49 protein-coding genes and 7 pseudogenes are annotated in these 49845 nt (G+C 69.3%); 22 read left to right on the forward strand and 34 right to left on the reverse strand.

From position 1 onward, the window contains the following. Window positions 1-731: IS3 family transposase (locus tag ACFYY1_RS39470; protein WP_388594561.1), on the forward strand; the 731-nt coding region annotated here is incomplete at its 5' end. Between the two features lie 153 nt (window positions 732-884). Here ACFYY1_RS39470 and ACFYY1_RS39475 read toward each other — a convergent pair. Together ACFYY1_RS39475 and ACFYY1_RS39480 are read right to left on the reverse strand one after the other, a co-directional pair. Then, window positions 885-1385, reverse strand: a complete 501-nt coding sequence (locus ACFYY1_RS39475; RefSeq protein ID WP_388594563.1) for a DinB family protein — start codon at window positions 1383-1385, stop codon at window positions 885-887. Window positions 1386-1428: 43 nt separating this feature from the next. Then, on the reverse strand, window positions 1429-2055 hold the full coding sequence (locus ACFYY1_RS39480; RefSeq protein WP_388594565.1) for a class I SAM-dependent methyltransferase: 627 nt from the start codon (window positions 2053-2055) through the stop codon (window positions 1429-1431). An 87-nt stretch (window positions 2056-2142) separates the two neighbouring features. Here ACFYY1_RS39480 and ACFYY1_RS39485 point away from each other — a divergent pair, with 87 nt between their 5' ends. Next, window positions 2143-2751, forward strand: coding sequence for a helix-turn-helix domain-containing protein (locus ACFYY1_RS39485; protein ID WP_388594567.1), 609 nt, complete (start codon window positions 2143-2145; stop codon window positions 2749-2751). Between the two features lie 621 nt (window positions 2752-3372). Here the strand turns inward: ACFYY1_RS39485 and ACFYY1_RS39490 are convergent. Beyond that, window positions 3373-4011, reverse strand: coding sequence for a hypothetical protein (locus ACFYY1_RS39490; RefSeq protein ID WP_388594569.1), 639 nt, complete (start codon window positions 4009-4011; stop codon window positions 3373-3375). 156 nt (window positions 4012-4167) lie between these two features. Further along, the gene (locus tag ACFYY1_RS39495) at window positions 4168-4929 is read right to left on the reverse strand and encodes a transposase domain-containing protein (protein ID WP_388594571.1); all 762 of its coding nucleotides are present in this window, start codon (window positions 4927-4929) and stop codon (window positions 4168-4170) included. A gap of 189 nt (window positions 4930-5118) precedes the next feature. Here ACFYY1_RS39495 and ACFYY1_RS39500 point away from each other — a divergent pair, with 189 nt between their 5' ends. Then, window positions 5119-5283: a hypothetical protein gene (locus ACFYY1_RS39500; RefSeq protein WP_388594573.1), complete on the forward strand. Its 165-nt coding sequence runs from the start codon at window positions 5119-5121 to the stop codon at window positions 5281-5283. Between the two features lie 237 nt (window positions 5284-5520). Beyond that, window positions 5521-8241, forward strand: a complete 2721-nt coding sequence (locus tag ACFYY1_RS39505) for an ATP-binding protein (protein ID WP_388594576.1) — start codon at window positions 5521-5523, stop codon at window positions 8239-8241. Between the two features lie 112 nt (window positions 8242-8353). Here ACFYY1_RS39505 and ACFYY1_RS39510 read toward each other — a convergent pair whose 3' ends face one another. The 4 genes from ACFYY1_RS39510 to ACFYY1_RS39525 form a co-directional block, all read right to left on the reverse strand. Next, window positions 8354-9295: a GNAT family N-acetyltransferase gene (locus ACFYY1_RS39510; RefSeq protein WP_388594578.1), complete on the reverse strand. Its 942-nt coding sequence runs from the start codon at window positions 9293-9295 to the stop codon at window positions 8354-8356. Window positions 9296-9361: 66 nt separating this feature from the next. Then, complete coding sequence (locus ACFYY1_RS39515; RefSeq protein ID WP_388594579.1) at window positions 9362-9511, reverse strand: hypothetical protein; 150 nt, start codon at window positions 9509-9511, stop codon at window positions 9362-9364. 229 nt (window positions 9512-9740) lie between these two features. Beyond that, window positions 9741-10637, reverse strand: a complete 897-nt coding sequence (locus tag ACFYY1_RS39520) for a virginiamycin B lyase (protein WP_388594581.1) — start codon at window positions 10635-10637, stop codon at window positions 9741-9743. Then, entirely contained in the window at window positions 10634-11290 is a 657-nt protein-coding gene (locus ACFYY1_RS39525) for a CatB-related O-acetyltransferase (RefSeq protein ID WP_388594583.1), read from the reverse strand. Before ACFYY1_RS39525 ends, ACFYY1_RS39520 begins: the two co-directional genes overlap by 4 nt. 306 nt (window positions 11291-11596) lie before the next feature. On the opposite strand from ACFYY1_RS39525, the gene ACFYY1_RS39530 reads away from it, so the two are divergent. Further along, entirely contained in the window at window positions 11597-11740 is a 144-nt protein-coding gene (locus ACFYY1_RS39530; RefSeq protein WP_388594585.1) for a hypothetical protein, read from the forward strand. Between the two features lie 104 nt (window positions 11741-11844). Continuing rightward, window positions 11845-12123: a winged helix-turn-helix domain-containing protein gene (locus ACFYY1_RS39535; protein WP_388594588.1), complete on the forward strand. Its 279-nt coding sequence runs from the start codon at window positions 11845-11847 to the stop codon at window positions 12121-12123. Here the strand turns inward: ACFYY1_RS39535 and ACFYY1_RS39540 are convergent. Next, window positions 12022-13113 carry an integrase core domain-containing protein gene (locus tag ACFYY1_RS39540; RefSeq protein WP_388594591.1) on the reverse strand — a complete coding sequence of 364 codons (1092 nt, stop codon included), beginning with the start codon at window positions 13111-13113 and terminating at the stop codon, window positions 12022-12024. The two genes, ACFYY1_RS39535 and ACFYY1_RS39540, sit on opposite strands and share 102 nt — an antisense overlap. Window positions 13114-13238: 125 nt before the next feature. After that, window positions 13239-13901, reverse strand: a pseudogene (locus ACFYY1_RS39545) (IS110 family transposase); the annotation flags it as partial. Window positions 13902-14232: 331 nt separating this feature from the next. Between ACFYY1_RS39545 and ACFYY1_RS39550 the strand changes: the two are divergent. Further along, complete coding sequence (locus ACFYY1_RS39550) at window positions 14233-16014, forward strand: hypothetical protein (RefSeq protein ID WP_388594594.1); 1782 nt, start codon at window positions 14233-14235, stop codon at window positions 16012-16014. 7 nt (window positions 16015-16021) lie between these two features. On the opposite strand, the gene ACFYY1_RS39555 is transcribed toward ACFYY1_RS39550, so the two are convergent. After that, entirely contained in the window at window positions 16022-16384 is a 363-nt protein-coding gene (locus tag ACFYY1_RS39555; RefSeq protein ID WP_093812950.1) for a hypothetical protein, read from the reverse strand. A 424-nt stretch (window positions 16385-16808) separates the two neighbouring features. On the opposite strand from ACFYY1_RS39555, the gene ACFYY1_RS39560 reads away from it, so the two are divergent. Further along, window positions 16809-17561 (forward strand): transposase family protein, encoded by a 753-nt coding sequence (locus ACFYY1_RS39560; protein ID WP_388594597.1) that lies wholly within the window; start codon window positions 16809-16811, stop codon window positions 17559-17561. Window positions 17562-17597: 36 nt separating this feature from the next. Here ACFYY1_RS39560 and ACFYY1_RS39565 read toward each other — a convergent pair whose 3' ends face one another. After that, window positions 17598-18215: a hypothetical protein gene (locus ACFYY1_RS39565; protein ID WP_388594600.1), complete on the reverse strand. Its 618-nt coding sequence runs from the start codon at window positions 18213-18215 to the stop codon at window positions 17598-17600. A 307-nt stretch (window positions 18216-18522) separates the two neighbouring features. On the opposite strand from ACFYY1_RS39565, the gene ACFYY1_RS39570 reads away from it, so the two are divergent. The 4 genes and pseudogenes from ACFYY1_RS39570 to ACFYY1_RS39585 all read left to right on the forward strand — a co-directional run bounded on the left by ACFYY1_RS39570 (window position 18523) and on the right by ACFYY1_RS39585 (window position 20934). Next, window positions 18523-19062: a winged helix-turn-helix domain-containing protein gene (locus ACFYY1_RS39570; RefSeq protein WP_388594602.1), complete on the forward strand. Its 540-nt coding sequence runs from the start codon at window positions 18523-18525 to the stop codon at window positions 19060-19062. Next, entirely contained in the window at window positions 18978-19601 is a 624-nt protein-coding gene (locus tag ACFYY1_RS39575; protein WP_388594605.1) for a transposase, read from the forward strand. The genes ACFYY1_RS39570 and ACFYY1_RS39575 overlap by 85 nt, the downstream gene beginning before the upstream one ends. A gap of 7 nt (window positions 19602-19608) precedes the next feature. Next, window positions 19609-20022, forward strand: a pseudogene (locus tag ACFYY1_RS39580) (helix-turn-helix domain-containing protein); the annotation flags it as partial. A gap of 573 nt (window positions 20023-20595) precedes the next feature. Then, the gene (locus ACFYY1_RS39585; RefSeq protein WP_388594608.1) at window positions 20596-20934 is read left to right on the forward strand and encodes a thioredoxin family protein; all 339 of its coding nucleotides are present in this window, start codon (window positions 20596-20598) and stop codon (window positions 20932-20934) included. A gap of 76 nt (window positions 20935-21010) precedes the next feature. Here the strand turns inward: ACFYY1_RS39585 and ACFYY1_RS39590 are convergent, their stop codons facing one another. After that, window positions 21011-21340, reverse strand: coding sequence for a DUF6233 domain-containing protein (locus ACFYY1_RS39590; protein ID WP_388594611.1), 330 nt, complete (start codon window positions 21338-21340; stop codon window positions 21011-21013). A gap of 2 nt (window positions 21341-21342) precedes the next feature. Beyond that, a complete protein-coding gene (locus ACFYY1_RS39595) occupies window positions 21343-21687 on the reverse strand; it encodes a hypothetical protein (RefSeq protein WP_388594613.1) in 345 nt (114 codons plus the stop codon). 897 nt (window positions 21688-22584) lie between these two features. Between ACFYY1_RS39595 and ACFYY1_RS39600 the strand changes: the two genes are divergently transcribed. After that, window positions 22585-22839, forward strand: a complete 255-nt coding sequence (locus ACFYY1_RS39600) for a winged helix-turn-helix domain-containing protein (protein ID WP_388594615.1) — start codon at window positions 22585-22587, stop codon at window positions 22837-22839. Between the two features lie 57 nt (window positions 22840-22896). On the opposite strand, the gene ACFYY1_RS39605 is transcribed toward ACFYY1_RS39600, so the two are convergent. The 3 genes from ACFYY1_RS39605 to ACFYY1_RS39615 are packed head-to-tail and all read right to left on the reverse strand — an operon-like array spanning window position 22897 to window position 26120. Continuing rightward, window positions 22897-23517, reverse strand: a complete 621-nt coding sequence (locus ACFYY1_RS39605) for a DsbA family oxidoreductase (protein ID WP_388594618.1) — start codon at window positions 23515-23517, stop codon at window positions 22897-22899. Between the two features lie 15 nt (window positions 23518-23532). Then, a complete protein-coding gene (locus ACFYY1_RS39610; protein WP_388594620.1) occupies window positions 23533-25098 on the reverse strand; it encodes an MFS transporter in 1566 nt (521 codons plus the stop codon). Further along, a complete protein-coding gene (locus tag ACFYY1_RS39615) occupies window positions 25095-26120 on the reverse strand; it encodes a zinc-binding dehydrogenase (RefSeq protein ID WP_388594621.1) in 1026 nt (341 codons plus the stop codon). The genes ACFYY1_RS39610 and ACFYY1_RS39615 overlap by 4 nt, the downstream gene beginning before the upstream one ends. An 82-nt stretch (window positions 26121-26202) precedes the next feature. Here ACFYY1_RS39615 and ACFYY1_RS39620 point away from each other — a divergent pair, with 82 nt between their 5' ends. Further along, window positions 26203-26844 carry a TetR/AcrR family transcriptional regulator gene (locus ACFYY1_RS39620; protein ID WP_388594623.1) on the forward strand — a complete coding sequence of 214 codons (642 nt, stop codon included), beginning with the start codon at window positions 26203-26205 and terminating at the stop codon, window positions 26842-26844. Window positions 26845-26907: 63 nt separating this feature from the next. Here ACFYY1_RS39620 and ACFYY1_RS39625 read toward each other — a convergent pair whose 3' ends face one another. Both ACFYY1_RS39625 and ACFYY1_RS39630 read right to left on the reverse strand, forming a co-directional pair. Then, on the reverse strand, window positions 26908-27060 hold the full coding sequence (locus tag ACFYY1_RS39625; protein WP_388594625.1) for a hypothetical protein: 153 nt from the start codon (window positions 27058-27060) through the stop codon (window positions 26908-26910). Window positions 27061-28162: 1102 nt separating this feature from the next. Beyond that, window positions 28163-28552, reverse strand: coding sequence for a VOC family protein (locus ACFYY1_RS39630; protein ID WP_388594627.1), 390 nt, complete (start codon window positions 28550-28552; stop codon window positions 28163-28165). Window positions 28553-28640: 88 nt separating this feature from the next. Here ACFYY1_RS39630 and ACFYY1_RS39635 point away from each other — a divergent pair, with 88 nt between their 5' ends. Then, window positions 28641-29453 carry a TetR/AcrR family transcriptional regulator gene (locus ACFYY1_RS39635; RefSeq protein ID WP_388594629.1) on the forward strand — a complete coding sequence of 271 codons (813 nt, stop codon included), beginning with the start codon at window positions 28641-28643 and terminating at the stop codon, window positions 29451-29453. A 768-nt stretch (window positions 29454-30221) separates the two neighbouring features. On the opposite strand, the gene mihF is transcribed toward ACFYY1_RS39635, so the two are convergent. Together mihF and ACFYY1_RS39645 are read right to left on the reverse strand one after the other, a co-directional pair. Then, entirely contained in the window at window positions 30222-30536 is a 315-nt protein-coding gene (gene mihF, locus ACFYY1_RS39640) for an integration host factor, actinobacterial type (RefSeq protein WP_360938729.1), read from the reverse strand. Window positions 30537-30704: 168 nt separating this feature from the next. Next, window positions 30705-31001, reverse strand: coding sequence for a hypothetical protein (locus ACFYY1_RS39645; RefSeq protein ID WP_388594633.1), 297 nt, complete (start codon window positions 30999-31001; stop codon window positions 30705-30707). 21 nt (window positions 31002-31022) lie between these two features. On the opposite strand from ACFYY1_RS39645, the pseudogene ACFYY1_RS39650 reads away from it, so the two are divergent. Next, window positions 31023-31220: pseudogene (locus tag ACFYY1_RS39650) on the forward strand (hypothetical protein); the annotation flags it as partial. A gap of 437 nt (window positions 31221-31657) precedes the next feature. On the opposite strand, the gene ACFYY1_RS39655 reads toward ACFYY1_RS39650, so the two are convergent. The 7 genes and pseudogenes from ACFYY1_RS39655 to ACFYY1_RS39685 form a co-directional block, all read right to left on the reverse strand. Next, window positions 31658-32407 (reverse strand): SDR family oxidoreductase, encoded by a 750-nt coding sequence (locus ACFYY1_RS39655; protein WP_026250522.1) that lies wholly within the window; start codon window positions 32405-32407, stop codon window positions 31658-31660. Between the two features lie 159 nt (window positions 32408-32566). Next, a pseudogene (locus tag ACFYY1_RS39660) lies at window positions 32567-33473 on the reverse strand (AraC family transcriptional regulator N-terminal domain-containing protein). Window positions 33474-34319: 846 nt separating this feature from the next. Next, a pseudogene (locus ACFYY1_RS39665) lies at window positions 34320-34478 on the reverse strand (ISL3 family transposase); the annotation flags it as partial. A gap of 149 nt (window positions 34479-34627) precedes the next feature. Further along, on the reverse strand, window positions 34628-35893 hold the full coding sequence (locus ACFYY1_RS39670; RefSeq protein WP_388594635.1) for an NAD(P)/FAD-dependent oxidoreductase: 1266 nt from the start codon (window positions 35891-35893) through the stop codon (window positions 34628-34630). Next, window positions 35890-37326, reverse strand: coding sequence for an NAD(P)/FAD-dependent oxidoreductase (locus ACFYY1_RS39675; protein ID WP_388594636.1), 1437 nt, complete (start codon window positions 37324-37326; stop codon window positions 35890-35892). The genes ACFYY1_RS39670 and ACFYY1_RS39675 overlap by 4 nt, the downstream gene beginning before the upstream one ends. Further along, the gene (locus ACFYY1_RS39680; protein ID WP_388594638.1) at window positions 37323-38756 is read right to left on the reverse strand and encodes an FGGY family carbohydrate kinase; all 1434 of its coding nucleotides are present in this window, start codon (window positions 38754-38756) and stop codon (window positions 37323-37325) included. The genes ACFYY1_RS39675 and ACFYY1_RS39680 overlap by 4 nt, the downstream gene beginning before the upstream one ends. Beyond that, on the reverse strand, window positions 38753-40285 hold the full coding sequence (locus ACFYY1_RS39685) for an APC family permease (protein WP_388594640.1): 1533 nt from the start codon (window positions 40283-40285) through the stop codon (window positions 38753-38755). The genes ACFYY1_RS39680 and ACFYY1_RS39685 overlap by 4 nt, the downstream gene beginning before the upstream one ends. Window positions 40286-40705: 420 nt before the next feature. Between ACFYY1_RS39685 and ACFYY1_RS39690 the strand changes: the two genes are divergently transcribed. Beyond that, a complete protein-coding gene (locus tag ACFYY1_RS39690) occupies window positions 40706-41467 on the forward strand; it encodes a DeoR/GlpR family DNA-binding transcription regulator (RefSeq protein WP_351264473.1) in 762 nt (253 codons plus the stop codon). 211 nt (window positions 41468-41678) lie between these two features. Continuing rightward, a complete protein-coding gene (locus ACFYY1_RS39695) occupies window positions 41679-42584 on the forward strand; it encodes an HAD family hydrolase (RefSeq protein ID WP_388594642.1) in 906 nt (301 codons plus the stop codon). Between the two features lie 138 nt (window positions 42585-42722). On the opposite strand, the pseudogene ACFYY1_RS39700 reads toward ACFYY1_RS39695, so the two are convergent. After that, a pseudogene (locus tag ACFYY1_RS39700) lies at window positions 42723-42899 on the reverse strand (transposase); the annotation flags it as partial. Between the two features lie 128 nt (window positions 42900-43027). On the opposite strand from ACFYY1_RS39700, the gene ACFYY1_RS39705 reads away from it, so the two are divergent. The 4 genes and pseudogenes from ACFYY1_RS39705 (at window position 43028) to ACFYY1_RS39720 (ending at window position 44674) form a co-directional block, all read left to right on the forward strand. Then, on the forward strand, window positions 43028-43228 hold the full coding sequence (locus ACFYY1_RS39705) for a hypothetical protein (RefSeq protein WP_388594645.1): 201 nt from the start codon (window positions 43028-43030) through the stop codon (window positions 43226-43228). Continuing rightward, the gene (locus ACFYY1_RS39710) at window positions 43225-43854 is read left to right on the forward strand and encodes a hypothetical protein (RefSeq protein ID WP_388594648.1); all 630 of its coding nucleotides are present in this window, start codon (window positions 43225-43227) and stop codon (window positions 43852-43854) included. The genes ACFYY1_RS39705 and ACFYY1_RS39710 overlap by 4 nt, the downstream gene beginning before the upstream one ends. 54 nt (window positions 43855-43908) lie before the next feature. Next, window positions 43909-44230: pseudogene (locus tag ACFYY1_RS39715) on the forward strand (hypothetical protein); the annotation flags it as partial. Between the two features lie 264 nt (window positions 44231-44494). Beyond that, window positions 44495-44674 (forward strand): hypothetical protein, encoded by a 180-nt coding sequence (locus ACFYY1_RS39720; RefSeq protein WP_388594651.1) that lies wholly within the window; start codon window positions 44495-44497, stop codon window positions 44672-44674. 163 nt (window positions 44675-44837) lie between these two features. Here the strand turns inward: ACFYY1_RS39720 and ACFYY1_RS39725 are convergent, their stop codons facing one another. The 5 genes from ACFYY1_RS39725 to ACFYY1_RS39745 all read right to left on the reverse strand — a co-directional run. Further along, the gene (locus ACFYY1_RS39725) at window positions 44838-45866 is read right to left on the reverse strand and encodes a hydroxyacid dehydrogenase (protein WP_388594654.1); all 1029 of its coding nucleotides are present in this window, start codon (window positions 45864-45866) and stop codon (window positions 44838-44840) included. Next, window positions 45850-46869: a dihydrodipicolinate synthase family protein gene (locus ACFYY1_RS39730; RefSeq protein ID WP_388594661.1), complete on the reverse strand. Its 1020-nt coding sequence runs from the start codon at window positions 46867-46869 to the stop codon at window positions 45850-45852. Before ACFYY1_RS39730 ends, ACFYY1_RS39725 begins: the two co-directional genes overlap by 17 nt. A 116-nt stretch (window positions 46870-46985) precedes the next feature. After that, window positions 46986-48014: an NAD-dependent epimerase/dehydratase family protein gene (locus ACFYY1_RS39735; protein WP_388594664.1), complete on the reverse strand. Its 1029-nt coding sequence runs from the start codon at window positions 48012-48014 to the stop codon at window positions 46986-46988. 11 nt (window positions 48015-48025) lie between these two features. Beyond that, complete coding sequence (locus ACFYY1_RS39740; RefSeq protein ID WP_388594656.1) at window positions 48026-48973, reverse strand: carbohydrate ABC transporter permease; 948 nt, start codon at window positions 48971-48973, stop codon at window positions 48026-48028. Between the two features lie 2 nt (window positions 48974-48975). Further along, on the reverse strand, window positions 48976-49845 hold an 870-nt coding region (locus tag ACFYY1_RS39745; RefSeq protein ID WP_388594659.1), incomplete at its 5' end, for a carbohydrate ABC transporter permease.

Genomic DNA, 49845 nt, shown 5'->3' on the forward strand with positions numbered 1-49845 from the left:
ACGAGATCACCGTCATCCACGTCGCCTCCCGCCACACCTACGGGGTCCCGCGCGTCCATGCCGAACTGCGGCGCCTGGGGCGATGCGTGAACCGCAAGCGGGTCGCCCGCCTGATGCGCGAGCACGGCAGCCAGGGAGCCCACCGCCGCAGGCGGCGGTCGCTGACCCGGCCGGACAAGAAGGCGAAGCCGGCCCCCGATCTGATCGGCCGCGACTTCCACGCCGAGACCCCCGGCACGAAGCTGGTCGGTGACATCACCGCGCTGCCCACCGGCGAGGGCTGGCTCTACCTCGCCTGCTGGCTGGACCTGGCCACCCGCGAGGTCGTCGGCTACTCGATGGCCGACCACCACCGCGCCGACCTCGTCGTCAACGCGCTGAAGATGGCCTCCGGACGCGGCCGTCTCCAGCCCGGCTGCATAGCGCATTCGGACCGCGGCAGCGAATACACCAGCAGCCACTTCCGCTACCACATAAGCGAGTTGGGCCTCCGGCAAAGCTGCGGACGCACCGGATCTTGCTTCGACAACGCCGCTGCGGAGAGTTTCTGGGCCCTGCTCAAAGAAGAGATCGGCACCCGTGTCTGGCCCGACCGGGCCACCGCCCGCGCCGAGATCTTCGACTTCATCGAGACGTTCTACAACCGCCGCCGACTGCGCAAGCACAAGGTCTTTGGCTACCTCACCCCAGCCGAGACCCGACAGCGGCACCAACACGACCTCGCGGCATAAAGATCGAGTGTCCAAGATCACGGGGAAGCTTCATGGGGGCCTTGACCCCTGATGTTGGTCATGCGCGGGGCCACCGTGTGCGCGGATCGGAGGAGGCGGCGCGGCAACAGCCGTGGTGCTGTGATCAGCTGTTCCCGTCCTGGAGAAGGTGGATCAGCGGCCGGTCGTGCCGTCGACGAGTTCGCGGAGGATGTCCGCGTGGCCTGCGTGTCGGCCGGTCTCCTCGATCATGTGGGTGAGTGCCCAGCGGATGTTGGGAGCGGGGCGGTCCGGTCGCGGTCGGGGGACCGGTGCGCCCAGATCGGTGCACCCGTCGAGAACATCGTTCGCGCGCGTGACCGCGTCTCGGTAGCGGGCGACGACATCGGCCATGCTGTCCGCCGGTGCGGCGTGGAACGTCGCCTGCCAGTCGGTGACATCGTCCCCGAGGAACATCGAGCGCTCGACGAAAGTCAGGTGGTTGAGCAGGCCGAGCAGGTTCGTGCCCGACGGCACTGCGGATGTTCGCGCCTGCGGCTCGGGGGCGCCATCGACCTTCGCGGCGATCGAGGCCCGGAGGTAGTCGAGGAATCCGCGCAAGACCTCGATCTCGTTGCCTCCGGTCCGGGGCGGCGGAATGTCGCGGCGGCGGTTGCGGCGTGTGGTGCTGGACACCGTGCTCTCCCTTCTCTTGTCGGGGCGGGCGCCGGCCGCCGTGTCAGGCGGTGCGGCGGATGAGGAGGACGTGGTCGGTGACCTCGGCGGTGCGCCCGTGTGGCCCGGTTGCGATCCGGCGGGGTGCGTCGGCCCGTTCGACCGTCCATGTCTCCGGAGCCAGGTCGATACCCGCGGCAACTTCCCGCGGGCTCGGGTAGCGGACGTCGCGATCCTGGTTCCACGACCACGGCGCGGCCGAGCCGTGGTCGACGACCAGCAGCCGCCCGCCCGGGCGCAGCGCGTGCGCGGCCGAGCGCAGGACGGTTGCCCGGTCCAGGTCAAAGGGGGTGTGCAGGTAGTGGGCGCAGACCAGGTCGTATCCGTTGGGCGGGAAAGACTCGTGCAAGTCGGCCCGCACAGTGGTGACGCGGTCACCCAGGCCCTGTGAGCGGGCGAGGGCGGCGAGCCGCTCGACCGCCACGGCCGAGATGTCGGCGGCGGTGACCTGCCACCCCAGACGGGCGAGCCACAGCGCGTCGCCGCCGTCGCCGCATCCGAGGTCCAACGCGTCACCGGGCGGCAGGCCCGTCACCGTCTCGGTGAGGCGGGCATTCGGCTGCGGGGTACCGGCTGCCGGTCGGGCCGCGTAGACGCTGTCCCAGAACGCGGCCGCATCGGTGGTGCTCATCAAGACTCCTTGTGTCGGTATGCACTCAGTCTTGCCAGGCGCTCCACGACCCGGCACGAAATCTTGCGGTTACGGCAAGATGGCCTGATGGATCGCGAGATGGACGACGACGTGCTCGACGCGGTGGGGCCGCGGCTTCGTGCGCTGCGTCGTGACCGTGGCATCACCCTCGCCGCCCTCGCGGCAACGACTGGCGTGTCGGAGAGCACTCTGTCCCGGCTGGAGAGCGGGCAGCGCCGGGCGAGCCTCGAACTGCTGCTGCCGCTGGCCCGTACCTATGACGTTCCGTTGGACGACCTCGTCGGTGCCCCGCGAACTGGCGACCCCCGAATACACCTCAAGCCGATCAGGCGGTTCGGGATGACGTTCGTGCCCCTGTCCCGGCGACCGGGCGGGGTGCACGCGTTCAAGATGATCATCCCGGCGCGGCCGGAGCCACTCGAACCGACCCCGCAGACCCACGAAGGCTTCGAATGGCTCTACGTGCTCAGCGGACGCCTGCGGCTCGTGACCGGCGAGCGCGACCTGACACTACCGCCCGGTGAGGCAGCCGAGTTCGACACGTCCCTGCCTCACTGGCTGGGCAGCGCCGACGGCGGCGCGGTTGAACTTCTCATCCTGTTCGGCCTGCAAGGGATGCGTGCCCATGTACGCACTGACCCTCATCGATCGCCGCAGGGCGGGAGCCGCCGGTGAACTCAGCGAGAGATTCTGTATGCGCGTCGGTGACACCGGCCCCCAGCGCCCCGCGCGAGGAGCACTGCGAGCGGGTCGCCCAGCTGGATGCCGACGGCGGCCGGGGCCTTCTCCGAGGCCTCCATGTGGTGCCGGGTTGCCGCGTGCGTAGGCATCGCGGCGAACGTTGAGCCAGCCCACCAGTTCGTCATCGTCCAAAACCATCAGAAGGCGGTTGGTTCGGGGGGCGAGGCTTTCGAGGATGGTCTCAAGGGCCGGGGCGGCATCCCTTTCGTCGATGGGAGGGAACGGGAAGCCGGCAGCGCCGCCGGCGTTGGAAACATCGATCCAGCAGTTGACGAGAGCCTGGCGCCGGCCCTGGTCGACGTCCTGCGCAGTGGTCGCCTGGGCAAAGCGGAGCAAGTGGGAGTGCATGCAGGGAGGGTCCCAGCAACCACTGACACGAAACCGAGAGATCGCAGACACGGCCCCGGAAATACCACCCGAAGACCACACCAGAAAACACTCTGTACCACGATCTGTACCACCCACAGGCCGCCGGTGGGCACTGGATCACTCCCGCGCCCAGTGCTGAGTCGACCTCGACGGCTCGCAGGACGCCAGGACCGGCCTCCTCGGACGTCAGCCCTTCGGTACGGGAGGCAGCTCGGCGTGCCTGACCGTGTAGCCACCCTTGGTCACCGGGGCGTACGGCGCGGGGGCCATGCAGGTGCCGACGGCGGCCTCTGCGGGAGCGGCGTCGCCGTCCGGCAGCAGGTTCACACCGTTCCAGGAGAAGCCCACACGGTCGTCGGAACGGCCCTTGTCCTTGCCGCCGTCGTAGACACTGAACCCGACCCGCTCGCCGAGGTTGTCCGGGCCGCCCGGGCTCACCTTTGTGATGATCGCCGTCAGAGTCGCCGTGTGGGGGCCGGTGACCAGGCAGTCCACGCGGCCTTCGGAGGTGTACGTCCTGTCCCGCTCGGCGGAGTAGTGGGACACCTTGACCGTGCCCCGGGCATCGGTCGGAAGCCCCGTGGGGATCCCGGGCAACGGCCGGCTGTAGGGGTCCGCGTGCGCGTCGAAGGTGAACGAGCGGACGTCGTGGTCCGGGTAGTACGGCAGGACGAACTCCGCACTCCCCGTGACGCTCGCGTACGCGGTCCTGTCCGCGCGCTGCTCGGCGGAGGCGACGGGGGCGGCGCTCAGGGGCAAGCCGACGAGCAGTACCCCGAGTACGGCGGGAAGGGCCAACGTCCTGGGGCGGAGCAGGGAAGTCATCGAAGTCTCCTTGTGATGGGGCCCGTTGACCGGGCAAGCCCATCCTCGCGCCCGTCCCCGCCCGTGCCATCCGCCGCGATCCGTAACTCACCGCGGGTCCGCCTCAGACCCGAGACCGACAGGCGTCAGCCCTGGGTCGCAAACCCCCTGTCGTAGTCAGGAAACCCGGCGCCCTGCTGTACGCCGGCTTCCTACCGACATGTCTCCTGCGACGACGCGTCCGAGCCGAGGCTCGTCACCCCGCAGTTGCAGCACCGCCTGGTCCTTGGGGCTGACGTTGAGCAGGTTGTCGTCCCGGATCCGTTTGGCGGGCAGTCGACGCTGCCCGGTGCGTTCAGTGGCGGTCGGCAACGTGGTTGGACCGGAGCCGCGCCGGCCGGCCTGCCGGTGTTCCGGCTCCTGCGGGGCGTTGAGGGGGCGTCGCGTACAGACTCGCGTCGTACCTCCAGGCCCGGAACAGCGCAGCCGGGCCGCCGCCCCGCTGTGATGGACGGCATCAAGGAACTCGCGCCAGGTGAGCATCTCGTCGTCGGGGGTGTGCAGCAGGGTCCCGTCGACGGCCACCGTGCGCAGGCCCCGGTAGAAGGACCCGGCCTGCCCGGGGCGGGCGACGGGCCCGGCCAGCGTCTCGAACAGACGCCGCAGAGGTGCAGCCCCCACCCTGCGCCTGGCTCGCGTCAGTGAGGAGACCGCGGGACACACCAGGGCCAGCGGGGTCAGGGCGGCGGTCAGCTTGGACCACACCGTGCGGTACGAGTGGTGTTCGAACAGCGCGAGAGCGAGCACGAAGTACACCACCACCCGCGAAGGCAGCAGCCTCAGGCGCTTCTCGCGCCGACCGGTCTCCTCCAGCACCGCGTCCACCAGCGCGAAGTCCACGATCTGGGTCAACTCCCCCAGGTGACCCGGCGCGAACACACCCCGGGCTGTCTCGATCGTGGACGTGATGACACACTTCTCCTGCAACGGGACCCCTGACCTTGATCGACTTTCTTCGCCGATCGTTGATCTATCAGGTGGTCCCGTTGCGCTGTTCAGCAGGGCTTGACATACAGCTCAGGTGCCAAACGCAACGGTGTTGCGGTCAATCAACGTGACAGTGCCCCCGTGCTGATGTACGCGGACGGCTTGGGCATCCGGCCCGTGCTGTGGGAGATGGCCAGCGCAGCCTGCGGAGGCACGGCCGCCGAGTTCGTGCTTCTGGTACGGCGATGGACCCAGTACCGGTCCCAGGTCAAGCGCCCCGGCGGCCATCCGGGAGACTGGGCGTGATGACTTGCCGCTGTTGCCGGACAGCGCCAGTCTGGCCGAAGCTCGTCACAATTCCCTCCGTGGACCGACGGCAACTCCACGGCCGGATGCCTTTCGCAGGAGTATGCACTTCCCGGGCGAGGCGGTTGAGCCCCAGCACGCACGTTCCCGGCCAGCGATAATGTGCTCGGTGCGTCCGATGAAAATCAACGAGACGCCTTCACAGGCCGGCCGCCACACGGTCCCGCCGGGCACCAAATGGGTTGGCCGAAGCGCGACAGGACGGGGCGAGTGTTGCAGGGGCGAAGCGCGGAGCGGGGCCGAATAGATCAGATGCTCGCGGAAGCCCGTCTGGGAACGAGCAGCGCCCTGCTGATCCATGGTGAGGCGGGGATCGGCAAGACGGCTCTGCTCGACTACGCTGCCGAGCGGGCGGACGGCCTGCGGGTGCTGCGCGTCGAAGGCATCGAGTCGGAGATGGAGCTCGCGTTCGGCGGGCTGCACCACGCGTTCCTGCCCGTGCTGAATGTCCTCGACCGGCTGCCCGGACCACAGGCCTCGGCCATGAAGTCGATCTTCGGACTCACTGACGATGTGGTGAGTAATCGCCTCACTATTAGCCTTGCCGTGCTGACGATGCTGTCGGAAATCGCCGAGGAGGGCCCCCTTCTCTGTCTGATCGACGACGCCCAGTGGCTCGACCAGCCGTCGGTGGACGTGTTCACCTTCGCCGCTCGCAGGCTGCGGGCCGAGGGCATCGTGATGATCTTCGCGGTTCGCGGCGGAGACCATGGTCCAGAGGTAAAGGGGCTTCCGCGACTGCTGCTCGAAGGCCTGGACCGGGCCGCGGCCGCGGAGCTGGTCCCCGGTCTCCCCCCGTACGTCGTCGACAGGATCATCGAAGAGGCCCGTGGCAATCCGCTGGCCCTCATCGAGTTGACGGCCGCGCTCACCCCGGCCCAACGGTTCGGACAACTGAGCCCCCTGCCTCTGCCCGAGGCGACGACCCGGCCGACGAGCCGGATCCAGGATGCCTTCCTGTCGCAGATTCGCCGCCTCCCCGAAGTCACTCAGGCGATTTTGAACGTGGCCGCTGCGGACGACACCGGACACCTCACCGTAGTGCTGAGAGCAGCCAGCCGGCTGGGCTCCGCCATCAAGGATCTCGCACCCGCGGAACGCGCCGGGCTCGTCCTGCTGTCCAGGGAGGCAATCCGCTTCCGCCACCCGCTGGTCAGGTACGCCGCCTACCAGGGCGCCCCCCTCGCCCGGCGCATCGCGGCCCACAAGGCGCTGGCGGAGACGCTGGACCCCTCCCGTCACGCGCACCGGCGCGCCTGGCATCTGGCTGCCGCGTCGACGGATCCGGACGAGTACGTCGCCGACGAACTGGAGCGGGTCGCCGAGTGGGCCGACAGCCGGCAGGGGATGGCGTCGGCCTCCGCCGCGTACGAGCGAGCGGCCCAGCTCACCGCCGACCCTGAGAGGCGTGCGCGCCGCCTCATCTGTGCGGCTCAGAAGGCCAGTGAAGCCGGCCAGGACCAACGGTGCGATGCCCTGGCGGACCAAGTGCCGCGGCCTCTCAATGACCCGGGTATGGCAGCCGACTTCGCTCGTCTGCGGGCCGTTGTCGAGCTTGGATACGGCAGGCCGGCAACCGCCGGCCGCATCCTGGTCGCATGCGCGGACCTGATCGGCCTCAGCCGTCCCGACAAGCTCGCCCCGCTCTTGGTCGACGCGATCCACGCCGCCTTCTCCTCGGGCGACGCCGACCTGATCGTCGAGATCGCGGTCCGCAACTCGGACCTTCTGGTGCTGAACGTGCCCGCCCGCCTGCTGAAGGGGGACGTGTCCGGCTCGCTCGACGCCCTGCGTGATCTCGTACGGAGCAGCCGCAGTCCCGACGCAGCGTTCATGGACCGGCTGATGGCCGGGATCTACTGCCATGTGGTCGCTGACCATGCGAACGCACGCGATATCGCCGCCGCATCGGTCGCGCAATGCCGGGACCAAGGCGTCGCCGGGTGGCTGCCCACGGCGCTGCACGTGCTAGCCCAGGCCGAGCTGGCGCTCGGCCGGCACGAAGAGGCGTCCGAGCACGCCGCCGAGGGGCTGCGGCTGGCCGAGTACTATCACCTGGATCACCGCGCCGCCCACCTGCGGGCAGTCCTGGCCACCCTGGCAGCCGTCCGGGGGCAGGAGGAACACAGCCGCAGCCTGGCGAACGAGGCACTCGCCTACACGCGTCCGCGCGATGTCGGACGGGGAACGGCGGACGCCCTCGGGGCGCTGGGCCTGCTCGAACTCGGCCTCGGACGGGCGGAAGCGGCGCTGGAGCGGCTGGAGACGGCACGACAGGAAGCGGGTCATCCCGCGCTGTCCCTTTTCCTGCTCGCCGATCTCGTCGAGGCCGCGGTGCGCGCCGGCCGTCCCGAGCAGGCGAAGGAGCCGGCCCGACTCCTCGCACAATGGGCGGCCGCCACACCTCATCCGCACCTTGAAGCGCTGGCCCGCCGCTGTCTGGCCCTGACCGGTCCGGAGAGAGAAGCCCAGGCGCACTTCGCGGCGGCGCTCCACCTCCAAGAGGGCCGCGACGACTTCGAACGGGCCCGCACTGAACTGCTGTACGGGGAATGGCTGCGCCGCCTGCGGCGCAAGATCGATGCCCGTGACCACCTCCGTGAGGCGCTGGAGGTCTTCGAGAGGCTCAGCGCCCAGCCTTGGGCTCAGCGGGCGCGGGCGGAACTGCGGGCGGCGGGCGAGAGCACCGACCTGACGGACCGCGCTGACGGGTGCGTCAACCGGTTGAGCCCACAGGAGCGCGAGGTCGTCCGGTTGGCCGCTACAGGTGCGACCAACCGCGAGATCGCGGCACAGCTGTTCCTCAGTCCGCGCACAGTGGGCCACCACCTCTACCGCGCCTTCCCCAAACTCGGGATCAGCTCCCGCACCGAACTCGCCACGCTGCTGGCCCTATGACTCCCCCACGACCGCGAGGCGCGTGCTGCCGTAACTCATACGGTCCCGTCTCTTCCGGGCTGTCGCTCATTCCAGCCGTCTCATGATTTCCGGGGTCTCGCCTCCGGGCGGCTCATGATTCCGGCGCCGAGTAGATCAGTCGGATCTGAGCAGTGCGGTATCCGGCTCGGGCGAAGGCGGCTGCCATGGGGGCGTTGCCCGTGTCGGTGGTGGCTGTGATCAGTTCGGCTCCTGCCTCCGCGTGTACACGGGTGATCTCGGCCAGCACATCGTCGACGTGTCCGCGGCCGCGGAATTCGGGTACGACGCCCAGGTAGCCGACGTTGCGGTTGTACGGGGTTGCCGACGGGATCGCGAGCCCTACGGTTTCCCCCTGGGGGGTACGTACCAGCCGCCACCAGCCGCGCTCACCCGGGCAGCTCAGATAGAAGTCCATCTCCTGCCGGGCAGTGACCTCGGCCCCCTTGGAGGCCAGGTTCCTGCGGGTCTCGCAGTCCAGGCTTCCGACAGCGATCTGCCGGAACACCTGCAGGAACTCCTCGTCTGAGGCTTTGGCGAAGACGAGGCTGCCGCTGCCGGCGGGGATGCCGATCTCAGGTGTCCACTCCAGGCGCAGTCGCTCCACCTCGTCCGTGAGCCCGGCCGCAAGGGCGGCGTCGCGTCGCCACGCCAGTGCGGCCGCTACGGCCGGATCCTCGCGCCAGCCGTGGGGGAGTGTCAGGTTGTAGAGCGGCAGCTTGCGGGCGCCCATTTCGGCGAAGGCCTTGAGGCTTGCGGTGAGCAGCCCTGCCGCGACCGCTGTACGGTCGCCGGCCGAGGCATCGACGTGCAGGCAGTCCAGGGCAAGCGGGTGATCACTGGCTGGCTGTCCCCACCACAGGGCGCGGCCGATCACCCGGTCGCCTTCCTCGGCGATCCAGGTCCACTCCGGCCGGTACATCCCCTGGCCCAGTTCATCGAGGTAGCGCTCGGCCGGGATCCAACTGATCGGTTCGTCCACCGTGACGGCAGTGACTCTGTCGCGGTCGGACTCGGTCGTGCAACGGAACAACATGTGTCTTCCTTGGTTTTTGATGTAAGCCGTCACGCTCGTACCGGTATTGACGGGCTCAGGATTCGGTCACGCCGATTCGAGAAGCGGGCGGAGTTCGAGCGCTTCTGGTGTGGGGAAGCCGCAGGCCAGTGCGACGGCCTCGGCTCGGTCGGCCACCTCCAGCACAAACCAGCCTCCGAGGGTCTCCTCACCGCCGTGCACGGGCCCCTCGGTCACGGTCTGAACCCCTTCAGCCGTCTTCCGTACGGTGACGGGGCCGTGATGCCCGGTGTCGAGGGCGTCGCCCCCCCACCAGTTTGCCCGCGGCCGCCATATCGCCGATCCAGGTCTCGTACGCCTTCCGGTAGGCGTCCCGGTCGGCCTTGATCCGAGCGCGTGAAGCATCGGTCTCGAAGATGACAAGTGCGTATTTCATTGGTTTTCCTCGGGTCGTTGTTGCAGGTTGTCAGGCAAGACTTCTGGTTGAGGTGATGCGGGCGAGTACGCCGGTCTCCAGGGCCGCCCACAGGGCGCCGTCCGGACCCATGGTGATGCCGTGCGGCTCCGAGGCAGGGGTGGGGAGGGCATGGACCGTTACGGTGCCGTCGGTGTCGATGGAGCCGACGCGGTTCGCACCCCACTCGGTGAACCACGGTCTGCCGTTAGCGTCGGTGGTCACGGCGTGGGGCCGGGCGGAACGGTCGGGCAGCGGGTATTCGGTGATCCGGCCGTCGGGTGCCAGCCTGCCGATCTGACCGGCCGCGATCTCGGTGAACCACACGCTTCCGTCCGGGCCGACCGCGATGCCCACCGGTGCGGCGGCCTCGGTCGGCAGGTCATGGACCGTGACACGGCCGTCCATGCCGATACGGCCGATGGCGTTGGCCTGGTTCATGGTGAACCACATCGCGTCCCCGGCGGCGGCGATGGCGGAGGGGAACGCTCCGGCGCGCGGCAGCGGGTACTCCGTGACCGTGCCGTCGACAGTGATGCGTCCGATGCGGTCAGCGGCGGTCTCGGTGAACCACAGTGCGCCGTCCGGCCCCGCGGCAATGCCGAAGGGCCCGCACTCCGCAGTCGGCGGGGCGAATTCCGTAATCCGGCCGACCGGTGTGATCCGCCCGATCCGATGCGCCCGGTACTCGGTGAACCACAGCGCGCCGTCTGGACCGTTGCAGATGACTGTTGGCCCGCTGTCGGCGTCGAGTTGATGGATCGTCGGCTCCTGCCTGGGAATCAGGCGACCGATCCTGCCTCTGTGCACCATGGTGAACCACAGTGCGTTGTCCGGGCCGGTGGTGATGGCGTACGGCCCGCTGTCGCGGCGGGATACGACGTACTCCTCGATGACCAGAGGTGTCACCGCTCCAACTCCATATCCTGGGCGGTGGCGATGCGTGCGATGTCCTGCGGGGAACCGGACATGATGGTCCGGGCGTGCGTGGTCACCAGATCGAGTGGCCAGTCCCACCAGGCGGTCTGCACAAGCCGTTCGACATCGCTGTCTTCGAAGCGCTGCCGGATGACCCTGGCCGGGTTCCCACCGACGACGGTGTATGGAGGAACATCAACGGTGACCACCGCCCCGGCAGCGACTACGGCGCCATCGCCGATCCGTATGCCGGGCATGATGGTGGCCCCGTACCCGAACCAGACATCGTTGCCGATGACCGTGTCACCGCGGCTGGACATGCCGGTGACGAGGTCGAGGGTCTGTTCGGCCCACTGCCCGCCGAACATGGTGAAGGGGAAGGTGGACACACCCATCGACGGGTGCGCCGCGCCGGCCATCAGGAACCGGGTGCCGGTGGCGATCGCACAATACTTCCCGATGATCAGCCGCTCCGGTCCGTAGGCGTACAGCACGTTCCGTTGCACAAAGTCAGTCGCGCCGTCCGGGTCGTCGAAGTAGGTGAAGTCACCCACCACGATGTTGGTGCCGTTGACCAATGGTTTGAGGAAGACGACCCGATCATGAGCGGGCAGCGGATGGAGTGTGTTCGGATCAGGTGCCACGAGAGGATTCTTTCCGTGCGATTGATCGGCGGGTCGGCCTGTGCGGCGGGCGGCCCCTGCCCACGACCGTCCTCGGGTCCGTCCGAGTAAATTCCGTGTGCCGGCCCCTGCCGACGAGGACCTGTGCCGCCCCAGACTTCTGTGAACGGAGTGGACATCACCAGCGGTAGAACTTCCAAAGGCGGTGAGTGCCGTCCTCGACGCTAGGGCCGGCCACATGGCAGAGGCATCGGTCGCCGCGACTTAACGTGAGCTCTGCCGCTCTCGCGGGCATCCGCAGCCCACACTCCGGCAGCGGTCTCCGCTGTGTTCGATGACCCGAATCTGATCGCGCAGGGCGGCGGCTTGACCGACGTGAAGAGGGCTGCGAGGGAGCGGGTTCGGCTGGAGGCAGTCGGTCTCTTCGAGGGCGGCGCGAAGAACAGGGAGATCGCGGTCGCGCTTGGGTGAGCGAGCGGTCAGTGGAGCGCAGGCGTCGGCAGTGGCGGGAGCGGGGTTGGGAGGGGGTCCGGTCGAAGGGCTCGCCTGGGCGTCCGGGGCTGTCGATTTGCCAGATGGCCAGGCTGGAGCGGGAGTTGGAGCGTGGTCCGCTCGCCCATGGCTGGGCGGACCAGCGGTGGACGTTGGCCCGGGTCAAGACGTTGATCGGACGGTTGTTCCACGTCAGCTACACAGTGGAGGGGACGTGGCGGCTGCTCAAACTGCGGGTGCCGATTAATCATCCGTCCTGCTCAGGCGACATGTGGGTACTCATGCAGGTTTCCGCCAAGCCGGTCTCGTCGGTGGACCTCCAGATGCACGATCTGTCCTGGTTCGGTGATCGGTTCAGGTAGCGGGCGGAGCGGGGCGGCTTGGCCGAGGGCCCGGTGCGGTCGATGCCCGTTGTAGAACGATTCGAACTCTTGGAGCACGTGCAGGAGGTGGCTTTGGTTCCAGATCAAGGTGCGGTCCAGCAGCTCCCTGCGGCAGGTCTGTATCCAGCGCTCCATGATGGAGTTCATTCGGGGCATCCGGACACCGCTGGTGACGACCTCCAGCCCGGCGTCGGCGAGCACGGCGTCGAAGGCCTGTGTGAACTTCGAGTCCCGGTCGCGGATCAAAAACCTGGCCTGGCTGCCCGCGTCCTGGAGATCCATGGCGAGATTGCGTCCGACCTGTAGCACCCAGTCCGCGGTGGGGTGTGCGGTGGCGCCCAGGATCCGGATCCTGCGGGTGGTGTGCTCGATGACGGCGAAAACGTACAGGCGCGCCCCGGCCATGGTGCGGGTCTCGAAGAAGTCGCAGGCAAGGAGCGCGTCGGCCTGGCTGCGCAGGAAGTCAGCCCAGGTCGTGCCTTCGCGTTCGGGAGCGGGCGGGATGCCGTGCTCCTTGAGGATCTCCCAGACGGTGGAGGCGGCGATCTTGATACCGAGCGCCGCGAGCTCACCGTGGATGCGCCGGTACCCCCAAGAGCTGTTCTCGCGTGCCAGGCGCAAGACCAGGCTGCGGATCGAGCGGACTGTGGGTGGGCGCCCTCGCCGCCTCGGTGCGCACGTGACGGCATGGCGCTGTTCGAGCAGGTCGCGGTGCCACCGCAAGATCGTGTCGGGACGCACCAGCAGCAGGAGCCGGCGCAGCCTGTTCATCGGGAGACGATGCAGCAGGCCAGCGAGCAGCGCACGGTCGGTGTCGGTGAACGCGGGCTTGCCGACCTGGCGCTGCAGGACCAGCAGCTGGTGCCGCAGCGTGAGGATCTCGATGTCTTTGTCCCGCTCACTCATCGGCAGCAGCCGCAGGAGCGTGAACGTATTGGTGACGGCGAGGTAGGCCAGGCGCAGCAGCACGACAAATCATGATGCCGCCGACGGCCATCCGGGTGAACAGCACGAGCGCGAGTGGCGCGCGAGCAGAAGGCCTGCCAGTGACGCTCAAGCTCCTGACCTGGCCGGATGATTTGTCGGCACCCGCAGTGCTGGCGCTCGGCCGCTTCGAGAGCGGCCGCGGCCAGGTCCGAGGCACCACGGACCTTGCGGTTGTGTAGCCAGGTCTCCAGCCGCTTGGCGCCGGTCCGGCGCAGGGCGGCCGGGGCCTGGTAGCCGGTCAACAGGATCAGCGGTCCGACGTTACCCAAGTCGAGGTTTCGCTCCAACGCAGGAAAGATACTGCTGAGTTGACCACGCAGGCGGTTGATCCGTCGGGTGCGGTCGGCGTTCAGATCGGCCCGCCGGTTGGTGAGGACCCGCAGCTCGACGGCATCCTCGTCGTCCGGCCGCAGCACGGTCAGGTCGCGCCGCATCCGGGCCTGGTCGGCGATGACGATGGCGTCCTTGGCGTCGGTCTTGCCCATGCCCCGGTAGCCGGCCGATGCCCGGTTTACCGCGAGACCGGGGATGTAGAGCAGCTGCTGGCTGTGATTGAGCAGCACGCTGATCAGCAAGGCCGCCATGCCGTCGGCGACATCGACCGCCCACACGGCGGCCTCGTCGATCGCCAGCACGTCGGCGAGCAGAGCCAGCAGTTCCGGCTCGTCGTTCAGTACGCGGCGCGACAACAGTCGCTTGCCCTCGGCATCCAGGACCACGCAGTGGTGATGGGTCTTGCCTATGTCCACGCCCGCCCAGATCTGGGGCACGGGTTCCTCCGGTCCGTCGGTGATTACTGTTCTCCCGAACGACCTCGCCAGCGTGGTCCTACTCAGCGATACACCCGCAGGTGCTCGCAGCTCCTAATCAGCGGCCGAGTCGTCGAGAGACTCCGGGCGGCCAGGTGGAAGGAACCATCGAGGGCAACCGCTTGAAAGCCATACCCGGAGTCTCTGGGCCTCTGGACCTTACGACTGGCCCGTCCAACCCACCAACAAGGTAGGACCGCTTGAGGCGGCGGCCCCGAAACGGGCCCCTTCTTCACCATGATGGTCGCCTTGGGCTACGGTCGTGCCCCGTGTCTGCAAGGGAGTGGTGCTGATGCCCCGCCATGTACTGGCCGCGACGCGCATGGACGGCAGGGAGATCGCCCGCGAGGAGCGCCCCGCCGCGCCATCGCTCACCGTGGTCGCCGCGTACGGAGATCTCCATGCCTGCGACTACGTGACCGTCTCCCAGGGGGAGTCCGTCGGGCTCTACGCCCGCGACCCCGGAGGCACGTGGGACGCTGTGAGCCCCGGAACCGACGCGGTGACCACCGACGAGATGCGCCTGTGGTTCGAGCTCACCCACCACTACCCGGGCCCGGACGGGGCGGACCCGAACCATCCGCTGGGCAGGGCCCCGCAGCCGGGTGCCGTCGGACGCATCGACGAACGGCGCGCCATCGCCCTGGTCCAGGAGCACATCGCCACCGGCGGCCTGGACTACCCGACCCAGGGCCTGGTCGCGGATCGGTTCGCCGCGGGCTGGAGCGTTTACGCGCCCGTCGACGTCGACGACAGCGATCCCATGGCCTTCCTCGACATGCCCGTCGGCCGTTCGGTGTTCATGGTCGGCGACACGGGGCGCATCAAGGAGGTCACCTCCGCGATCCCGCCCGGACAGGCCGACGCCCTGTTCACCGCGGAGGAGGCCTTCGTACGGCGTACGCCCGCCGAGGAGGCGTTCATGAACGACCTCAAGGCGGAGTTCGAGCGCCTCGATGCCCGGTCCGGGCAGCCGGGCGCGATCACCGACTTCACCGTCGTCGGCACCCCGCCCGAGGACATGACGGCGGCCCGCGTGACCGCGCTGACCGACGAGATCGCCCGCCAGCTGGCGCTGTGCGGACCACAGCGGTGGGAACGCATGGTGGCGGCATTCTCCTGCGCCGTCTCCGCCGAGACGGCCGATCTGTGCTTCTGGCAGCACGAACGGCCCATAGAGGCACGGGTGCCGGAGCAAATAGCCCTCCTCGTACGCCGCCAGCGCCACCTCGCGGCCGCCATGCCGGCCGGACCGTGGCTGCGTCTGATGGTCGCCGTCACCAAGGGGCCCGGCGGCCAGGCCCAGGTCTCCACCCAGTACGACTACGGTGACGAGCGGCTCCCCGACGGGCAGTTGCTCGCCCCCACGCACTACCGCAACGACCTCGCCGCCTACCCGCGGGCCGGGGTACCGGCGTGGCTGCGGGCCTATGCCGGGGCGAACGGCCAGCGCACGGCATCCCCACACACGGCGCCTCCGCGATCCGCACCCCCGCGCCAGGAGGCCCCCGAGCGCCCCTTCGTGGACAGTCTGGTCGGCTGGACGACACACGTGGTCGCCGACCAGCAGCGGATCACGTACGGCGGTGACTCGCTGACCTGGGAGGAGATCGAGTGGGTCCGGTATCCCGTCTCGCGGACCAAACACCAGGGCTTCCTGTTCCCCTCCATGTACACCAATACGTACACGTTCGGCGTGGGCAGATACGGGAACTCACCGAAGAGCCTGGAGAATCTGACCTGGAGCAAGGGCGGAAAGCGGGCCGAGGCCCCCGAAGCGTGGCTGGCCCTGGTCGAGTTCGCACAGCGCGTCCTCGAGCCCCGGCTGCTCGCGCAGCGTCTCGACCTGATCCGGCGCGGCGGGTCGTTCACCATCGGCGAGATGCGCGTGCACCGCGGCGGGCTCACGCTGCGCGGGGTCATGGAGGCCGATTGGGGTTCGCTCACGGACGTCAAGGTCGCGGACGGCCTGGTGTGGATCCATGAGCGGGGCAGGCAGCAGGCGGTGAGGGTGTCCCTCGGCAGCGCCAACGCCGTTCTCCTGCCCCGCATCGTGGCGGCCATGGCCGGCTGAGCCGCGGCTATCCGTGCAGGCGCCCCGAGACCTGCGTGATCTCCTCGGCGCCCAGCGGGTACGGGCTGCCGTACAGCAGCGGACCGGCGACGACCGCAGGACCGGTGACGGGCGCCGCGCCGTGCTCGGCCGCGAGCCGGCTGGCCACGGGGTTGGGCGGGCCGGAACGCGCACGCCCCGGGCCGTCCTCGGCGTACCAGAGGGTGAGCTCCTCGCCGAGCTTGGTGGAGCGTATGTGCTCCGAACCGAGAAGACGAGCGACCTCCTGCACGAGATCCATCCCGTACGACGCGGTCTTCACCTGCTGGATGCCCCTGTCGGACACGAGCAGCAGGCCGGACGTCGCCTTGTTCCGCTTGAAGAGTCCCATCCCGTCACTCTATTGACGCGGCCACATCACCTGCCACTCTCTTCCCTGACTCCGTCACGCTTCTCGGGCCCCGTCACGCGCCGGCGCTTCCCCGCGCGCGGTGCTCCTGGCAATCCGCACATGCGGAGCCATGGATTTCGCTCGGCGGGAGTGAGCCTTCTCGAAGCTGGCCGCTGGACGAAGACCCGGGCGGTGAGGTGACCAGCGAGCCCGTCACGGCTGCTTCCATCGCGGGCGCCGGCGTGAAGCCTGAGTGCGGCAAAGGCGGTCGCCCCCGTGCAGGAGGCGACCGCCGGAAGTCTGCGTAGGGTCAGCCGTTTCCAACCTGACGGGTGGTCGGATCGGCAGCCCCGGCGGGGGACATGAAGAAAGCTCCTGGTAGACGGGTTCACGACCAAGATCATCAGTCCGCCAGGAGCTTCGCGTGCTTGTCTACCCGTCTGCCATCGATCTGTCCAGCCGCACCCTGCGGTACCTCGCCGGCCTGCTCGCAGACCACCGTCGCCGGATCGGTTCCCGGTGGCGCCGCCTGGCCTGCGGCCGGCAGGCCCTGCTCGTCCTGGCCCATCTGAGGTGCGGCGATACCTACGCCCGTCTCGCCACGGGCTTCCGGATCGGAATCGCCACGGTCTACCGCTACATACGCGAGGCCGTCGATCTGCTCGCCGCCCTCGCGCCCACCCTGGAGCAGGCCATGGAGACCGTTCGGCGGAAGGCGTACGTGATCCTCGACGGCACCGTGTTCCCGATCGACCGCATCGCCGCCGACCGGCCGTACTACTTGGGCAAGAAGAAGCACCACGGGATGAACGTGCAGGTCCTCGCCGATCCCGCAGGACGCCTGATCTGGGCCTCCGACGCCCTGCCGGGAGCCACCCACGACCTGACCGCGGCCCGGACCCACGGCATCCCCGACGCCCTCGCCGCCGACAACATCAAGTGCTGGGCCGACAAGGCGTATCAGGGTGCCGACGCCGCGATACGCGTCCCGATCCGGCGGAGGCACCTGCGCGGCTGGCGCCGACGTCACAACCGCGACCACGCCAAGATCCGCAGCCTCGGCGAACGCGCTATGGCGATCCTCAAGTGCTGGCGGCTCCTGCGAAAAATCCGCTGCAGCACCATCCGGATCACCGCCCTCGTCCGGGCCATCGTCGCCCTCGAACTCGCCAGCTGATCAAGATGGAAAAGGCTCATTGCCTCGGGCAGTGGATCACCCGCTGCAGCCGGGTCGCGGGTCGGGCCACGCGGCCCGCAGCAGGGCGGTCTCGGACGGGGAGAGCGGGCGATGGCCGAGAGCGACGTCGTCCTGATCGAAAGCCCACTCCCCGTAGAGCAGGGCAGCCATGCCGTGCTCGTCGTCGGTGCACACCGCCCAGCGCCCGATGTTGCTCTGAATCGACCATTCGTAGTAGCGCAGGCCGGCCGAAGCGTCCTGGCTGGACGTCATCCGGGCCCCATCCGGAGGGAGTAAGTCTTCCAATGAGCCGGCAGTCGAGGGCGGGATTCTGTCTGCGGCCTCGAGCAGCTTCGTGAGCTCCTCCACCCGGACTCGCAACCAGGCGTACCCGCTTCCCCGGGCGAGCACGGCAAGGGGCGTGCAAGCGATCAGCGCACAGTTCCGCATCAACTCTGGATATTCGTCCAGCCCGTTCAGCGCGGCGAGAGCAGGCTCGAACAGCGCCCAGAACGGGACTCGGCCATCGGCGAGGAAGGGCCCGTGCACCCTGACCACCCGCTCCTCGCCGGGCCGTGGCAGCGACTGCGCCCTGGGGAACAGCTCACGCAAGTCCAGCGGCAGGCTGCAAAGAGTGCCGTCCGCCCACTCCACACGAGCTGTGCCAGCCAGCGCGGCCCAGCGCGGCGCAGGACTCTCCGACCAGGCAGACCGGGCGCGCCCCGAACACGTCCGGCACGGCACGGAGACAGTGATCGACATCTCGGCATGATCGCAGATCGTGCCGTGCACCCGGGCCAGCAGCCCGGCCGGGCTCAGTCAATCGCCTTGATCACCCGGGCGGGCACTCCCGCGACCACGGTGCCGGCAGGAACGTCTCGAGTACTGATCTCGGCGTTTCGGGGTCTGGATTTGTGTCGGGAGGGGTGACGCGGTCCGTCCGGGCTGGTACGCCGGAGGCATGCGGTATCCGGACGGGGGCGGGCTGACCGCCGAGCAGCGCAGGCGCCGGGAAGAGGTACGGATGCGGGCCGTCGACCTCTTCGATGAGGGCGTGGAAGTCCCGTGCATCGCCCGGGAGTTACGGGTGAGCGAGAAGTCGGTCTACCAGTGGCGCCGCACCTGGAGGACGGGCGGACGCGAGGCGCTGCGTTCCAGAGGCCCCTGCGGCTACGGCTGTCGGCTCGGCCCGCACCTGCAGACCAAGCTCGCGATGTGGCTTGATGAGGGACCGGCCGCGCACGGCTGGGCGGACGACCAGGTGTGGACCGCCGTGCGGGTACGCACGCTGATCGGGCGGAAGTTCCACCTCTCCTGCAGCGTCTCCGGGGTCACTCGGCTGCTGCACCGCATGGGCTGCAGCGTGCAGATGCCCGCCCGGCCCGCCGCCGAACGCGACGAGGACGCGATCACCGCATGGCGGGAGGCGACCTGGCAGGAGGTAAAACCCTCCGGGCGGCGACCGGCGCGTTCATCTGCTTCGAGGACGAAGCGGGCGTGACCGGTCGGCCGCCCAAGGGCCGCACCTGGGGCCGGCGCGGCATCACCCCGAGGGTCAAGGTGTCCGGCCGTAGCCGGGGACGTCTCTCGGTGGCCGGTCTGCTGTGCTACCGGCCGGGCCTGCCCGCCCGTCTGTGCTACCGGCTGCGTCGGCATACCGGCCGCAAGGGCGAGCGTCGCTCGCTGGGCGAGGCGGACTACATACGCCTGTTGGATGGCGCCCACCAACTGCTCAAGGCCCCACTGATCGTGGTGTGGGACCGGCTGAACACCCACATCTCCAAGACGATGAAGGCACTCGTTGCCGAGCGGGACTGGCTGACGGTGGTCCTGCTGCCCGGGTACGCGCCTGACCTCAACCCGGTCGAGGGCCTGTGGGCGCACATCAAGCGGAGCCTGGCCAACCTGGCCGCCCGCACCCTCAACGAGCTGGAGACTCTGCTCCGTCGGCGGCTCAAAGCGCTGCAGTACCGGCACGGCATCCTCGACGGATTCCTCGCCGGGACGGGCCTCGCTCTCGATAGACCGGACAGACCCTAATACGCCGAAGTCAGTAACCGACCGCACCGCCGTGGTCGGCCCGGCCCGGCCATGGACTCGTGCGTCCGCCTCGTACGCACGAGCCGTACGCGCGCGCTCCCTCTCCTCTGATATTCGCGACACCGAGGACCACCTGCCCGAGCTGGTGCTGAGCGCCGACGTGGACGCGTTCGCAGACCTGCGTGCCCGAGCTCTCGCACCGTTGCGGACCTTGCCTGTCGCGACCGCACGGCGGCTGGAGGAGACGTTGCGGGCGTGGCTGCTCCACCAGGGCAGGCGGGACGAGGTGGCGGCGGCGTTGTTCGTCCATCCCCAGACGGTCCGGTACCGGATGTCGCAGCTGCGGGAGCTGATTCCGGATCTCGCATCGCCACACCGGGTCCTTGAACTGACGCTGGCGGTCGGTCTTCGGGTCAGCTGACGCGTACTTCGACCGTCCACGACTGTGTCCGCGAGCGGTCCAGGAATCGTGCCACGTTCTCGGTGCCATCAACTGGCTCATGCGGCCCGGGGAAGAGCGGTATTAGCCAGCTGAGACCGGGGGTTGATGTGAAGACCAGGCAAGGCCTTGGGAAGCCCGTCGGGGGCGCTGTCTCTGAGAAGCGCGGTGGCGGATACCGCTCGACTGGATCCGGTGGACGATGCGCACCGGCCCGCTCGTCAACGCGCTCATCGAGCATCTGGTAGGTGATCTGGGCCACGATGCCCTGGAAATGCCCTGGAAAACAGCTTTCATGTCGTCGTGGAGGGCGCTGTCCTGGCACGAGCTGACCCATGGGCGCGCGGCGGGCTGCAGCTTGGTGACCGGCGGGGCGACCAGGCCGGGTCACCAGGGGCGGAGGGCCGGGCCGCTCGCGCCGGGGACCACCGTGGTTCTGCGACGGCCACGTGCCTCCCTTCCGACAGGTCAACCGGACGACCGACCGGGCCGGCCTGGCACACCGCGCGAGGGATGATGGGGATGGAATGACGGAACGTGAGGTCAGGAGCTTCCATGACGAAGCGGGTTCACCGACCCCGTGAGGACGCGGAGTTCAATTTCATCCTCGGGATGAGCGGAGTTCCGGTCCTCGCATACTTCACCGGGACATGGCCCAAGGCAATCGAGCCCTGCCGGGTGATGGACCTCGTCGTGGGTGGCATCGCCGACGACTACGCGGGCCGCCTGACGGCCGTCCGCGCCGACATCACGCGTTGTCCGGCCGCAACCGAGCGATACGGGATCACCGGAGCCCCGTCCTACGTCCTGCTAAAGGAGGGAGAGGCGGTGGCGCACGGCACAGGGCCTATGACCATCACCGAGGTACGGAAGTTCCTGGACGGCCACCTCTGAGCGGCCGCTGCGGCACGTGGCCGCGACGCCCGTCACGCCCGGCTCCGCCGAGGCGCGTCCGGCGGTCCGTACGGCCCTACCCGTCGACCAGCCCCGTCTCGGGCTTGCAGATCTGGCACGCCGCGATGTCAGGCTCCGCCAAGGCGATCATTGTTTCCTCGCGGGTGAGGAATCCGCCCTCGACCGGATACAGGGCACAGTCCCCGCGGTGCACCAGGGCCGCCGACAATGACCGCTGCGGCTGGATCTTCCACCGCAGCGCGGCGTGCGCCTGCTCCCGACGCCGCCGCTCCTGCTGCTCCTTGATCTCCAGCTCCCGGATCCGGCCCCGGACCTGACGCAGCTGCCACTCCAGCCACTGCTCCAGCGTCCGGTCCTTGTCCAGGTCGGATATGCCGCCGAACATGGCTACGCCTCGGCCGGCTCGTGGGCGTGCTTGAGCGCCATGCGGGCCTCGACACGGTCGCCTACGTCGACGGAATCCCAGAAGGGGTGCGTGGACACGGCGGTGCTGAGCTCCAGCAGCCGTGCCCTGAAGCGGACAGTCTCTGGGGCCTGCTCCTCCGTGTACCCGGGAGAGTCCTCCTTGTGGGACCGGTAGGAGGAGTGCAGCTGCTTGTCTCCCTCCCACCCGGGCATCGGCTCTGCCGACCACGGCAAGGTCCTGGCGTACTCCTCGTACGCGGCACGGGTCTCGCGGAGGGTGACCTGGGCCTCGAGGAGGTCTTGCGGGAAGGGGAAGGTTTTCGGCACGCCCCAATGCTACGCCTGTTCGAATATCGGATGCGAATGACGTGCCGAACCGCCCCAAAACATGACACCCGCGCCCGAAATCCTGCCCACCTCAGCCCACCCCTGCCAAACTGGCCCCGGCCTCGTCGTCACCCCCGTCGGCGAGGCCACCCCGCAGCAAACACGAAGAGCGGCCCACCATCCCCCAGGAATGATGAGCCGCCCGCTGGGCTGTCAGTCGTCGCCTAATGCACGACGACGGCCTTGCCATCGAGGACCGATTCGCCGGGCTCCTCATCCTGCTCTATGCCCAGCCCCTCACGGCGCGGTCTCCCAGCTGCCGGTCACAGCGGTGATCACAGAAGGTCCGCAGACGTCGCTGATGCTGGGCGACACTTCCCTGCTGCTGCCTGATCCCGTCGACAAGCTCGCCCGGCGGCTCGTCGCCCGGCGACGCGGACACATCACGATCGGCTCCTCGGCGGACTCTCCCTGGCTCTTCCCCGGCGCCTTCGCCGACCAGCCGCTCAGCAGCCACCATCTCGGAACACGGTTGAAGCGGCTGGGCATCTACTCACGTCGGGGCCGGACTTCCGTCCTGATGGGACTCTCCACCCAGTTGTCGGCGGCGATCCTCACTGAACTCCTGGGAATCAGCCCCGAGACCGCCACCGCCTGGACCCAGGAAGGAGGCAACTGGGCTCGATACGTCGCAGAGCTCCAGAACCGTCCCCACGCCCGAGGACGAGCGCCGAAGACTTCGACCTCTGATCTCCCCGAGACTCCCGGCGGCGCGCCCTTCGGGGCGCGCCGCCCATTCCCTGCCACTGAAAGGCGTCGGCGCGCGAATCGGGGGGGCAGCGCAGACCCGCCCTCTCCCGCGGCGGCCTCAGTCTCGACAGCGAGTCCCGGGAGGTCGTGCTCGACGGGCGGCCGATCCCGCTGACCCGCAAGGAGTTCGACCTCCTGCACTATCTCGCGAGCCGGCCGGGCGTCGTCGTCTCCCGGCAGCGTCTGATGATCGATGTCTGGGGACATCCGGCCGACGTGGGACTCAGCGCGCAGGCGAGCCGGACGCTCGACACCCATGTGAGTTCCATGTGGAGCAAGCTGCGCGAGAGCGGCTGGATCCTGACCGTCCGAGGAGTGGGATTCCGGTTCCGCCAGGACTGACGGGACCGAGCCGTCCCGGCGAGGACACAAGGTCCCCGCCGGGACCCGGCGCCGTGGTCAGCCACGCGGCCGGGGGGTCAGCAGCCGGGCCAGGGCCTCCGGACTCTGGACGGCCGAGGCGGACACCCCGCCGTCGACCACCAGCGACGGCACTCCCCTGACGCCCGCCTCCACGGCACGCCGTTCGTCGGCGCGCACATGCTCCGTGAACTCCGTTCCCTCCACCACCCGGCGGACCGCGGCCGGGTCGAGACCCGCCTCGACCCCCAGCTTCTCCAGGACCTCGGGGGCGGCGATGTCGAGCCCCTCGGTGTGATAGCCGTACAACAGCCGTTCGAGGACCTCGTCGGCCCGCCCGTGCGCGGCGCCCAGGTGGACGAGCCGGTGCGCGTCGAAGGAGTTGACCGGCCGCGCCTTGTGGAGGTCGAGCCGCACCCCCTCGGCCTCGCCGAGCGACTGGATCTGCCGCACCCGGGCAGCGGCCTGCTCGGGACCGCTCTGGTACTGGGCGATCACCTCGGCGGCCGTCGGGCCCGCCGTCGGACTGCCGTCCGGGTCCAGTTCCATGCTGCGCCAGATGAGGTCCACGTCGTCGCGTCCGGCGAGCGCGGTCGCCAGCCTCCTCTTCCCGATGTAGCACCAGGGGCACAGGATGTCGAAGTACACCTCGACCCTCATGAGCGGGGACTCCTTTCAGTCGGCGGCCGGCGCGGGAGCGGCGGCGCGGTCATCGGCGGTCGGCAGGTCCTCCGCGTCCCGCTTCCCGCGCCGGCGCAGCGTGAGGGTGAGGGCCGAGAGGGCGAGCAGCAGGGGGATCAGGATGAGCGCGTGCACATGGAGGCTCTGGGTGAACGCGGCGCGGGCGGTGTCCGCCAGCGCGGTGCCCAGTTCCCCGCCGAGCCCCCGGGCGGCCTCCAGGGCCGCGGGCAGCGTCTCGCGGGCGGGACCGGCGAGGTCCGCGGGCAGATGGTCGGTCATGTAGCCGCCGTAGACGGCGGTGGCCACACTGCCCAGCGTGGCGATGCCCAGCGCACCGCCGAGCTCCGCGCCCGTCTCGGAGATGGCCGAGGCGGCGCCGGCCCGCTCGGGCGGAGCCGCGCCCACGACCAGGCCCGTGCCCAGGGCCATGAACGGGGTGAGGCCGGCGAAGAGGAGCAGGGAACCGGCAACCAGGAAGCCGGGGCCCCCGTCGACCTGGGTGAGCATGATCGGGCCGAGGACGGCGAAGGCCGCTCCCGCGCTCATCAGCACGGCGGGCTGGTGACGGGCGGCCAGACCGGAGACCCACAGGGCGACGACGGTGCCGCCCACGGCGGTCGGCAGCTGCCAGAGTCCGGCCTTCAGCGGCGCATAGCCCAGCACCAGTTGCAGGTACTGCGAGGTGAGGAGGCTCGTGCCGAAGAGGAGCATCCCGACGACGATCATGCCTCCGGCCGAGATGGAGAAGGCCGGGATGCGGAAGAGGGACAGGTCGAGCAGGGGTGTGGTGAGCCGCCGTTGGCGCCGTACGAAGGCCGCGCCGACGACCAGGCCGAGCACGATGAAGCCCAGCGAGGAGAGCCCGGGGCCGTCCGCCGCGATGCCCTTGATCCCGTACACGATCGCGAGCGGGGTCACCAGGGACATCGCGACGCTAATGAGATCCAGCCGGCCGGTCCCGGACGAGCGGAACTCCGGCACCAGGAACGGCACGGTGAGGACCAGCACCAGCATGGTCGGCACAGCAACGAGGAAGACCGAGCCCCACCAGAAGTACTGGAGGAGGACACCGCCGACGAGCGGGCCGAGCGCGCCGCCGCCCATGAAGCTCATCATCCAGATGGTGATGGCCAGGGTGCGCTGGGCGGGATCCCGGAAGAGGTTGCGGATCACGGAGAGCGAGGTGGGCGCGAGGGAGGCGGCCGCGACGCCCTGGACGGCGCGCGCGGCGACGAGCATCCCCGCGCTGTTCGCGTACGCCGCGAAGACCGAGGCGGCGGTGAAGGCGACGGCGCCGATCAGCAGGATCCGGCGGTGGCCGATGCGGTCCCCGAGGGTGCCCATCGTGACGAGGGCGCCGGCGACCATGAAGCCGTAGATGTCCGTGATCCACAGCAGCTGGGGGCCGCTGGGGTCCAGGTCGCGGCTGAGCGTCGGGAGCGTCAGATAGAGCACCGACATGTTCATCATGACCAGGACGGCCGGGACGCCCAGGACCGCGAGGGCGGTCCATTCGCGGGCGCCCGCCCGCTCGGGCGGTGTGCGGGCCTCGGTGCTCATCGGTCGTCGTTCGTCGCGCCGTCGGCGGCGCCGGTGCCGTACGTGTCGCCCTCCTGGGCGCCGACGGCGAGCAGGGTCTTCCCCACGGTGGCCCGCGCCTCGATGGCCGCGTGCGCCTCGGCCGCCGCGGCGAGCGGGAAGACCTGGCCGACGACCGGCGCGAGGACGCCGTCCGCCGCGAGCCGCAGGGCCTCTCCGATGAGGGGGTGGGTCTCGGCGGGGCCCGGCGCGGCGAAGAGTCCGAGGGTGCGGATGCCCCGGGCGGCGAGGTCGTCCTCGTCGAGCGTGGCGTCCGCGCCGCTCGCCATGCCGTACAGGCTGATGCGCCCTCCGGGGCGCAGCGCGCCCGCCGCCGCGGTGCCGATGGCGCCGCCCACCCCGTCGAAGACGACGTCGAGGTCGCCGCCGCCGGCCGTCTCCCGGACCTGGCGGAGCCACGCCTCCCGCGAGTAGTCGACGTAGGAGGCGCCGAGGGAGACGACCAGCTCGGCCTTCCGGTCGCCGCGCGCGGCACCGACCACGCGGGCGCCGGCGTACACGGCCAGCTGGACCAGGAGGCTGCCGACACCGCCGGCCGCGGCCTCCACGAGGACCTTCTCGCCCGGCTTGACCTCCGCCTGACGGAAGAGCAGGAGAGCGGTGCGGCCGTCGGCGAGCAGGGCGACCGCGTCCTTGAGAGCGAGGCCGGGCGGGACCGGGACGACCTCGTCGGCCCGTGCCAGGGCGCGTTCGGCGTAGCCGCCCTCGCCGCCGGTCGTGGTGACCACGACCGTGCCGAGCAGGGCGGGGTCCGCACCCGGGCCGAGGGCGACGACGCGGCCGCCCACGCCGTTGCCCGGCACCCGAGGGAGCGCGGGGCGGCCGAAGGGGCCGTTGCCGGAGCGCACCTGGGTCTCGACGAAGGTGACGCTCGCGTACGCCACGTCGACCAGCACCTGGCCGGGGCCGGGCTCCGGATCCTCCACCTGTCGAGCCCGCAGGACCTCCGGTCCTCCGAACTCCTCCATCACCACGGACAGCACGGCGCCCCTCCAAACGGATAGCTTCGCTTCGTTTGAAATGTATAACGGAGCGATTCGCTTCGCAAGCGGCTAGAGTGAGCCCATGGCCCGACGAGCTCCCCGATACGCCGAAGCGGAACGCAACGACCGCGCCCTCCTGGAGGCAGCGAAGAAGGTCCTCGCCGTGGACGGCGCCCATACGTCCGTGGCGACGATCGCGGCGCGCGCGGGAGTCGGCATCGCCAGCCTCTACCGGCGGTACCGCACCAAGGAGGAGCTGTTCCAGCACCTGTGCGCCCTGTCGCTCGGGCAGTGGATCCAGGCGGTGGAGGAGGGGCTCGCGCACGACGACCCCTGGGAGGGGCTCGTCCACTACATCACCGCCGCCATCGAGTTCAGCGGCGGTGCGCTCGGCCCGCTGGCCGGCACGATCCCCGTCACCGACGAGATGGCCGAGAAGTTCACCCGGTCCGAGGAGCTGACACGGTCCCTGATCGCGCGCGCCCACGAGGCGGGGGTGCTCCGGGCGGACGCCACGGCCGTGGACGTCTCCCTCCTCATCGAGCAGCTCGGGAAGTCCTCCCTGGCCGAGCAGTTCGAGGTCCAAGGCAGGACCGACCTCGTCGACGAGGCGAGCAACGCCCGCCGCCGCATCATCGCCATCGCGGTCGACGGGCTCCGCGCCGGGCACGGTCCGCTCCCGGGCCGGCCGCCCGGCCCCGACCTCCTCGCCGAACGCTGGTAGAGCGCCGGTCGGGGGACGGGGGCGGCGGGTGCCGTCAGGCGACGGGCCGGGGGTGCCGCTCGCTCAACGCCCGTACGACATCGGCCTGTGGTAGCACGTACGGCCGTCCCGGCTCCGGCGCCGCCACGCCCGCTGGCTGGCGAGCCGGTAGACGCTGCCGGACGGTGTGCCCCAGAGCCGGGTGATGTCGGAGGCGCTGAGCCACACGATCCGCACCGTGTCCGCCTCCCCGCCTCCGGATGGGGCGGAGCTCCCCTGCGCGCGGGACGCCGGCGGGGTCGCTCCGTCCGGCGCGGCCGGGTGTGCCGTACCCGGGGACGAAGGGCGCGGGGAAGCCGGACGTGCCGCGCCCGGAGGCTGCGCCGTCCCGGCCTTCGCCGCCAACCGCCGCCTGAGCAGCATCAGTTCCTCGCCCGCCCAGTGGTGCGCCGGATCGGCCCGGCACCGCACGGCGGGGGGCGCCGGCCGCGTCCGGCCGGATCAGCGACTGGAGCCTCCCCGCGCAGCCCGGCTCGGGACAGGAGCCGACCGTCACCAGGCGGCGCTGGTCGTCCGGGGTGGCGACGCGTGCCGCCCGGCGGGTCACCTCGCTCAGCTCGCGGGAGGCGTCCCTGGCGGCGCTGTGCGCGGGCAGCTGCTCGGCGTCAGCAGTACCCAGGAGCGCACCATGCTCGGTCCGCTCGGCGGACAGTAGCCGCGGACGCGGTGCCGGCCCCGTGCTCCTGGCCGTGCTCGTCGTCGGTCCGGTGCCCGGCGGACGGCGCCCCCGATCCAGGGGTGACCCAGGCCGGGGCCGAGGTCCTGGCCCAGGTCGTGGTCGGGCCTGTGGTCGGGCCGAATGGTTCTGGGCCGACTGGGGCGACTGACAGGCGCTCAGAGAGGCGTACAGAGCGGTTCTAGGCTGGCCCCACCGCGACCCCAGGTCGACGATGACGTGCGCCCCTGGTCCGGCCGCGCCATCAGTACTCCTTCGCCCAGTGCTGGTTCGACTTCGACGGCTCGCAGGACACCAGGTACGGCCAGGTGGCGCTCTCGCCGAGACACAGGCTGCTGTACAGGTTCACGAGGGTGCTGTTAGTGCCCGTGCGCCAGTTCTGGCCGGTTTTGGATCCGCAGTCGGCCAGGTACAGCACGGGCCCTGCTGGAGCAGGCCGCCGAGGCCGACCCTGTCGAGGCTCCCCGAAAATTCGAAAATCCCCAGGGCCGCTCGCGTTCTCTACTTGATTGAGGGGCTCAACAACAGGTCGGGGCCTCTCCTCGCGGCGCCCCTGTGACCCTGACTGGGCGTCATCGCTTTGGGGCGGCGCCGCAGGTCGTCTCAGCGGCTGGTGGGTGCGTTCCAGTCGACCAGTTGGACGATGACGCCATTGGGGTCGCGGACCTGAAAGGCGCGCTCGCCCCACTCCTCGTCAGTCAGCGGCATGGTGATCGCGACGCCTTCGGAGCGCAGGCGCGCCAGCTCGCCTTCGAGGTCCTCGACGACAAAGGCGAGGATCAGCCCTGCGGTGTGCTCGTCGCGCTGGTCTGCCGGGAGAGTGGCCAGCCCTCGTCGCAAAAAGATGACGTTCATGCCGACGTCGTCGCGCGTCAGGGACGCGAAGCCGTCGGCGACCATCTCCTCGCGGAACCCGAAGTGCTCAACGAGAAAGGCGCTGGATGCGGGGACATCGTCGACGTTGAGCGACACGGCACTAGAGGTGATCTTCATGAAAGCTCCTCCGAGATCGCACTGAGCATATTCTCTATACGCAGTACAATGTACATCGTACAGAGTTTGATTGCGAGAGGATGAATCCGTGTCAACGGAACGAACCAGCTCGGGCGACCCGGCCCGCACCCTGCAACTGCTGTGGCGCGGCTCCTCCTCTGACCGTCACCGAGGACCGCGACGGGGGCTGAGTATCGACGCGGTGGTCGAGGCCGCCACCGCCATCGCCGACGCTGAAGGCCTGGACGCGGTGACCATGCGCCGGGTGGCCAAGGAGCTCGGCGTGGTGCCGATGACGCTGTATACCTACGTCCCCGGCAAGGCCGAGCTCCTCGACCTCATGCTCGACGCCGCCTACGCACGCATGCCCCGCACCGACACCACCGGACAGCCCTGGCGCCAACGCGTCACCGCTTTCGCCGAGGAGAACAAGGCCCTCTTCGAACGCCACCCATGGGCCGCGGCCGTCTCCACCGTCAGGCCTCCGCTGGGGCCGGGGCAGATGGCAAAGTACGAGCACGAACTGTCTGGGCTCGACGGCCTCGGCCTCAGCGACGTCGAGATGGACGACTGCCTGACCCACCTACTCACCTTCGTGCAGGCATGCGCCCGCGCCGTCGCCGACGCCCGCGCCACACAGCACGACACCGCCCTGAACGACCAACAATGGTGGGAGCTGAACGCCCCACTCCTCGCCCGAGTCCTCGACGAAAACGCCTACCCCACTGCCGTCCGCGTCGGCGCAGCCGCAGGCGCCGCACACAGCAGTGCCTACGACCCCGCCCACGCCTACTCCTTCGGCCTGCAACGCGTCCTCGACGCCTTCGCCGCCCTGATCGGCCGAAGCGGAGACGCGAAGACATCGACTTCACCGCACCAGCACGACGCCATTACCCCGTGAGCCGGAGCACCTGTCGCCAATGCTCCGGCTGCGTAACTCAGTGAAGAGGTCTGGCTCTCCTCCGAGCACAGGGCCGTGCAAACAGCCTCATCAGCCCAGCGAGTTGAGTACGAAACCGCAGGCTCATCGCCCAGAATCAGGGGGTCGCACCCGCAGGTTCGCGCTGAACGACCTTCAGTTTCCCTGAACCCACGGGGATCCTCGGGCGTGATACTGGTGGGGCGGCGACGCCGCGGGGCCGTCGGGCGCTTTCGGCGCTGCGGCGGACCAGGCCCCGCGTCCAGACGCGGATCCCGCTGTCGAGGTCGTGTGCGAAGACGAGCTCACCGCCCTCGTGTCACCTCGTCCATTGGTAGGAGCCGCAGGGGCGCTGCGCCCCGGCGTGTGAACCGTGGTCAGGCATAGGGTCGGGGGTGCTGGTTGTCCTGCCTCGGCACAGCGGCGACGATCCGGTGTCCGGGCGGCATGACGCGCTCCAATTGTTGTCCCAGCTCCTGGGCCACCCCGCGTACCTGGGCAGGAACATCACCTTGCTCAGCGACAAGACTGTTATAGATGGGGGTGTCCGAGAACACGGGCGGATTCTGCTTTCTATCGGCGGGGATGGGGATGGTCCCCCCGCGGTCATGGTCTGGCAGGACGGGAACACTACCGGCCGGCCGAGGCCTGTCTGGGCTGGTGGCAGGCTACCCGCGTCCCCTCCTTCGGATCGTCATGGCGGACGCTCCCCCTGCGGGACACCGGCCCGAGCCGACAGGGCGCGATCTGTCAGCGCTGCGACGCGAACCGTTCGAGCAGGCGGTCCCGCTGCTGCCTGCCAAGGCCGCGCACCCTTCGGCTCTCAGAGATCTCCAGCTCGGTGAGGATCTCCTGGGCCCGCACCTTGCCGATGCCGGGGAGCGATTCGAGCAGGGTGCGGACCAGCATCTTGCCGATGGCCTCGGAGTCACTGCCCAGTACTTCGCTCACCGACGACTCGCCGTGCTTGAGCTTGTCCTTCACCGCGGCACGTTCCCGCCGTGCAGCGGTGGCCTTGTCGAGCGCTGCCCGGCGCTGTTCGGAGCTGAGCGTGGGAAGTGCCATGGGCGGTCCTTTCACCAGGTAATCGACGTGCCCATCCTGCCCCTGCCGCTGTGTCACTGACCAGCAGGTTTACAAGGTTTCTACAGATGAGGACCTCTCGGCGGCGCGAGGGCGAGCGGGCCAGGGAATGCCGACGTCAACGCGGCCGTACTGGAAGAAGCTCGATCCTCACCGCATCCGGACCACGGTGAGGGTGCCGTGCCGGCCGGACCCGGCCAGCACCTCCACAACCATGTCCGTCTCCACCCGCGTGTACGGCTCTCCCTCCGCCCGCCGCTCCCCCACCACCACCGCGCCGCTCAAGGCCTCACCGACCCGAGCCGCGAGGACCGGCTCCAAACGTGCGGACACCCGGGCCGGCCCGCCCTCGTCCCCCACCGCCAGGACCAGATGGTGCGGCCTGAGCCGGGAGCCGGTGAACCCCAGCACCAGGGCGTCGACCGTGTCCGCGTGCCGAACCTTCAACCACCGACGCTGACCCGACGGATAGCCGGCACTGCCGCATTTGCAGACGATCCCCTCGATGCCCGGCAGCGCGCAGGCGTGGTCCGTGCGGCTGTCGTCAACTGGCGGCGCCGGCATCCGGACTTCCCGGAGCCGGTCGGCGGCACCGTCGAGAGCCCGCGGTTCGGGGCCGGGGAGGCTGATGCCTGGCTGCGCGCTCACGGTAAATTTCCTGGGGTCACCGTCCTGTCGTGCTGCTGCGGCGAGCCGGGCAGCGTCGCGTGGTCGCCGCTCGTCCAGGCCGAGGAGGCCAAGCGCCGCCGCGATATCGGCGCGGAGATCGGCGCTCTGGTCGGCGGGCACTGTGCGTTGACCGAGGCGCCGTGGTACCCGACTCGCCCCGGTGACCGGCTGATGCTCACGCTGGAGGCCACCGACCACACCCCACGCACAACGGAGCTGTCCGAAGTCGTCGGGGGCGGCGCGGACGGTATGGGGCTGCGTCTGGTGGACGTCTCGCCCGAGGGGGGCTGGTATGCCGGTCCGCCCGAGCTGTACGGGGCCGACCCGGTCGAGACTCCGTGGATGGAGGCCGGCCCGGACCGGCTCACCATCACCCGCGACGGCGTCATCGTCCACCAGGGCCGTCACGCGGCGTGGCCTTGCCTGTTGGCTGATCACTTCGCCTGGGAGAGCGAGACCGCGTCGGGGCCGGCGGGGAATCGCAGCTGGCCGGTCGTGTCGTGCACGGCTCGCCACACTGTCTCGGCGACGTCGCTCTCCTTGGTGAACAGGTCCTGGCCCGTGAAGTCGCCCATGGCCTTCTTCGCCCATGGTGCGTAGGGCGCCGGGACCAGCTCGTCCAGCGAGGCGCCCTTCGTCGCGTTGGCCGCGAAGTTCGTCGTCAGGCAGGCGCCCGGCTCGACCGTCTTCGCCCGCACACCGAACGGCGCGAGCTCGAGCGCGAGGGATGCGGTGAACCCCTCGATGGCCATCTTGCTCGCCTTGTAGACGGCCGAGAGCGGCATGTGCCCCAGCACCACGCTCGAGGTCACGTTGACCACCACGCCAGAGCCACGCTCGCGAAACTGGGGCAGCACCGCCTGCGTCATCGCCATCACGCCGAACGTGTTGGTCTCGAAGACCTCCCGCACTCGGGCCATGGGGGTGCCCTCGAACACGCTGATCGAAGGCACGCCCGCGTTGTTGACCAGGACATCGATGGGACCCTCGGCCTCGAACGCGGCGGTGATGCTCTCGGGCCTGGTCACGTCGAGCTCAATGACGCGGAGCCGGTCCGACTCAGGAAGGACGCCTGGACGCGGCGTCCGCATCGTGGCGATGACGTTCCACCCCTGCGAGTGGAAGTAGAGAGCGGTCTCCCGCCCGTACCCGGATGAGGTACCAGTGATCAGAACTGTCTTCATGTTGTGCCCCTTTGCGATGTGGTGGGATCCATACGGGTGGGCAGGCATTTTCCTGCTCCACGGGAGAACCGGTGATCCCATTGAATCGCTCTGACCTGCGGAGATAGTAGAACTATCCTCGCTGCTCCTTGCACGATCCTCCAGTAGAGCCCACCCAACTCAGGGCAGGAGACCTGTCGGCGCACGCACGGCCTGACGCAGGCGGGCGGCGTCCTGGCTGGGGGGCGCGCCGAACTGGCGGCGGTACTCCCGGCTGAACTGCGACGGGTTGTCGTAGCCGACGCGGTGGCCGACTCCGGTGACGTCTCCGGGGTGGGTGGCGAGCAGCAGCCGGGCCTCCTGGAGCCGGATCTGCTTCTGGAACTGGATGGGGGCTCATCGCGGTCACCGCTTGGAAGTTGCGGTAGAAGGCGGAGACGCCCATGCCGGACTGTCGCGCCACGTCCTCGACCCGGAAGGGCTGCGCGTAGTGCTCGCGGATCCAGCGCACGGCCCGCGAGATGTGGCTGAGGCTGCTGTCGGCCAGGCCGAGCTGGCGAACCGTCGCACCCTGCTCGCCGGTGATCAGGCGCCACAGGATCTCGCGCTTGACCAGCGGGGTCAGTACGGCCCGGTCGCGGGGCTCGTCGAGCAGGCGCAGCAGCCGGACCACCGCGTCCAGCAGCGCGGCCGGAGCGTCACTGACGGCGATCCCCGACGGCGCGCCCCCGCTGCTCCGGGGGGCGCCTCCGGGCCCGGCCTCAAGCAGCAGCTCGGCAACGGCGGACGGTTCCAGGACGAGACCGAACCCCAGCGCCGGCTGCTTGGGGTCGGCCTGGGTGAACTGCCCTGTGACAGGCAGATCGACGGATGCAACCAGGTACTGCCCGGGCCCGTACTCGAACACCCTCTCACCCAGGGCGAGGCGTTTGGCGCCCTGTGCGATGACCGCCAGGAGCGTGCCGGACATCGAAGGCGCCGGCGGATCAGGGCGGTCGACCTTCGAGATGAGGACGCCGTCGACGGTGGTGGTCCAGTCGGGCCGCGCATGGCGGGCCAGCAGGGTGCGGAGTTCTTCGAGGTACATGCGTCCATTGCAGCACCATTCCGCGCCGCGGTTCCCAAAGTCGCGAGGATCGTGCAAGTGCAAACGAGTATCTGTCTAACGTTTTCGCAGGTCAACCCGCTTGAATGGAATCACCGCACTCCATCACCGAAGCGGAAGAGAAGGAATCCATGATTGCCAACTACGGCTTCAGCGCCACCCTGACCGCCAGGCCCGGGATGGGCGACCAGCTCGATCTCGTCGCTGGTGTGCACGTCAGCACCTGCCCTCAACTATCAGGGTGACGCGCGCCCGGTCGGCCCTGCAATTCAGCGCCCGGCCTGCCCGCCTCGCTGCGGTTACGGCAGGAGAGCGAAAGACAGCGGCGGTTTTCGCCCCGGACTCCCACCTCGGACACCGAGGTGGCTCTGGTAGTCCCGGCCAGTCTCCTGGTCCAGGTCCAAGAATCGGAACTCCAACTCGTGCCACATGTCGTCATGAAGATCCCGACAGGGGTACTCCGTCACCAGCTCTGGATGCACCACACAAGGACGTGGGACGTAGTTCTTCCACAGCTCAGCCGGGCATGGCGGAGCCTCCAACAGCTTCCCAACCGATCCCGCCTTTCGCAATTGGACGTGCGGAACGATCCAACGATGGCCGCTGTGCTTCCGTGGGCACCAGAGAACTTGGAGTAGATCGCACCCTTCGGGAAACGGGACGGTGCCAGGAACGCTGGTGCGGTAGATCTGCACGACAGGCACCATCGGCGACCCCTCGCGCTCGGAGCACAATGGCCAGGCCTCCTCGGCCGGCCACAGCAGCGGGCCTCCGACCGAGCTGTCTCGGCACGTTGGCTCACCCACACGTGGGTGAAGCCGCACGGTCTCTTTCCGGAGGGGCGCCACCTCGGGAAACAGCAGTGTCGTGCGGAGTTCGTGCCCGCACCACGATCCGCTCGCCCTCGTCGACCACATCCTCGATGGCCAAGGGGGACAACCCCGAAAACAGCGTCTGCACGAGCTCGTTGACATCCTTCACGCGAATGCCAACGACCCTCACGACTCTCCGTTACCACCGAAAGTGAGACAGGGGCCCTTGATTAGACACTCCCCCGCCCGGCCACCGAGTACGATCACGGCAAGTAGCGGCTGCCAGATCGCGGCACGTCCCCGCCCCGTCGCCCCAACCCGCTCCTATTCGCGCGAGTTGTAAGTGGTGATGTGGACGGGACCCCCGGTGTAGGAGATCCCGTCGAGGACCGAGGACGGGATACGGAAGACCCGGCCCGGGGCCGCAGGCCAGGCGAGGGTCCGGCGGGCGACGATACGGCCGTCCTGGCGGACCGTCACCTTGGGGAAGCGGACGAACTCGTCCGTCCAGAGCAGGAGCCGATCGCGGGCCGGAGCCGGATCGCCGGGGCGGAGGATCTGCGGTGCGATCCAGCGGAACGGGGCGTCGGCGATCAGACGGACCCCCTCGGCCGGCTCATGCCTTCCGTCCAGGTGGTTGATGACCTGCTGGGCGACGTGCTTACCGTCGAGGGCGGCCACGTCGGCGGTGTCAACGGGATGGAGCATGTTGCCGGCGGCGAAGACTCCGGGTCGGCTGGTCCGCAGCGCGGTGTCTGTGAGGGGGCCGAGGGTGCGTTCGTCGAGGGTGATGCCCGCAGAGCGCACGAGTTCGTGGTCGGGGATCCAGTCGCCGCTGAAGACGACGGTGTCGCATTCGACGGTTCGGCGCTTGCCTGTGTCGAGGTTCTCGATCTCGACAGCCTCGCAGCGGCGCTTGCCCATGACCTGGGTGACACGGCTGCGGGTGGCGACCGGAACGCGGAGGATGGTGCGGCCGGCAGCGTTGAAGGCGCCGTAGGACTCTGCCTTCGGGTACTTGCTGATCATGAGCGCGGGGGTGCAGCCGGCTTCGCGGAGGGTCATGGCCGCGGACCAACTGACCAGTTCGCCACCGACGATGACGGCCCGCTTGCCGACGGGCTGATGGTGGAGGTGGACGAGGTTTTGAAGTTGTCCGGTGGTATAGACCCCGTGGGGGCGATCTCCAGGGATGCGGCGTGCGGTGCGGGGCCTTTCGCGGGCGCCGGTCGCCAGGACGATGGCCCGGGCACGAATCTGGTAGCGGCCCTCGGGGCTGGTGACGTCAACGGTGTGCTGATCGGACCAGTCGGTGACCATGGTGCTGGTGCGGATCTCCGCTCCGGACCGTGCGGCCCGGTCGGCCAAGTGGCGGGCGTAGGCGGGGCCGGTCATCACACGGCGTAGGTCTCGCAGGCCGTATCCGGTGTGGTCGCTGTGCCGGGGAATGCCGCCGGCCTGCTTCTCCCGGTCGACGACCAGGACCCGCCCGGCGCCGCGGTCGGCGATTTCGGCGGCTGCGGTGAGCCCTGCGGGGCCGCCTCCGATGATGAGGACATCGGGCTCGATGAGGGGCAGCTGGTGGGTCATCGGTTGTCCTTGTGCTGGCTGCAGCAGCCGTCGTTGGTCTGGTGCCGGGTGCGCAGGGCCGCGACGGCCGCGCCGCAGAAGAAGCCCTGGCAGCGGCCGTTCATGGCCCGGGTGCGTCTGCGTAGCCCTTCCAGACTGCGCGCGGGCACCGGGGCGTGGCAGGCGTCGCGGATCTCACCCTCGGTGACCCGTTCGCAGAAGCAGACGATGGTGCCGTAGGCGGTGTCCGCGGCAATCAGGTCGGCGTCCTGGTAGGGGCGTGTAGTGGCTTCGCCGATGTTCGGCATCCGGGGCGGAGCGGGCAGGTTGCTGCGGCTGCGGAGCCCGGCACCGGCTTCCGACAGGAGTCCGGCGACGTGTTCGGCGATGGCGATGCCCGCTGTCAGTCCGGTGGAGCGAATGCCGCCCACGAGGAGGTACCGCTGCTCGGGGGTGGCTTCGATGAGGTAGTCGTCGCGGTCGATCGCGGCGCGCAGTCCGGCGTAGCTGGCGGTGACCTCCTCGGTGAGCAGGCTCGGCATGAGCCGCGCGCCCTTGCTGAGGAGGAAATCGTAGCCGTCCTCGGACGTGGAGGTGTCGGTGCGGTCGGTGAGGTCCTCGGCGGTGGGGCCGAGCATGACGTTGCCGTAGATCGTCGGGGAGATGAGCACTCCCTTGCCGCGGGATGAGGGAACCGGCAGGACGATCTTGTCGGCCTTGGGCCGTGCCAGCTTGTCGAACACGAACAGCTCGCCGCGACGGGGGGTGACCGTGAAGCGGTCATGGCCGAAGAGCCGGTCGATCGTGTCGGCGCCGAGGCCTGCCGCGTTGACGACCCAGCGGGCTCGCACGTCGCCCTGGGCGGTGTGCAAGGTTGTCGCGTCGTCGCGCACGTCGATGCCGGTCACGGCGTGTTCGAGCAGGATCGTCGTCCCGCGTTGCCTGGCGTCGGTGGCCAGGGCGAGGTTGGTGGTCCATGTGCAGATGATGGACTCGTCGGGAACCGTCAGGCCTCCGAGCACGCCTTCGCCCAGATCGGGCAGGACCTGGTACACCTCGTCCGCGTCCACGATCTGGCAGTGCTTGTACCCGTTGGCCTCGGCCTTTTCCTTCAGGCCAGGCAGGGCGTCGAGCTCTTCCTGGTTCCAGGCCACCAGCACGGCGCCGGTGTGCTCGACGGGGATGCCGGTGGCCTTGGCGTAGTCGCTCAGCAGGTGGTAGCCGCGAGCAACGAGCCGGGACTCCAAGGTGCCCGGTTTCGCGTCGAAGCCTGTGTGCAGGATGGCAGTGTTTGCCTTACTCGTTCCGTCTCCGACGTCGTCGCGGGCTTCGAGCAGCGCCACGGAGACGTCGTAGCCGGACAGTTCGCGTGCGATGGCCGAGCCGACAATGCCTCCTCCGATCACCACGATGTCGAAGACCTCGGGGTGGGGACGGTGGGGGGTGGGGGTCATGAGTGGTCTCCCTTGGTGGCACACGCCTCGGCGGCCTGTGCCCATGTGGTGCGGAACTCCTGGGCCCGGTCTTCGGACCAGCGGGGTTCGTAGACGGTCGCCGGCTGCCAGTCGCCGACGGCCTCTTCGAGGCTGATGGCGGGGTCGAGGGCGCAGCGGGCGAGCGCGGCAGCGCCGAGGGGTGTGGCGTGCGCGTTGGGGTAGATGTCGACGGGGAGCTGGGCGATGTCGGCCTGGGCCTGCATGAGAGCGGCGGAGTTGGTCAATCCGCCGTCGACGCGCAGCCGGTTCAGGGGCCGGCCGAGGTCTCGGCCGACAAGGGCCGTCAGCTCGGTGACCTGGGCGGCTATGCCCTGGAGCACGGCCAGGATGAGGTGCTCGCGGCGGGTGGCCAGCGTGATGCCGGTGAGGGAGGCCGTGGCCTCGGAAGCCCACCACGGAGCGGCGAGTCCTGCGAATGCCGGGACGCACATGACGCCGTCGCTGTCTTTCGCGACCAGCGCGTCGATTTCGGTGGCGGACTGAAGAAGACCGAGGTCCTGCAGCCAGCGCACGGCCGATGCCACGGTGTAGACCTGACCGTCCACGCAATACAGGGTCTGCCCCGCGGCCTGCCAGGCCACCGACGTCGTCAGGCCCGCGCTGGAGCGCACGGGGTCCGATCCTGTGTTTGCCAGCAGGAACGCGCCCGTGCCATAGGTGCACTTGGCCGTGCCCTGCTCCAGGCATGCCTCGGCGACCAGAGCGGCCTGCTGGTCGACGATCAGGCCGGCCACGGGCATCTCTTGTCCGAAGGCGCGCGTGGTGCCGACCACCTCGTCGCTGCCTACGATGCGGGGCAGCCGCTCGTCGCCGAGGGAGAACAGATCAGCGAGACGCCCGTCCCACGCCGCACCGTCCAGGTCGAAGATCAGAGAACGACTGGCGGTGGAGGCGTCGGTGACGAACTCTCCTGTCAGGTGGTGCACGAGCCAGGTGTCGGTGGTGGTCACCACCCCGTCACGGGTGAGGTTGCGGCGCAGCCATGCCATCTTGGGCGCGGAGAAGTAGGGGTCGAGAACGAGACCGGTGCGCTGCGCGATGGCCTCGCGGTGCTCGGCCAACTCGGCACAAATGCTCTCCGCACGGCTGTCCTGCCAGACGATCGCCGGGGACAGCGGCGTTCCCGTGGCTTCGTCCCAGGCCAGGACGGTCTCTCCCTGGTTGGCCAGGGCCACGCCGTCAATGGGCCGGCCGGCCATGCTCACGGCCCGGCGGCCGGCGGTGAGGACGGAATCGAGCAGTTCGTGTGGATTCTGCTCAACACCCCCTCCGGGCAGGTAGATGGGGCGGATGGTCTCCTCGGCTAGGGCGACCGTTCCGTCCTCGGCGTCGACAACGATGGCTTTGGTGCCCGAGGTGCCCTGGTCGATGGCGAGGATCGTGGTCATCGCAGGGCCCCTTCCGTGTCGGCCGCGGAGGGTGCGGTGGCGTTGTCCAGGGCACGGTCGACGTCGGCCATGTCAGGCATGGTCAGGGCGGCGCGGCCGCGCCGGATGAGGAGCCCCGCCAGGTAGACGGCGCCGATCCCGCACAGCACCAGGACGTAGGCCCAGGGGCCGCGGAAGGAAGCGTCCCGGAAGATGAGCAGTTCGTATACCAGCCAGACCCCGGCCAGAAGCAGGACCGGGACCTCCCACCGCCCCAGGGAGAAGCCGCGCGACGGCGGCAGGGAGGAGCGTTTGGCCGCGTACATCGCGACCGTGCCGGCGTAGATGACGGCGGGCAGCAGGGTGGCGGCGGAGAACAGCTGGAACAGGGCGTCGGTGGAACGGGAGAAGACCGCGAGAACGATCTGCGCGATGAGCATCATGAACACCGTGGCGTTCAGCGGCGTCGCCGTCCGCGGGTGGATGCGCTTGAGCAGGCGCCATCCGGGGAAGCGCTCGTCCCTGGACATCGCGTAGACCAGGCGGGTTCCGCTGAGGGTGATCACCAGCCCGCAGGAGAAGATCGAGACCACGACGAGGACCAGGAGGCTCTTCCCCACCACGGACCCGAGCACGGCGGTGATCACGGTGGCCACCGGGGTGGCCGACTCGGCGGCGCCGTCGACCCGGCCGACGGCGGCGGTCACGGCGACCAGGAAGAGAAAGCCGAGAACGCCCAGGGAGAGGACGGCCTGGACCATCGCCTTGGGGATGACGCGGGCGGGGTTCTTGGTCTCCTCCGCCAGGTTTGCCGCGGACTCGAATCCGACGATGGTGAAGGCGCCGAGCAGGAACGCCAGGGCGAAGGGGCCGGCGTGGGTTCCGCCGCCCAGACCGTAGTAGCCACTCTCCGGGATCGTCGCGGTGTCGAACAGGTGGGCGAAGTCGAGCTTGCCGGTGAAGTAGCCCACCGCGAACAGCAGCGCCGTCAGGGTGATCATGCCGATGAGCTGCGCTGTCACCGCCGCGCTGTTGACCTTGTGTGTGATACGCGTGGACGCGGCGACCAGCAGGGCCTGCAGCAACACCACGCCGGCCGTGATGACCCAGGCGTTCTGTGTCGTGCCGACGTACTGGAACAGCTCGGGGAGAATCGTGGAGGCGATCGTGTAGTCCACTGCGACCACGACGACCCCGAGGAAGGCGAACGAGATCCAGCCCATGATCCAGCCCCACACGGGCCCGACGATGCGCGACACCCACTGGTAGGAGTAGCCGCTGATCGGGATGCGCGCCGCCAGTGCTCCGAAGACGAGGGCGACGCAGAGCTGGCCGATCACGGAGATCGGCCAGGCCCAGATGCCGCGCGGGCCCGAGGTGGCGAGCACCGAGCCGTAGGCCGTGAAGATCCCTGTCGCGATCGACACGAACCCGAACGCCACGGAGAACGAGGCGTACCAGCCAAGCTCCCGCGCCATCACCTGGTTCGCCCCGCCCTGCTGTCCCTCAGCCGTTCTTGGCGCCTGAGCACCTGCTTCTGATTTGGCCATGACCTCGTTCCCTGCTTCAGAGTGCCCCGCCGTCGCCGCGGAAGCCAGTGGGTGATCGAAGAACCGAATGCGGTCGGCATCAAGGCCCGCCTCGCAGGAATGCGCTGGAGCCTGTTCGTGGGGATGGCAGCGAGGACCCGCGGTCCGCGCCACCTCGACGCCGGTCGACAGCCCACACATGACCGTTTATGTGGACTATTGACTGCTGAGAGTGTGGACCCCTGCCCGTTTTCCGTCAAGGGTTAGCACGCCCGGCCTGATGAACGATCGCTGATCGCCTAGCAGAAGACGCCTTGAGCTGCGAAGAAGAAGCGGAGAAGAATAAGTCTTTGAGGCCGTTGGCGATGCGCTCCGCACGTCACATGAGCCCTAGAATGCAGTCAGGGTTCCACAGAAACAGTCAATCAGAGAGGGCTGGATGTGCTAGCAGCCGAGCGTCACCGCAGGATCGTCGCCGAGATCGCTCGGCTCGAGTTCATCACGACGGACGACCTGACCAGCCTGCTGAGCGTCTCCCACGAGACGATCCGCAGAGACCTCGCCCTCCTCGAGCGCCGCGGCGAGCTGGCGCGTGTCCACGGAGGGGCCACCACTGTCCGGTCACCTGTCGGGGAGGAGGCCTCCTTCAACGAGCGCAGAGGCGCTTTCCTCGCTGCGAAGCAGGCCATCGGCCGAGCCGCAGCAGCCCTGATCGAACCCAACCAGACGGTCGTCATCGATGTCGGTACCACGGCCCTGGAGGTGGCCCGTGCTCTGCCTGCCGATCACGCCGGCGTCATCGCCACCCCTTCCCTGCTCGTGGCCGCCGAAGTCAGCTCCCGCCCGCAGGTCGAGGTCCTGGTCAGCGGCGGGCGGCTGCGCGGTGGCGACCTGGCCTGCTCCAATGCCCAGGCCGTCGAGTTCTTCGACAATCTGCGCGCGGACGCGGTCTTCCTGGGCTCCGGAGGCATCGCCTCCTACGGACTGACCGATTTCCACCTCGACGAAGTCGCGACGAAGCGCACCATGCTCGCCAACGCGTCCCACCGCTACGTGCTAGCCGATTCCAGCAAGTTCGGACGCACGGCCGCCCACCGCGTCTGCGAACTCGACGGCTTCGACACCCTCATCACTGACAGTCCTTGCCCGGACGGCCTGAGCGACGCCCTCGCCGCGGCGGGCGACAACATCGTCGTGGCCTGAAGGCGATACAGCCAACCGATCCCTTCGGCGCCGGCAGTCCTCCTCGCCTCCGGCGCGGCAGGGGTTCTGCCCCGCTGAAGAGCGTCGCGCGGAATCCGGCCGTTGCGCCACAGTCGTACAGACGATCCATCGGCACCCCCGCCTGGACCTCCCCTTGACTCCCACCGGCCACCGCATCCACAATCGCAGACCAAAACGGTCAACTTTCCACATGCTCGGGCAATCGGAGTGGCAGCGCATCATGGCAGGACCGAAACCGACGCGCCGCAACCGGCCTTCCGCAGCCAAAGGCGCCGACGCGGCAGCGCAGGCGCCCGAGATCTTCGGCCGTACCGACGTCGGCCTCGCCTCGGTGGGCGCTGTCCACGGCGAGAGCTCCGCTGTCACGGTGGTCGTCAAGGTGAGCGCGCTCGCTGCCGTAGACCTTTCTCGTCCAGATGAAAGCCGACGCCTTCCCACAGTGAACCCAGCCAACGAAATCACTTCGATCTTCGACCTCGACGGCGTCCTGACCAGTGAGGACACGATGTCCTCACTGGTCAGAGCTCGTCTGGCAGCCCGTCCCCTCCGGTTCGCCGCTGCAATCCCACCGTTCTTGCTCGCCTCGGCAGCACCGCCCGACGGCGCGCTGAAGCCCGCGATGAACCGGGCGATCGTGGCCTTGACACTGCGCGGAATGACCCGCAGCCAGTACGAGGAACTGGCAGCCGTGACGGGCCGGGCCATGGCAGCCCGGACAGCTGTCAGACAAGCTGTGGCAAGGTGCCAATGCGCCCGCGGTCGTGGTCCGACCATCGTGGCGACAGCCTCGGAGGAGAACCTCGCGCGTGCATTTCTGGACGGCGTCGGGTTGCACGGCATCCCTCTGGCCGCTTCCCGGCTCGACTTCACCCCACGGGGGCCCCGGCTCATCGCCCACAACGTGGGCGAAGCAAAGATCGATGCCGTCCGGGCGCTGGGGTTCGCCCCAGAGGACGCGCTCCTGTACACCGACTCGGCCAGCGACCTCCCGCTCGCCCGTCTCGCCCGCCGGACCGTCACTGTCAACGCCGCCCGCCGCTCGATCGCGAAGCTCACCGACGCTTCCGCAGACATCCGCCACGAGCGCTGGCGCTGAGGCGACACAAGCTGTCCCGGGTTTCCCTTTCCATGACCACCACTGCCGCATCCAGCAGCGAGATGGCCATACAACCGCCGCCCGGCCCACCAGGAAACCGAGCTCGATCGTCCGCTGCTGTTCACGGACCTCCTTGCGCAGCCGCTTGAGTTCCTCGCGTTCGGCGCTGGTCAGTTCACCGGACTCACTGTCGCCCCGGTCCGTCTTGGCCCGGCGGTACCAGCCGCGCAGGGACTCCGAGCTGATGCCGAGCTCCCGGGCGACGGCGGTGACCGTCTTGCCCGAGGAATCGACGAGCGAGATTGCGTCCCGCTTGAACTCCTCGGGTGTACCGCTTCGTGTACTTGCTTCCCACCTGGTGCTACTTCCTCTGGAACCTCAAGATCCCAGTCTCCAGGTGTCCACGATCAAGGGGAAGCTTCAACGCGGCTCTGGCCGGGAAGGTGGACAAGAAGAGCGGGGGGCGCCTGGAGTACTACGGAGTCGCCCGCAACGGAACCCGGTTCGTCGAGGTCGTGGTCATCGTGCAGTACGCCCGCCGCACGGCCGACGGCGAGTACGACGCGGGCAAGGACAAGAAGATCGGCGTCATCACGGCCTACTGCAAGGGCATCAACAAATGCCCGGCCTGGATCAACCAGTGAGCGGGCCGTGCGGGGAGACGGTCGAGCAGCAGGCGTACCTCACGCGCTACCTTCTCGACTACACGGCGGTGCCTCTCGTCGACGGGACCTTCCTGCGCGGGGTGCTGCCGACGCGGGACGCGGTCCGGATCGTGACCGGTACCGGCGACGCCGTGGCACCGGACGCGCTGGTCGCCTACGAGGTACCGCTCACGGACGACGATGACGAACCGGTCACCGCCCCGCTGGTGCTGGGCTGGACACGCACGCTCGCGGCCAGCGGCCCCCCGCACCCGGACGCGTCCGTGATGGGCATGGCCCTGGTCCGGGTGGACACCTCCGCCGTCGAACCCGCCCCGCCGGCGCGCACGGACCGGGTACTGCGCGTACTGCGGACACTGGCCTGGCCGTTCACCGAGACACCGCCGAGCCCCCCGCTGTGCGGCTTCCTCCTCACCGGACAGGACAGCATGCGGCTCTACATCGCGGTCGAGGAAGCCGGCGGGCCGGTCGCGGTCGATGTACGCCTCACCGGCGCGCTGACCGCCCTGCTCGCCGCACTCCCCGCCCTCGTACGCGAGCAGGAGCGCTGGACAACCGACACCGACCCGCACTGCGCACACGCGGTCAACCTCACCACCTGGTGACAACCGGGCGGCCGACAACAGGCACACCCGCAGGCGTGACCTTCACCCGGCGCCGCACTCGGCACCCCGAACCCGACCGTGTACAGCGAGAAGGCGGCCGTGACGGCGTTCGTGGGGCGGCGGTTCGTCGGCCGCGGCCTGCTGGTCGATCTCAGCGCGAACCCGGACGGGACGCTGCACCACTCCGACCAGTTCGCGGAGGTCTGCCGGCGCCAGGACTTGGAGTACCTGGTCGCCGCCGACACCCCGCTCGGACCCGAGCAGGCCGCAGCAAGGCTCCGGGCACGCCGTGCCGACTGGTCACATGGTGCGGCTCGGATGGGTCCGCTCCCCGCAGTCGATCGAGGTCCGCTTCGGCACAAGCCGGGCCGGGGCCTCGCGGGACAACCACAAAAGCCGGGCCGGGGCCTCGCGGAACAACCAAAAGTCGCACGCAGTTCCGGACCGGGGAGGCTGATGTCTGGCTGCGCGCCCACAGCAATCTTCCGACGGAGCTCACCGTCGTGTCCTGCGACTGCGGTGAGCGGAGCGGCCCCGCGCGATCAACGCTCGCCGAGGCCGAGGAGGCCAAGCACTGCCGCAGTCTGGGCGGGGAGGTCGACGCACTGGTCGACAGGCACCGTACGCTGACCAAGGCGCCGTGTACCCGTCCCGCCCCGGCGACCGGCTGATGGTCACGCTGGGGGCCACCGACACCGCCCCGCGCTCGACAGAGCTGTACGAGGTGGTCGAGGGCAGCGGGTACGGCCTGGAGCTGCGCCTGATCGGGGGCTCGCCCGAGGGGGCCGCGGGCGGCTGGTACGCCGGGCCGCCTGAGTAGAAGCCCGCCGCTCCTTCCGCGACGGGCTGCGCCTGTTCCGGCTCCCGCCACGCATCGTCTACGACCTCCAGGAATTCCTCGACCCCGAAGACAACAGAGATGCCTTCGACCCCGAGGAATAGCTGGTCGGTCTCTGGGGCCCGGTGTGGTTGCGATCGAGTGATCAAAGGACGCGAGCCAGTGCGTCCGGCCCCACAAAGTGCAATGGTGGATCGCCGCGCAGGAACCGCAGCACCTCCTCCACGGCACTTGCGCCGAGCCGCTGACGGCACTCGGCGGTGCCCGCCGCCTGATGAGGGGTCAGCAGAACGTTCGGCAGTTTCCGGAACAGGTGGCGGACCGGCAGTGGTTCGGTGTCGAAGACGTCGATCGCAGCGTCCAGCCGGCCCGCCGACACCTCCGCCAGAAGCGCGTCCTCGTCGACGAGCCAGGAACGGGCGGTGTTGACCAGACCGGCGCCGTCGGGCATCAGCGCCAGCTCGCGCGCACCCAGCATGCGCCGGGTCTCGGCGGTGGCAGGGGCGTGCACGGCGACGATCCGGCTGCCACGGAGCAGTTCGTCCAGCGGCACCACCCGTACCGCGAGCCGCTGTGCGTCCTCAGCCGTCAGATACGGGTCGGTGACCGCGACCTGTGCCCCCAGTGCCCTCGCCAGCTCGATGTACGCACGACCGGTGCGGGACGCTCCGATGACGCCGATCGCACAGCCCTGGATCTCGTGCCGCGGCGGGGCCTGGCTGGCCTCGTCCCAGTCGGCTCCGCCGCGCAGCGCGTGGTCGAAGCGGTGGACGCGGTGGAGCAGCGAGAGGGTGAACGCGAGGGCCACCTCGGCGACCGGGCGTGCCATCGCGTCACCGGCCTGGGTGACGAGGATCCCACGCCGGAAGACTCCCTCGGTGACGTACGGGGCGACCGCCGATCCGGTGTGGGCGACGATCGCCAGTCGGTCAGCGACGTCGAGGAGTTCCTCGCTGAGGCGGGGCGTTCCCCAAGCGGTGATCAGGGCACGGGCACCGGGCAGCGCCGCACCGAGTGCGTCCCGGTCGGTGTGCTCGTCGAGGACGGCCGGCTGCGCCGCGGCGCAGAGGCCCTGCCACACCGCCGGGGTGAAGAACTGCTCACGAAGGTGCGGGGGTACGGCGACGACGACCCGCGGCAGGCGGGCCGCCCCCGGGTCAGGAGAGCCAGTCATCGACGTGCTCCGCGACGAAGTCGTCGTCGGTGAGCCAGGGGTAGGCCGTGGCGACCCGGGTGATCTCTTCGGCCTGGCCGGGAGACAAGACCTCCTTCGGATCGAGACACCAGATGCCCTCCAACAGACCCTGGCGGCGCAGCACTTCATGGACACCCGCGATACAGCCGCGGAATCCGCCGTGCACGTCGAACACAGCGCTGTTGGCGTCGGTGAGCTCCGGACGGCGGGCGAGGCAGCCGACCATGGCGTCGTGGTCACCGGCACGTGCCCGCCGGACCTGATCGAGGAGTGTGACGGCGGAGCCGGTCCACACGGCCCACTGGCCGAGCAGCCCGCCGGCGAACCACCGCCGAGTGCCCTTGGTCTCGCACGGGGTGAGCAGGTCGCCGATGATGTCGTCGTCGTTGCCGGTGTACAGCGCCACCTCGTCGGCCCGGTCCGCGGCGGCCACGGCGCGTATGACATCGGCGGTGCGGTAGCGGTCGAACGGGGCGATCTTGACCGCGGCCGTGTTGGGCAGATCGGTGAACGACGACCAGAAGTGCGGCGACAGGTACCGTCCGCCTACGGCCTCCTGGACGTAGAAGCCGATCACCGGCAGCACCTCGCCGACGGCGCGGGCCCGGTCCAGCAGCCCCTTCTCGTCGGCGCCGGGCACGGCAGGGCTCAACAGCACAGCGTCGTAGCCGAGGGAGGCTGCGAGCTCGGCTTCGGAGACGGCCTGCGCGGTGTGGCCGCAGGCACCGGCGACGGTGACGACGGGGTGGCCGGCCTCGTTCCGCACGGTCTCGGCGGCGATTTCGAGGACCGGTGCCAACAGGCCGATGCCCGGTTCGCGGATCTCGAACTGGGTGGTGTGGACGGCGACGGCGAGGCCGCCCGCGCCGGAGGCCAGGTAGTAACGGGTCAGTGCGCGTTGCCGGCGTTCGTCGAGCTTGCGGTCGGCGCCGAGGGCGAGTGGATGAGCGGGGATGACGGCTCCCTCGGCGAGCACGTCCATCGGAGTGCGTGCCGGGGCTGCCGCGGCCGCCGAGGAGGGTATGGGTTTGGGAGTGGTCGCGGCTATGGAGCCGGGTGCAGGCGCGGTCGCGGCTGCGGGCATACGGGACACAGGGATCAGAACCTTCCGTCGCGGACCTGGAACTTGGTGGGCTTACCGGACAGTGGCAGCCCGCGGTGCAGCCAGTCCGCCTGCCAGCGGACCAGGGTCCGCAGGGACACGTCCGGGTAGCCGAACAGGGCGTGGCAGGCGCTCGCGTCGGACAGCAGCGCGGTTGGAGCCTCCTCGCCGGCGATCACGGGATCCTTGCCGAACTCCTCACCGAACCAGTGCGCGAGCCGCCGTACGGACGCGGTCTCGGGCCCGGTGAGGTTGAGGGTGAAGGGCTCCGGAGCGGTGGTGTGCAGCAGGGATCGCAGCGCGACCTCGTTGGCGTACCCCTGCCACACGACGTTGGCGTGGCCGGTGGTGACGTCGACCGGCTCGCTCGCCCGGACGGCGGAGGCGATGTCGGCGAGGACGCCGTAGCGCAGGTCGACCGCGTAGTTGAGGCGGATGTTGGCGACCCTGGTGCCACGGGTGAGGGCCGCGTGGCCGAAGATCCGTTCCCGGCCCAGGCATGACATGGCGTACTCGCCGACCGGGCCGACCGGGTCGTCCTCGGTGCAGCCGCCGGAGGACACCGGCACCTGTGGATAGACGTTGCCGGTGGAGAACGCGGCGATCCGCGCGTCCGGCCAGCGGCGCGCGACCCGGTCGGGCAGGGCGGCGTTGACGGCCCATGCGTGCGAGGGGGCGTCCGCCGAGCCGAACTTGGCGCCGACCATGAAGACGACGTTCTCCGCGTCGGGCAGCTCCTTGAGGTCGGCGGCCGGGTCCATGAGGTCGAAGGGCACGATACGGACCCCGGCGTCCTCCAGCTGTTGTGCCGCGGCCGGGTCGGACCAGCGGGAGACGGCGTGTACGGTCACGTCCTGGCGGCCGGCGGCGTCCAGCGCGCGGCGGGCGAGCCGGCACAGGCTGGGGCCCATCTTGCCGCCAGCACCGAGCACGAGCAGGTCGCCGTCGAGCCGGGCGAGGTCCCGGACGAGGGTGGTCGAGGGGGTACTGAGACGCTCTTCAAAAGCGACTTCATCGGTGAACATAATTGCGTGGGTCATCCCTTGATTCCGGACGCGGTGACGCCCTCGGTGAAGTAGCGCTGGCCCACCAGGTACGCGGCGAAGATGGGCACGAACGCGATGACGGAGCCGGAGAGCACCACGTTGAGCGGCACGTTCTGCTGCTGGAGCGAGGCGATGCCGACGGTGAGGGTGCGCATGTCGGTGGACTGGCCGATGACCAGCGGCCACAGGAAGTCGTTCCAGTGCCACAGGAAGACGAAGACACCGAGGGTGGCGAGGATCGGCTTGAGCAGGGGCAGCACGATCCGGTAGAAGATCTGCCACTCGTTGCAGCCGTCGAGCCGGGCTGCCTCGAAGAGTTCGTCCGGCAGTCCCTGGATGAACTGGCGCATCAGGAAGACGGCCTGGGCGTTGGCCAGGGTCGGCAGGATCAGGCCCCAGTAGGTGTCCACGCCGCCCAGCTTCGCGATCATTGCGAAGGTCGGGATCATCGTGACGTGGTAGGGGACCATCACCATCGACAGGAACGACCAGAACATCGTCTCGCGGCCCGGGAAGCGCTTCTTGGCGAAGGCGTATCCGGCGAGCGAGGCGAGCAGCAGTACGCCGACGACGGAGACGACCGAGTAGATCAGGGTGTTGAACAGCCAGCGCGGTACGTCCTGGGCGTTCATGACGGTGTCGTAGGCCTGGCCGGTCAGTGGCCATGGCAGCAGGCTGCCGGGGAATTCCACTGCGGCGGACGGTTTCAGGGAGAGCACGACCATTGCGTAGAACGGGAAGACCGTCACGATCGCGGCGAGGGTCAGCAGGATGGCGCGGCCGGTCCGGCCGGCCCGGGTGGGCCGCATGCCGTGCGGGACGGTGTCCTGTTCGGAGATTTTGCGCAGCTTGCGTTCGGCGCGACGCGTGGCCCGGTCGGGGGCGGTGGGGGCTTGGACGGCGGGTGGGGTGCTGGTCTTCTCGGGTGCTGTGGTCATGGTCACTGGTCCTTCCCGATCACGAGCCGCTGGATCACGGCGACCACCACGGTCAGCGCGAAGAGCGCGACGCCGATGGCGGAGGCGTAACCGAGGTCGAAGTACTTGAAGCCCGCGTCGTAGAGCTGGAAGACGAGTGTGTAGCTGGCGTTGGCGGGGCCGCCGCCGGTCATGGTGTAGACGGCGTCGAAGACCTGGAAGGAGGCCGTCGTCTCGATCACGGCGAGGAAGAACAGGGCGGGTTTGAGCTGTGGCAGGACGATGTACCGGAACCGCTGCCAGGCGCCGGCGCCGTCGGTGAGGGCCGCCTCCTCCAGCTCACGGGGGATGTCCTGCATCCGGGCCAGCAGGATGAGCATCCCGTATCCGAAGCGGGACCAGATGCCGACGATCGCGAGCGCGGGCAGCACCAGCACGTCATCGGAGAGCCAGGAGCCCTCGGACATCCCGAACCAGCTCATCAGCGTCGGCCACGGCCCGCCTGTCGAGAAGATCCAGACGAAGACGGTGGCGGCCAGCACCAGCGAGGTGACGACCGGCAGGAAGAACACCGAACGGAAGAACCTGGCGCCGCGGAACGCGCGGCGGGTGATCAGTGCCAGGGACACCGAGGCGATCAGCGTGCCGGGCACTGCGAGCACGGTGTAGAGGACGGTGACCTTCAGCGCCTGCCAGAACAGCGGGTCGTCCCACAGGCGGGTGAAGTTGTCCAGCCCGATGAAGCTGCCACCGCCCGTGAGGGAGTAGTCGGTGAAGCTCATCAGCACCCCGGCGATACCCGGACCGAACCGGAACGCCAGGAAGAGCAGGAAGCACGGAAGGACGAAGAGCAGGCCGATCCGGGCCTCGCGGCGCGCCTGCGGCCCGCTGCG

The sequence above is a fragment of the Streptomyces sp. NPDC001890 genome (assembly GCF_042891445.1).
Classification (GTDB): domain Bacteria; phylum Actinomycetota; class Actinomycetes; order Streptomycetales; family Streptomycetaceae; genus Streptomyces.

Coding starts and splice junctions, on each gene's coding strand:
- ACFYY1_RS39590 (WP_388594611.1), bottom strand. CDS start 21,340: ATGTTCGGCGGCATATCCGACCTGGACAAGGACCGGACGCTGGAGCAG.
- ACFYY1_RS39670 (WP_388594635.1), bottom strand. CDS start 35,893: ATGACCCACCAGCTGCCCCTCATCGAGCCCGATGTCCTCATCATCGGA.
- ACFYY1_RS39605 (WP_388594618.1), bottom strand. CDS start 23,517: ATGAGGGTCGAGGTGTACTTCGACATCCTGTGCCCCTGGTGCTACATC.
- ACFYY1_RS39680 (WP_388594638.1), bottom strand. CDS start 38,756: ATGACCACGATCCTCGCCATCGACCAGGGCACCTCGGGCACCAAAGCC.
- ACFYY1_RS39585 (WP_388594608.1), top strand. CDS start 20,596: ATGACGAAGCGGGTTCACCGACCCCGTGAGGACGCGGAGTTCAATTTC.
- ACFYY1_RS39505 (WP_388594576.1), top strand. CDS start 5,521: ATGGGTTGGCCGAAGCGCGACAGGACGGGGCGAGTGTTGCAGGGGCGA.
- ACFYY1_RS39480 (WP_388594565.1), bottom strand. CDS start 2,055: ATGAGCACCACCGATGCGGCCGCGTTCTGGGACAGCGTCTACGCGGCC.
- ACFYY1_RS39735 (WP_388594664.1), bottom strand. CDS start 48,014: ATGTTCACCGATGAAGTCGCTTTTGAAGAGCGTCTCAGTACCCCCTCG.
- ACFYY1_RS39740 (WP_388594656.1), bottom strand. CDS start 48,973: ATGACCACAGCACCCGAGAAGACCAGCACCCCACCCGCCGTCCAAGCC.
- ACFYY1_RS39725 (WP_388594654.1), bottom strand. CDS start 45,866: ATGACTGGCTCTCCTGACCCGGGGGCGGCCCGCCTGCCGCGGGTCGTC.
- ACFYY1_RS39490 (WP_388594569.1), bottom strand. CDS start 4,011: ATGACTTCCCTGCTCCGCCCCAGGACGTTGGCCCTTCCCGCCGTACTC.
- ACFYY1_RS39655 (WP_026250522.1), bottom strand. CDS start 32,407: ATGAAGACAGTTCTGATCACTGGTACCTCATCCGGGTACGGGCGGGAG.
- ACFYY1_RS39685 (WP_388594640.1), bottom strand. CDS start 40,285: ATGGCCAAATCAGAAGCAGGTGCTCAGGCGCCAAGAACGGCTGAGGGA.
- ACFYY1_RS39610 (WP_388594620.1), bottom strand. CDS start 25,098: ATGAGCACCGAGGCCCGCACACCGCCCGAGCGGGCGGGCGCCCGCGAA.
- ACFYY1_RS39485 (WP_388594567.1), top strand. CDS start 2,143: ATGGATCGCGAGATGGACGACGACGTGCTCGACGCGGTGGGGCCGCGG.
- ACFYY1_RS39510 (WP_388594578.1), bottom strand. CDS start 9,295: ATGTTGTTCCGTTGCACGACCGAGTCCGACCGCGACAGAGTCACTGCC.
- ACFYY1_RS39730 (WP_388594661.1), bottom strand. CDS start 46,869: ATGGACGTGCTCGCCGAGGGAGCCGTCATCCCCGCTCATCCACTCGCC.
- mihF (WP_360938729.1), bottom strand. CDS start 30,536: ATGGCACTTCCCACGCTCAGCTCCGAACAGCGCCGGGCAGCGCTCGAC.
- ACFYY1_RS39575 (WP_388594605.1), top strand. CDS start 18,978: ATGGCGGGAGGCGACCTGGCAGGAGGTAAAACCCTCCGGGCGGCGACC.
- ACFYY1_RS39620 (WP_388594623.1), top strand. CDS start 26,203: ATGGCCCGACGAGCTCCCCGATACGCCGAAGCGGAACGCAACGACCGC.
- ACFYY1_RS39630 (WP_388594627.1), bottom strand. CDS start 28,552: ATGAAGATCACCTCTAGTGCCGTGTCGCTCAACGTCGACGATGTCCCC.
- ACFYY1_RS39675 (WP_388594636.1), bottom strand. CDS start 37,326: ATGACCCCCACCCCCCACCGTCCCCACCCCGAGGTCTTCGACATCGTG.
- ACFYY1_RS39695 (WP_388594642.1), top strand. CDS start 41,679: ATGCTCGGGCAATCGGAGTGGCAGCGCATCATGGCAGGACCGAAACCG.
- ACFYY1_RS39555 (WP_093812950.1), bottom strand. CDS start 16,384: ATGGGACTCTTCAAGCGGAACAAGGCGACGTCCGGCCTGCTGCTCGTG.
- ACFYY1_RS39535 (WP_388594588.1), top strand. CDS start 11,845: ATGGCCAGGCTGGAGCGGGAGTTGGAGCGTGGTCCGCTCGCCCATGGC.
- ACFYY1_RS39570 (WP_388594602.1), top strand. CDS start 18,523: ATGCGGTATCCGGACGGGGGCGGGCTGACCGCCGAGCAGCGCAGGCGC.
- ACFYY1_RS39550 (WP_388594594.1), top strand. CDS start 14,233: ATGCCCCGCCATGTACTGGCCGCGACGCGCATGGACGGCAGGGAGATC.